Below are 54,054 nucleotides of genomic sequence, written 5' to 3'. Positions count from 1 at the left end.
ATAAAAATACTGTATTTATAAATTTACTTTTAGTTATTTAATTACGTAAATAATTACGTTGCGTATTGGTTGGTAAAGTTGTCTGACAAATTACATTCAACTTGGATTGCTAAATGTGATCCAAATGTTTAATCCTTTTTTAATTAAGTGTTTAGATTTGATTCTCGTGCTTGGTCAGACCAATTTTAGTATGGATTTTACTAAGGCTAATGCTCGTTTTTGTCAATCTTGGACTGTTGCAAATACAAACGTTTGTCGGTAAGTTTTAGTTCGAAACAAACATTTGATGGTTTTTTGGTGAGTTTATAAGCCGTAGTGATTGGGGATGCTACTGCTTTATATGTCAGCGTTAAGCCTGTGATAGTGGAGCCTCTTGGGAGGGCATCAAGATGACGGAACACACTTTAAGTGAACAGCAATTGAATTCGACACTGGGTAAAGCTACAGCAAATGCCACCCTTAATATTGTGGGTCGTGACATTCCAGGCCAAGAAGTCATCTTTACCGAAGGGGCTGTCGCCTTACTCGAATCCCTTTGTCGTGAGTTTGCCGACGAAGTACCTGCCTTACTCGCTAAACGTAAAGATAAACAAGCACGTATCGATAAAGGAACATTACCTGACTTTCTGCCTGAAACCCGCGCTATCCGTGATGGTGCATGGCAAATTCGCGGTATTCCCGATGACTTGCTTGACCGCCGCGTAGAAATCACTGGTCCCGTTGAACGTAAGATGGTGATTAACGCGCTCAACGCCAATGCCAAAGTGTTTATGGCCGACTTTGAAGATTCCTTAGCACCGAGCTGGGAAAAAGTTGTCGAAGGTCAAATCAACCTACGCGATGCCGTGCGTGGTGATATTGAGTACACAGCGCCGGACACGGGTAAGCACTACAAATTAGGGCCAAATCCTGCAGTGCTTATTTGCCGCGTTCGTGGTCTGCACCTTAAAGAAAAGCACGTGCAGTTTAATGGCAAAGCGATTCCTGGCTCACTGTTTGATTTTGCACTGTATTTCTACCACAACTATCGCCAACTTTTGGCCAAGGGCAGCGGTCCATACTTTTATATCCCTAAGTTAGAAAGTCATATTGAAGCGCGCTGGTGGGCAAAAGTGTTTGCTTTTGTTGAGGAAAGGTTTTGTCTGCAAGCGGGCACGATTAAATGTACTTGCTTGATTGAGACTTTGCCTGCCGTGTTCGAAATGGACGAAATTCTCTATGAACTACGTTCCAATATCGTCGCACTGAACTGTGGTCGTTGGGATTACATCTTCAGCTACATCAAAACATTAAAGCGTCATAGCGACCGAGTCTTACCGGATCGCCAAGCCGTCACTATGGATACGCCTTTCTTAAGTGCTTATTCAAGGCTCTTGATTAAGACCTGCCACAAACGCGGTGCATTAGCGATGGGCGGCATGGCAGCCTTTATTCCAGCTAAAGATCCGGTTCAGAACGAAGCGGTATTGCAGCGGGTTCGTCGAGATAAAGAACTAGAGGCGCGTAACGGCCACGATGGTACTTGGGTGGCGCACCCAGGTCTTGCCGATACCGCTATGGGAATTTTCAACGAATACATAGGCCAAGATCACTGTAATCAATTACATATTACCCGTGATGTAGACGCGCCAATTCTGGCTAGCGAACTGCTTAAAACCTGCGACGGTGAGCGCACTGAACAGGGGATGCGCCTGAACATTCGTATCGCACTGCAGTATTTAGAGGCGTGGATCAGCGGTAACGGTTGCGTACCTATTTACGGCTTAATGGAAGATGCGGCGACGGCTGAGATTTCTAGAGCCTCAATTTGGCAATGGATCCAACACGGTAAGTCGCTATCAAACGGCAAACTCGTGACCAAGCAACTCTTTAAAGACATGTTGGTTGAAGAGCTGTCGAACGTGAAAAAAGAAGTGGGTAGCGACAGATTCACCCATGGCAAATTCACCCAAGCGGCGGTGTTGCTCGAAGACATTACCACCTCCGACGAGCTGGTCGATTTCTTAACCTTACCCGGTTACGAAATGCTGACGGCCTAGGATGAACCCATTTGCTTGACCCGTTTTAGGTAAAACAGATTTAGCCGTGGCGGGGCTACCGCCAACCAAACCATTTAGCAGAGTGAAACTGGGGGGCAGTTTCACGATAGCTACAACATCAAAGAGAAAGGAGCGACACTATGACTAAGGCAACGACTCAGACTTCACGTCAAGAACAGATTGATGCAATCAAGCGAGATTGGGCAGAAAACCCACGTTGGAAAAACGTGCGTCGTCCTTACACCGCAGAAGAAGTGGTAGCACTTCGCGGTTCAATCGTGCCTGAGAATACTATCGCTAAGCGTGGTGCGGCTAAGTTATGGGAACTGGTTAACGGCGGCGCTAAAAAAGGCTACGTGAATTCGCTCGGCGCGTTAACGGGCGGTCAAGCGGTACAACAGGCGAAAGCGGGTATCGAAGCGATTTACCTTTCAGGTTGGCAAGTGGCTGCCGATGCTAACTTAGCCGGCACTATGTACCCAGATCAATCTTTATACCCAGCCAACTCTGTGCCGGCTGTGGTATCACGTATCAATAACTCTTTCCGTCGTGCTGACCAAATCCAGTGGGGCAATGGCGTTAATCCAGAAGATGAAAAATTTGTTGATTACTTCCTGCCAATCATTGCTGACGCAGAAGCGGGTTTTGGCGGCGTATTAAATGCCTTCGAACTGATGAAGTCGATGATCGACGCGGGCGCTGCCGGTGTTCACTTTGAAGATCAGTTAGCTTCAGTGAAAAAATGTGGTCACATGGGCGGCAAAGTATTAGTGCCAACCCAAGAAGCGGTTCAAAAGTTGGTTGCTGCACGTTTAGCGGCGGACGTGAGCGGTGTCGATACACTGGTTATCGCCCGTACCGATGCTAACGCGGCCGATTTGTTAACTTCAGATTGCGACCCATACGATCGTGATTTTGTGACTGGCGAGCGTACCAATGAGGGTTTCTACCGTGTGAAAGCCGGTCTTGACCAAGCGATTTCTCGTGGTCTGGCCTATGCCCCGTATGCGGATTTGATTTGGTGTGAAACCGCCAAACCAGATTTGGAAGAAGCGCGTATTTTTGCTGAAGCGATTCATGCCCAATACCCAGATCAACTGCTTGCTTATAACTGCTCGCCTTCATTCAACTGGAAGAAAAATCTGGACGACGCCACTATCGCGCGCTTCCAACAAGCCTTGTCAGACATGGGCTACAAGTACCAGTTCATCACGTTAGCCGGCATTCATAACATGTGGTACAACATGTTCGACCTCGCTTACGACTATGCGCGTGGCGAAGGCATGAAGCATTATGTTGAAAAAGTTCAAGAAGTTGAGTTTGCAGCAGCGAAGAAAGGTTACACCTTCGTCGCGCATCAACAGGAAGTGGGCACAGGTTATTTCGACCAAGTGACTACGGTTATTCAAGGTGGCCATTCATCAGTGACCGCACTGACTGGGTCTACCGAAGAAGAACAGTTTTAAGCAGTAGAAGCGCTTAGGATGATCCATTGTGATTGTGGATCACTCCTTAGCACGCCTTATGCTGATGTATGTGGTAAGGCGTGGTTAAAAACTCGAAATAGAGGGCAAGGGCGGACTGTGATGAGTTACCGAGCTTGCAGCCTAAATCTCGAGTCGAGTATGAAAGAGTGTTACCCGTAAGCCTGTGTTTAGCTGCGTTGCAGCTGTTGTTCCCCGTGCAGTTCGCCTACATGTGCTGTGCGGGTTTTTAAGTCAAATTTTGTGACTTAACTTCCTACCCAGTAAGTTTTTGCTTGCCTTAGCTTGGCGACTCTATGAGTCGCTATTTTTTTGCTTATTGGTTCACGATTGCGCTGATTAATATGGTGCAAGTCTGATCCAACTCTGATGCGACTTGGTGCAATAATCGGATTATTTTACAGCAGCCTATTGCTATATTATTGTTATTTAATGGCTATTAATTGTGGCCTGAAAAATGCTCTGGACACAGTGGGAAGTTATAGCGCATTAAAGCTGATTGCTGGCATTCACATTGAGGTCACCGCCATGAAATATTACAGTCGCCGTTTAGTTAAACCTGAACATTTAAATCCAGCAAATACCCTGTTTGGCGGTCAGTTGCTCAGTTGGATAGATGAGGAGGCCGCCATTTTTGCAGCTTGCCAGATGAAGAGCACTAGCCATGTGACTAAGCTGATTTCTGAAATCAACTTTATGACGCCAGCGCATCAAGGGGATGTGATTGAGTTTGGTCTGGAGCTGGTGAGTCTCGGCCACAGCTCGATTACTGTCAGCTGCCAAGTACGCAATAAGATGACGCAGGCGCCAGTGGTGAGTATAGATAAGATGGTGTTTGTGCATGTGAATGCCCAAGGATTGCCTGTGCCCCATGGTATTCGGGCGAATGCGGCTTAGCGGGCGCGGAGCTAAAAATACATTATGTTTGAATAGGTCAGACGCTTAAAACAGACAGTGACGCCTAGGCGTCACTGTGATTAATCTTTGGTTAAATCTTCTTTGACCGATTTAACCGCATCCCGCGAGGCATGACCTATGGCTTTGGTGGTGTCTCGAGTCGCGTGGCCTATCTCTTTGGTGACATCTTTAGTGGTTGTGCCTATGGCACGGCCTGCGTCCTTTAAATCCGCACAGGCGGATGTCGCGAGTAATAAAGGAATAATAATGAGCGTCGCTTTATTCATTGTGATGCTAATCCTCAATTTAAGTTCGTAACTCAATTTACTGGGCCTGCCAATTTTACAGTGCCAAATAACATTCGGGACAATATAACAGATCTTGAGCTGAATAACGCTATGGCGACATTATCTGCCGAGTCGCCGTTGCAATGCTTCAGGGTGAGTGTCAACCGAGTGAGCGAAACAAAGAGTATTAAATGACGTAGTGGATTGAGTTATCAAATTCGACAAATAAAAACGCCAGTGGCGTTTTGCGCACTGGCGTCTAAGGTCGCTAAATAATACTGCAAAGATTATTCGAGTTTGGCTAAGCGTTGTTGATAGTCTTCAATCAGGTGCTGCATGATTTCTTCTGGCGCCGCATCGTCACAGCAATCGTCTAAAAAGATTTTAAAGGTGACTAGGGCATGGCCGTCATTTTTGAGTCTGTCACTCTGCATCGAGAAGTAGGCATCTTCATTTTCGGCTTTACGAACCACAAACTTATTTGTTTCGAAGGTTTTTTCCCCAGAAAGCTCGTGCCATTTAGTGATGCGATTTAACGCGATCTCACAGGACTGGTTCATTTCAATATGATTTAACCAAGTAACGGGATGTTCAGGATCTTTGTAATGTGGACATCTAACTGTGTAGTTATATACATGGGTGATTGCAGTCATAGCGTACCTACCTGTTCGAGGATATTGTTGCCATCATAGGCATCGTTTTTGAATTCGGTCAATCATTAATTAAGTCTATTTAGCCTTGATGTTTTTTGACGGAGAAGGATAGTTACTGCATGAAAATTAACCATTTACTTAATCTGTCATGTCTCTATTTAGCATGAGTTTTACGCCAATAACTTTGTGCTAGATCTCAGTTTTGGGTGAAGTTTCGCTTTTGCTGAATTACTGATTAATAAAGCAACAACTTGGTCGTCAGTAAGTCTTATTGAGTGTAAGTGATAAAAAGAGCAAACAGCGGAGTAAATAGGTTAATTAAGCTTTGGTGGGCGTAATACGATTAAGTGGCAGTAAAAGTGGTTGCAGTGGTCGCAGCGAAAACGCAGAAGGCAGAATGGACAGAGGCCCATTCGTTAGAACGGGCCTCTCAGCTGGCTTCATCTTTTGCAGGGAAAAAGCGAACTGGGGCAATCTTATCGGATCTGTAACAGTCTGTAACCCACAGAGATCACGTTTTTTATATCATTTTGCTATGAATATTTGAGGTTCAGATCTTTTCTTCTTGAATATGCTGATTTGTGAGTGTTTTGTCAGTGCAAAGGTGCATAGACACTGAGTTTTATGTTGGTTTTTGTTACTTAATTTTTAAGATAGCAACTTACCTTACCATCTTGTTGATACAGTTATAAAAAAGGCCCCAATAGTGCAGCAATAATCTGTGCACTATTGGAGCCTAAAACGAATTCATTGGAGGATGAAGTCGTGTTTACGCACTAGCAGGACAATCAGTCGTTATCCAGCAAGTTAGCGCACGATTGCAGTGCGATAACTTGCGATTGGTAAGGTATGGCGATTACTGCGCACAATTACAGCGCATTAGTGAAGATCTGACAGATTTCCGCATGGGTCGCTTGTTTTGGATTGGTGAATCCACAGGCATCTTTTAACGCGTTATCCGCAAGTGTTGGAATATCTTCCGCTTTCACGCCTAACAAGGTCAGGTTTTCTGGGATCTTAACCGCAACAGACAGTTTTTTGATTGCCGCTATCGCCGCACTAGCACCTTGCTCATCTGTCATCGCAGACACATCCACACCCATAGCCTTAGCAATGTCTTTTAAGCGAGCAGGGACGACCTGAGCATTGTATTCCTGCACATGGGGCAGCAGCAGGGCGTTACACACACCGTGGGGCAGATCGTAGAAACCGCCTAACTGGTGCGCCATCGCATGCACATAACCTAAGCTGGCATTGTTAAACGCCATACCCGCTAAGAACTGAGCGTAGGCCATTTGTTCACGGGCGTTGATGTCTTGACCGTTTTCAACCGCGTTGACTAAGTTAGCCTGAATCAATTCTATGGCCTTGATCGCACAGGCGTCGGTGATCGGATTGGCTGCAATAGACACATAGGCTTCAACCGCGTGAGTGAGTGCATCCATACCGGTTGCGGCCGTGAGGCTCGCGGGTTTTTTCAGCATGAGCTCAGGGTCATTGACCGACAGCAAAGGCGTAGTGTGTTTATCGACAATCGCCATTTTAATGTGGCGGGCTTCATCGGTAATGATACAGAAGCGCGTCATTTCACTGGCAGTACCTGCCGTCGTATTAATGGCCACTAATGGCAACTGTGGTTTTGCAGATTGATCTAACCCTTCGTAATCCTTAATGCTGCCGCCATTGGTGGCAACAAGGGCGATACCTTTGGCGCAATCATGGGGGGAGCCGCCGCCGAGGGAAATCACAAAGTCACACTGGTTGGCTTTTAACAGGGCTAAACCGGCTTCGACGTTCGTCACGGTTGGGTTAGGTTGTACGCCATCATAAATGGTGGAGGTAATGCCATTTTGACCGAGTTTTTCGGCCACTTCACCGACTAAGCCAATGTTGACTAAGGGTTTGTCTGTCACTATGAGTGCGTGCTTAAAGCCTAAGGTTTTGATGTCACCGATAGCGTCATCCACTGCGCCTTGGCCTAATACGTTGACAGAAGGAATAAAAAATTTAGCAGCCATAAAATCCACCTATTAATTTGCAAAGATAAATTTGTTTTCGTTTCTGATGTTCAAGCTACCAATTTGGAGGTAGTGAAAGTGTGAGCTTGATCGAGTTCAGCGCTTATCTGGGGCCAATTTCCCACTAAAGTTGGAACCCGGTAACTAAACTTCGGACTTTTATGACGGGTATCAGTGTCGGCGTACGGTATGGTTTTTCTGGATTGTTTACGCCCGTGGTGATACATCATTTTTGAATATCTTTTACTGGTCTTTTTATTGCATTTTTGCCCCGTCATTTAATCCAACATTTCACGGCTCAATTGTTAAATCTAACAGAGGTCAAACCTCACTAATACTCTCATTCGTAGCACTATCTTCAGTTAATTAGTTTGATATCTAATATTAATTTATGCGTGCTGCTGTGGTTGTGGTAGGGCCGCAAGTCAAAGAAATCTATACGTTTATCTTGTTTTTACAAACTAATTCTTTTTTGCATAACTAAATCGTGATCTTGGTCACTGTGATATTTAAGGTTGATAGTTACATCACTAATCATTATTATGATTGTTAATTGAACGTTCAATTAACGTCATTTAGAGTTTTGAGTGAGTGGTCATTCTTTGAGTATTTATGCCTAAAGCCGCAATGAAATTAATACGCAGACAGCAGCTTATCGATGCGACATTAGCATCGGTTGCCTTGCATGGATTGCAGCACACGACCATCAACAGCATCAGTCAGTTGGCGGGAATGTCGTCGGGGATCATCAGTCATTATTTCAGTGGTAAGCAGGGCTTGATACAAGCGACGCTACGCCACTTGCTCGAACAGTTAAAGCAGGCGTTGCTCAATCGCATCCAAGGACAAGTGTTGGCGCCAACAGAGCGCTTAATGATGATTGTTGAAGCGAATTTTACCGAGTTACAGCGCTCAAGAAATGTCACTCACACTTGGCTGAGTTTTTGGGCACAGGCCGTCCACGATCCCCAGTTAGCCCGTTTGCAGAATATCAATAGTCGCCGTCTATACAGCAACTTACATTTTTCCTTTCGGCAAGTGTTGCCCAAAGAGTTTGCCCTGATGGCTGCTGAGCAAACGGCGGCGATGATCGATGGATTTTGGTTACGTAGCGCCTTAAGTGAAACCCCTGAGCAGGATTTTGCTCAGGCCGAAAAATTATGCAAAACCTTTATCCACAATGTGATAAAGCAGCATGGAGTCAATACATGTCAGTAGAAGTACAGTACAACTTTATTGCGGGTCAGCTGCTCGCTAACGACAGCGGCGAAACCTTCGACGTCGTCAATCCTGCCACTGGGCAATTGGCGTATCGAGTGCAAGTGGCCGATGAAAAAATTCAGCAAGCAGCCATCGAGAGCGCCAAAAAAGGCTTTGCGATTTGGTCTGCCATGGGTGCCACTGAGCGCAGCCGTATTCTGTTAAACGCGGTTGCGTTATTGCGTGCTCGTAATGATGAACTTGCGGCAATCGAAGTGCGCGACACAGGTAAACCTTGGCAAGAAGCCTCAGTAGTTGATGTGGTCACAGGCGCAGATGCTATCGAATTTTTCGCCCATATCGCCCCTGGGCTTGAGGGCGCGCAGCAGCAAGTCGGTGGGGATTTTTATTACACCCGCCGCGAGCCCTTAGGCATTTGCGCTGGCATTGGCGCGTGGAATTATCCATTGCAAATCGCCTGTTGGAAGGCGGCGCCTGCCTTAGCCAGCGGCAATGTGATGATTTTTAAACCTTCGGAAGAAACGCCGCTTGGCGCACTGAAATTAGCGCAACTCTTAAGTGAGGCGGGTTTGCCCGATGGCGTATTTAACGTCGTGATGGGCGATGGCAAGGTTGGCGCTTGGTTAACGGGACATGCGGATATTGCCAAAGTGTCTTTCACTGGTGAAGTCGGTACTGGTAAGAAAGTCATGGCCGCGGCGGCAAGTTCATTAAAAGACGTCACTATGGAACTCGGCGGTAAATCACCGCTTATCGTGTTTGACGATGCCGATATCGACAATGCCGTTTCAGGTGCCATGCTCGGTAACTTCTACACCCAAGGTGAAATCTGCACCAATGGGACGCGAGTGTTTGTCCATGAGTCGGTTTATCAAGACTTTATCGAAAAACTGCTCGCCCGTACTCAAACCAATATCGTGGTGGGCGATCCTATGGCGCCAGAGACTAATTTTGGCGCCTTGATCTCCAAAGATCACCAGCAAAAAGTTCTCAATTATATCCAGCAAGGTATCGATGACGGCGCAACGCTGCTCACAGGTGGTACAGCATTAACGCCTGATAATGCTCCCAATGGTTACTTTGTCGCCCCAACTATTTTCACCGATTGCACCGACGATATGCGTATCTGCCAAGAAGAAATCTTTGGCCCTGTGATGTCGGTACTCACCTTTAAAGATGAAGCCGAAGTGATTGCTCGGGCAAACAATACCGCTATGGGCTTGGCCGCTGGGGTGTTCACCCAAGATATCAGCCGTGCCCATCGGGTTATTCATCAGTTACAGGCGGGGATTTGCTGGATTAATGCCTATGGCGCATCGCCAGCTGAAATGCCCGTGGGTGGGTATAAGTTGTCGGGTATTGGCCGTGAAAACGGCAGCGAGACACTCAAGCATTACACCCAAGTTAAAGCCGTTTACGTGGGTCTGCAGCCCTTAGAAAGCCCATTTTAAGGAGGCATTTTGACTCAGTCATTAGAGCAAAAATATTATAACTACATCATAGTTGGCGCAGGCTCAGCGGGTTGTGTGCTCGCTAATCGTCTGTCAAAGGATCCTAAAAACGAAGTGCTGTTAATCGAGACTGGTGGCAGCGATAAGAGCATCTTTATTCAAATGCCGACGGCGTTATCCATTCCGATGAACAGCCCTAAATTTGCTTGGCAGTTTGAAACTGAGCCTGAGCCATATTTAGATAATCGCAAGATGCATTGTCCTCGGGGCAAAGTGCTTGGCGGTTCATCGTCGATCAACGGCATGGTGTATGTCCGAGGTCATGCCAGGGACTTTGATGAGTGGCAGGCGCAAGGGGCGACCAACTGGGATTACAGCCATTGCTTACCCTACTTTAAAAAGGCAGAAACCTGGGCCTTTGGTGGGGATGAGTATCGTGGCGAGTCTGGACCGTTAGGCGTGAATAACGGTAATCAGATGCAAAATCCCTTATACCAAGCCTTTGTGGATGCGGGCATTGCGGCGGGGTATTTATCGACCGCCGATTATAATGCGGCGCAGCAAGAAGGTTTTGGTCCTATGCATATGACGGTCAAAAAAGGCGTGCGTTGGTCTACCGCTAATGCCTATTTACGCCCAGCGATGGCTAGACGTAACCTTACTGTGTTGACCCACACCTTAGTGCATAAAGTGTTATTGGAAGGGCAAGCTGCGGTTGGCGTGCGCATTGAGCACAAAGGTAAAGTTGAAGATATTCGTTGTAATAAAGAAGTGATTTTAGCTGCTGGTTCAATAGGTTCGCCGCATTTACTGCAATTATCAGGTATTGGCGATCCCCAAATATTGGCCGATGCTGGGGTCGAGTTACAACATGAGTTACCCGGTGTTGGTCAGAATTTACAGGATCATTTAGAGTTTTATTTCCAATTCAAATGCCTTAAACCGATTTCACTCAATGGCAAGTTAGATCCTTTCAGCAAGTTCTTAATCGGTGCCCGTTGGATTTTAGATAAGTCCGGCCTAGGGGCCACGAATCACTTTGAATCCTGTGGTTTTATTCGCTCAAAAGCGGGCCTCGAGTGGCCAGATTTGCAGTACCACTTTTTACCTGCGGCTATGCGCTACGATGGTAAAGAAGCCTTTGCGGGACATGGTTTTCAGGTGCATGTCGGCCATAACAAGCCTAAAAGCCGTGGTGCCGTGACCTTAGTGTCGGCAGATCCTAAAGCGCCGCCTAAGATCCAGTTCAATTATTTACAGCATCCCGATGATATTGAAGGCTTTAGAGCCTGTGTGCGTTTGACCCGTGAGATCATCAATCAAGCGCCATTCGATGAGTATCGCGGTGAAGAAATTCAACCCGGCACACAAGTGCAAACCGATGCGCAAATCGATGCCTTTGTGCGTCAATCGGTTGAGAGTGCTTATCATCCTTCATGCTCGTGCAAGATGGGCACAGATGCGATGGCCGTAGTGGATCCCGAAACCCGCGTGCATGGATTGCAGAATTTACGGGTGGTGGATTCTTCTATTTTCCCGACTATCCCGAACGGCAATTTGAACGCGCCGACCATAATGTTGGCTGAGCGCGCTGCGGATATGATTTTAGAGGCTGAGATGTTAGCGCCAGCGGACAGTGCCGTTGTGGTTGCCGACGCTTGGCAAACCACACAAAGAAGCACAGCTACAAGTTAACGGCACAAGTTAACGCCATAAGTGCACAACATGCCTGCTCGGTCCGTCTTATCGATGGACTGGCGGCTTCAATGTTAAGTGACGCATTAATTGATGACTCAAAACTCATTAATTGATTACTGAAATTAAGGCTCATGATTCATTTTATCTAAAGGGTCGGTCAGCCCGCAGTGAGTGTGCAAATGACCGCTTTCACGACTGAACATCTATCAGGGTTTAACTATCGCAGAGCGCTTTTTAAGTAGCGATATTTAAGGCTTGAGGGCAGAGTGCTGCCTTTAAAAATGATTCAGTTTTTTATTGTTAAATAAAAACATGGAGTTACATTTTATGGATTCATATCCTCATGCCTACTTATACCCAGTATCGACTGGGGCGGAGTGCACCCTATGACCTGGTTATTATCCGCAGGAATACTGTTCACTTTTACCGCTATTGCGTTTGTGATTTATCGCTGGGGTAATATTCGCTGTATCGGGGTGACGCCTGTGCGTACGTTTACTTTTATCGCGATTCTGTTCACCTCTGGGCTTGATGTCGGTTTGATCATGTTTCCGCTGACCGAGTTTGCCGGTTATGCCAATGTGGCGGCGAGTCCCGAGTACGGCTTTACCAATCCGCTGGCGATTGAGTTTGGCTTTTGGGCATTTTTGATTTGGGGTTTCTACTTTTTAACCTGTTTCTATTTTTGTGTGATTGAACCTAGGGTGAAGTTTTTCGACATTCCTTGGGTCAAGTTCATCAATAATATTGTGATAATTGGCACCTGTGCTTTTACCGCCTATTTGTTACTCAGCAATTTACCTTGGTATTTACCCGAATTAGGTGATGGTGAAACCATAATCGGTAGCTTTTATTTAATCGTATTTATGGTCATCGCTGCGGCGGTATATTCCAGTACTAGCATACGTTATGTGCGTATTTTGAGTTTATCGAGCACTTGGTTATTTTTGGGTTTAATTGCCATGATGTGGGCCAATGCATTTTTATCGGCTGACTCGAGTGTGGGTGAGTTCTTTACGACCTTTGCCATGTTGGGTGACTACTTCGGCAATATTCAACATTTTGTTTTACCCATCAACGACTACCATGAGTTTTATTTGTTCTGGTGGTTTGCGTGGAGCATTATGATTGGTCAATTTACCTCGCGCTTTGTCGGTGGAATGAAAACCTACCAAGTGCTGCTGGCCATGATGGTGTTTCCGTCTATCCCCATCGCTATCTGGTTCACTGTGCTTTATTACTACAGCGCCAATGGGTTAGATACCTCAGGTTTCTATAATCTGGCGATGGTGATTGTAGGGGTGACCTTTGTGATTAATTCACTCGACTCACTGGTACGCCTGTATACCGACAATCTTAATCTGACGATTGAGCGCTTAGGCAAGCTTAAATATGTCAGTTTTAACTTAGTCTTGCTCTGCAGTCTGACATTACTCTTTCAATTAGACTTTCTTCAAATTCAATGGGTTGGTGCAATCGCACTGGGCCTGATCTTTAGCTGTTTTGGTTACATCATGCTGACGCAATTGCAAACTGTTCGTGCCATTGAGCGCTCGCCAAAAGAGAACAAAATCGACTTTACTAAAATTGAGTTAGCGAACTAATGGAAAAATTAATAATGAAATCAAAATGTTTTTATCTTGTCGCTGGTGGATTGTTATTGATGTCGACTGCGGCGAATGCCGGATTATCGGCTACTGTGACGGCAACGTCGGATTACACTTTTAATGGTGTCAGCCAAACTGACAACGGCCCAGCACTGCAAGGCAGTTTGGATTACGGGTTTGATTCGGGCTGGTACGTGGGCGGCTTTACCTCGAACGTCGACTTTGGTGGCAGCGATGACACTTGGTTAGAGCTCGATGCCTATGCGGGTAAGTATTATCAGCTGAACAAGCAACTGAGTCTCGATGTCGGGCTGGCCTATTACACCTACCACGGCGATTCCTTCTCTGATGAGTACAACTATCCTGAGCTGTATAGCAAGCTAGGTTACGACACTTCCCTTGGCCACTCTGAAGCTAAGTTAACCTACACATGGGACTACTTTGGTTTGGGCGGCGGACATTACACTATGTTGCTCGGCCATACGATTAGCGTTGCCGAGGGCCATGATATTCGCTTCAGTGTTGACCGCTCGACGTCACTCGATAAAGACAAATGGTCATGGGATGGCGGTAAATCCTTTAATCACTATCGCGTTGCCTATATGACCAGTTGGAGCGGCTTTGATTTCAGCCTTGCCGCTGAAGATACCAGTATGAACTTAGATACCAGTGACGAGCGCCTGGTGTTGTCGGTATCACGCCAATTCATGTTGTAATGTAAGGGACTTTTACCATAAAAGTGCCTCCTCTTGGTGAGTTCAGTCGCGCTTTCTGGTAAGGTGCACTGGACAACTGGGACGGGACATTATGGAAAAGTACGAACAACTGCTCATTTCGCTGCGTCGAGTGATACGCGCTATCGACATTCATTCTCGCCAGCTGAACAAACATTCAGGTTTAACTGGGCCGCAATTGATGGTGATGCAAAAAATCGCCCAATTGGATGCGCCGTTGGCGAAAACTGTGGCGAAAGAGATCACGTTGAGCCCTGCGACTGTGACGACCATTATCGATCGTCTCGAGGGCCGTGGTTTAGTGATCCGTTTGCGCAGTGAGACTGACAAACGTAAGGTGCATTTATACCTTAGCGATGCGGGACGAGCGCTGTTACAGGACTCACCTAAACCGTTACAGGATCATTTTATTAAGCGTTATCAGAATCTTGAAGAATGGGAACAGAGTCAATTGCTCTCAGCCGTTGAGCGTATCGCGACTATGATGGACGCCGATAAAATTGATGCGGCGCCTATGCTCTTGGTCGGGAAGATCCAAGGCGACGAGTAATCGTTTAGATCATGTTTTAAATGATTAGACGTTAAAATCGATTCGTTTATAAAATGAAAAAGCACTGAAGATTCAGTGCTTTTTTGCTTTTAACTCGATGTCGTTTAGCTGTGCATCTTTTAGATGCTTAAGCAGCAGGGCAGCTTGTTTTAGCCACGGAGTTAATCAGGATTTCTTGTACTGGCGTGTTGGCAAAACCACCGCTACTTTTTGTTGGAACTATGCTTATCTGATCCGCCACATCCATGCCGTCAACCACTTTGCCAAACACGGCATAACCATAATTGCTCGCAGACGCATCCAAATGTGGATTATCTAACACATTGATAAAGAACTGTGATGTTGCAGAATTAGGGTCATCCGTGCGAGCCATGGAGATAGTGCCACGTTCATTACTAATGCCGACAGCGGCTTCATTCTTTATGGGGGCATCACCAGGCTTGCTTTTGAGTCCTGTGGTAAAACCGCCGCCTTGGATCATAAAATTATTAACGGTTCTATGGAATAAGGTGCCGTTATAGAAAGACTTATCAACATACTGCTTAAAGTTTTTACCTGTGATTGGCATGTTAGTTAAGTCAATGGCAAGTGTGATATCGCCTTTCGTCGTTTTCATTAAATAACACACATCCGCAGCTAAGGCTGGCGGCGTGGGATCGGGCGTCGGTGGCGTCGGCGTTAAATCACCATCTGTACTTCCTTCACAACCCGTCAAGGCAATGCAGCCGACAAACAGTAATCCTGATAACTTCTTCATTTCATATCCTTATTCTCAATCATCATTGGGGAGTTTCTGCTTTAGCGTTCCATCGAGCGAGCCTCTGGCGGATAAGCGAGGGCATATCAGGCTCCATGAATGTAATGTTGTTATTATGTTTCTACGCTGTAGCGAGATGAGATGTTGACAGAGGAGAGATAGGCTGTTCAAGTTATAAAGTGCAATTGATACAAAGTGTTGCACCGAACTCACTAGTCGATATGTTTTGGGTCTTATTCATTGGGTTTTAGTTCGAATGCTATGACATATAAATGTCTTACGCCTGTCATATTATTTTTATGCCTTAGTTCCCTGCTTAGTGCTTGTCTTTTTTAACTGCCTCTCGTGACTGCCTTTCGTCAAAGTCTTGGGAAGCATGCTTGCCCTCTTGCTGAACGCATGCCCCAATTTGGTGCGTTCCATGTTTATTATTTCGATTGTCACTGCGCGCGAACTTAACTGAGTGCTTCTAGTAAGTTACTGATTTTTTGAAAAAGTTTTTTGTTATTTCCCTGAAATATTTATGTCATCTTCTTGTTACTTTTGGTTGGCATGGTTACTGTATATCTAAAGCTATGGATGAGCGGTCGCGGGGGCGACAAAATATGGGGCTGGAAAAGTTGCTGTATTTGCGGGGGGTTGGAGCAGAATTTACTGATTGTTTTGGCCAAGAGATCCATATTTCCGAGGTAGACAGGCAAGGTATCTTGACCTGTATGTTACAGGAAAAAAACACTGTGGCAGGGACTGCCATTGATGCTTCTGCTACAGAGGTGTTATCGAGTGATGCTGGGCTGACTAACGTCGATGCGGTATTGACCGAAGCGCTGATCGCCTCACAAATTGACTTGCTGGATGCCCGTCCTTGGACTCAGGTGTTACCCGAATTCCATTGGTGTTTTGTGGATGAACCTTGGATAAGCCTTTGTTTACCCGAAACCTATACTTCAGATCTGAGTGTGGCAATTGAATGCGAACAGGGTGAGTCTATCGTATTTGATGTGCCGTTCTCGGCGCTTAAGTCGATTGGCGATTACCGTATTGAACAAACGCTTTATCTCCATTATCGCCTTGATCTTACGCAACTGGGATTAGCACGCCTCGATTTAGCTGAGGCTAAGACCCAAGCTTCCCCTGAACATTCAATGCCCGCCGAGACTGAGGCGGTGAATTTAGCGTCTTATTTCCTGAGCAGCCAAGAGTTCACTAACAACCCAGCTTTAATCAAAAACCAAGACTCATTTGCGCATGCAGCCGACAAAAATGCGAGTGATTTCTCTGTGTTAGGTTTGGGCTTTCATCGCATAGCTTTAAGCTTAAAACATGCCCTAGAGACCAGTGCACCAGCGCCAAGCTCAGTGCTAGAGAGCAGTGTGGCGGCTGATGCTGATACCTGCACTTTGTTTTCTGGCACCTTAATGGTGGCACCGCGGGCCGCTTACCAAGGCGTACTCACGGCTGTCGCCCAAGGTAAGCGGCATAAACCTTGGGGGATCAGCGTTCAACTCTACAGTTTACGCAGCGAGAGCCAATGGGGCATTGGCGACTTTGGCGATTTAGAACAACTGATCGCGCTGGTGGCGGCGCAGGGGGCGGATTTTATTCAACTCAACCCCTTGCATGCCCTCGACATTGCGGAGCCAGAGCATCCGAGTCCCTATAGTCCGTGCGATCGCCGCAGACTTAATCCTCTTTATATACAATTACAAAGTGTTCCTGAATACCAAGCACTTACCACTGAATTTTCAAGCGCTTCTTGGGTAGAGGCTATCGCCTTACTGAATCGTGATAACTGGCTCGATTATCCTAAAGTGAGTGAGCTCAAATACCGTGCCTTTGAGCTGTTATATCGCGTCTTTTGTGAAACCCATTTAGCGAATGACACCCCCAGAGCGCAAAGATTCTATGAGTTTGTGCGTGAGCAGGGCACTGCGCTGCAAGAGTTTGCTCAGGCGGAATACTTACGTAGCCCAAAAGCGTTTGTACAAGAAGAAGGTTTCTACCTTTACTTGCAATTTGTGGCCGAAAATCAGTTACACCTCTGCCAGCTCAAAGCGAAAGAAGTGGGCATGGGGCTGGGATTGATCCGTGATTTAGCCGTTGGCGCAGCGCTGCAGGGCAGTGAAGTACAGGCCAATGCCGAGCAGTTTTGTTTGAATGCCAGTATTGGCGCACCGCCCGATCCCTTTGCACCCCAAGGGCAAAATTGGGGCTTAACGCCCCTCGACCCTGTAAAGTTAAAACAACATAATTTCAGTCATTTTATCGCCTTGATCCGCGCCAATATGGAAAGCTGTGGCGCCTTGCGTATCGATCATGTGATGGGCTTACTGCGCCTCTGGTGGTGGCCACTGGATAAACAACTCGGCCAAGGTGCCTATGTGTATTATCCCGTCGAAACCTTGCTCGCCATCGTTTGCCTTGAGAGTCAACGCGCCCGCTGTGTGGTGATTGGTGAAGATTTAGGACTGGTGCCACCTGACATTATTCATCGTCTCTACACTTCCGGCATTTATTCCAATGAATTGTTCTATTTTTGCAAAGATCATCAAGGCTTTAAATCACCGGATCAATACAAGTCCCAGAGCCTGATGATGCTGGCGAACCATGATGTGCCGACTTTAGTGGCTTGGTGGTGCGGCAGCGATTTGCACCTGCGTCGACAGTTATCCCTGTTTGAAACTGACGAACAATTAGGCGAGGCAATGGCTGGGCGGGAGCATGAAAAGCAGCAGCTTATTTCACTGTTAGCCGCTCAAGGTCTGTTAGCCGAGGCGGCGATAGCAGAACTCGATATTCAAACCTTACTCACGGCTTGGATGACCTTAGGGGCTCGCGGAAATAGTGCGCTATACAGTGTGCAACTGTGTGATTTATTAGCCGATCGCCATGCGGTGAATATTCCCGGCACTTGGCTCGAATATCCAAATTGGCAGCGTCGCCTGCCGCTGAATTTAACGCAAGTGTCGACTTTGCCAGAGATACTGCAGCGATTACAAAATATCGCTGCGGCGAGACAGTTACCTAACTAAATCTAGCACTAGCGAAAGGCTGCCTATGTCGCACCACATTATGCCACCCTAAAGGTTCGATATTTAGGGGAGGGGATGCGGATAAAGAGTACCAATTTGCAAGTTTAATTGACTGATAAACGGAAGAAAAATGATGACTCAAGCCAATGCCTATTTTTACGATGGCGCCGACGTCGCCCTACTTAATGGTCAATACACTGATGTTTTTTCGCTCTTGGGTATGCACAGTGCCAACGAGGGTAAGGCATTAATTGTTCGTTGTTTTTTACGTAATGCAATCAGTGTGGATGTGATCAGCATTAAAGATGGCCGCAAAGTAGCGAGTCTGGACAAAGTTAACGAGCAGGGATTGTTCGCCGGTACGCTGGGGCGACGCGTCAAACCGTTTCTCTATTTGCTGCGGGTAGAATACCCCCTGTGTCAGCTAGATATAGTCGACCCTTATCAGTTTGATTCACTGCTCAATAGTGACGATATTTACCTGTTTGGTGAAGGCAGCGCCGAGCGCGCCTATGAGTTTTTAGGCGCCAACTGGCGTCAGACCCAAGGCGTTGAAGGTGTGCATTTTTGTGTGTGGGCACCCAATGCCAAACGGGTTTCTGTGGTGGGGGATTTCAACCATTGGGACGATACTCGCCATGTAATGCGCCAACATCTTGCCAATGGTTTGTGGGAGCTATTTCTGCCCAATGTGGTTGAAGGCGCCCACTATAAGTTTGATTTGGTTTATCAAAATGGTGAGCGTCATACCAAGTCCGACCCCATGGCGACTCAAATGGAATGCGCGCCCCACAATGCTTCTATCGTGCCCCCAAAAGCCCATCACAGTTGGAATGATACCGCTTGGATGAGTAAACGCGCGGCGACTGCTTGGCATAAAGCGCCCATGTCGGCCTACGAAGTGCACTTAGGTTCGTGGCGTCGTAAGGGAGAGCAAGGCGAGCAATATCTTGATTATCAAGACTTGATTGAACAGCTTATTCCCTATGTGAAGGAGCAAGGTTTTACCCACATTGAACTGATGCCGATCAGCGAGTTTCCCTTCGATGGTTCGTGGGGATATCAGCCTGTGGGTCTCTATGCGCCGACCCACAGATTTGGCGATGCCAATGGGTTAAAAGCCTTTGTAGATGCCTGTCATCAGGCGGGAATTGGTATCATCCTCGATTGGGTGTCGGCGCATTTTCCTAAGGATCCCCACGGCTTAGTGCGTTTCGATGGCACTTGTTTGTATGAGCATGAAGATCCTCGCAAGGGCACACATCCCGATTGGGATACCCTGATTTATAACTATGATCGCGGTGAAGTGCGCAGTTTCTTGTTGAGTAATGCCTGTTACTGGCTGCGGGAGTTTCATTTCGATGGCCTGCGTCTCGATGCCGTGTCTTCTATGTTGTACCTCGATTACAGCCGCGAGCCGGGCCAATGGCTGCCCAATGCCTATGGTGGACGGGAGAATCTTGAGGCCATTAGTTTCTTACAAATTTTGAATCAACGCCTGTACCAAGCTTTCCCCGGCATTTGCATGATTGCCGAAGAGTCCACCGCTTTTGCGGGGGTGACTAAGCCGACGGATCAGCAAGGTCTCGGCTTTGGCTTTAAATGGAACATGGGCTGGATGAATGACAGCTTAAGCTACTTAGGCCGAGATCCGCTTTACCGCCAATTCCACCATCATCAATTGACCTTCAGTTTGATGTACGCCTATACCGAGCAATTTATGTTGTCCGTGAGTCACGATGAAGTGGTTCATGGCAAGGGCTCGTTGCTACATAAAATTCCCGGAGATGATTGGCAGAAATTTGCGACCCTGCGTGCCTATTATGGTTTTATGTGGGGGCATCCCGGTAAGAAATTACTCTTTATGGGCTGCGAGTTTGGTCAGCGAAATGAGTGGAACCATAACCAGAGTTTAGATTGGCACTTATTGGCCTATGAACCGCACCAAGGTGTGCAACGTTGGCTTAAAGATCTCAATCACTTGTATCAAGCCATGCCTGCTTTATCGGTTCAAGATTACGAGGGGGCAGGATTCAGTTGGCTAGATTGTGAAAATAGCCGGGATAGCATCTTTACCTTTGTGCGTTACGGGTTAGCGGGTGATGCGCCGTTAGTGTTTGTCATCAATATGACACCCCAATTGCATACTGGATTCCGTATTGGTTTGCCCTTGGCGGGGGATTACCGCGAATACCTGAATAGCGATAGCCAGATTTATGGTGGCAGTAACCAAGGTAATGCGGGCACTGTGGTTGCTGAGTCGCTGCCGTGGCAGGGGATGGCGCAGAGCGCGCTGATCACTGTGCCGCCCTTGGGTTGCCTAGTGATAGGGCCTGCAACTGGATTGGCTGAGGCGAACTAGTATGCAAAAGCCCGTGGCCGATGATATCAAGCTCAACCATGACGCTAAACATAACCCTTCTCAAAGTGAAAAATGGGCCTTGGGCGCCGGTGAGCCTTTTCCGCTCGGTGCGAGTGTCGAGGGCGATGGCGTCAACTTTGCGTTATTTTCAGCTAACGCGACAGCGGTCGAGTTATGCCTATTTGACGACAATGGCGAGCAAGAAATCGCGCGGATTGCGTTAACTGAGCAAACCCAGCAAATCTGGCATGTGTTTGTGCAGGGGCTTAAGGCGGGGCAACTCTACGGCTATCGCGTTTATGGCTCCTATGAGCCTCAGCTTGGCCACAGATTTAACCCCAATAAGCTATTGCTCGACCCCTATGCCCGCCAGCTAGTTGGTGAATATCGCGACCATGAGTCTAACTATGGTTACGAGCTGAATCACAAGGATGAAGACTTATCTTTCAGTAAGTTAGATAACGCTGCCCATGTGCCAAAATGTAAGGTTGTGGACATTCGTCCATTAATCGACATCGCCGCTAAGCAGTCGATTCAGCCTATCGCGACGAGGTTTCTGCCCAACCCCCTAGAGCGCAGCATTATTTATGAAATGCACGTTAAAGGCTTTACGGCGGCGCATCCTGAGATTGAACCGAATAAACGTGCCACCTTTGCGGGCTTAGCGACTCGGCCGGCTATCGATTATTTAGCCAAACTTGGGGTGACGTGCGTCGAGTTACTTCCTGTACAGGCCTTTTTTACTGAACCATTTTTGCTCGAGAAAAAGCTCACTAATTATTGGGGCTACAACAGTATCGGCTTTTTTGCCCCTGAGCCGAGTTATCTGTCGTCCGACGATATTGGTGAGTTTCGGGCCATGGTGGATGCACTGCACGGCGCGGGTATCGAAGTGATCCTCGATGTGGTCTATAACCACAGCGCCGAGGGCAGTCGACTTGGGCCGACCTTTAGTTTTCGTGGCATAGATAATCTCAGTTATTACCGCCTGCATCCGAACGATAAACGTTTTTACATTAATGACACGGGTTGCGGAAACACCTTAAATATCAACCATCCACGCATGTTGCAACTCGTGATGGATTCGCTGCGTTACTGGGTTGAAATCATGGGTGTCGATGGATTTCGCTTCGACTTGGCAGCTTGCTTAGGTCGCGAGGCCTATGGTTTTGATCCCGGCTCAGGTTTCTTCGATGCGCTGTTGCAAGACCCTGTTTTGTGCCGAGTGAAATTGATTGCTGAGCCTTGGGATATTGGCCCCGGTGGTTATCAATTGGGTAATTTCCCCGTGGCTTTTAGCGAATGGAACGACAGATATAGAGACACTATGCGCCGCTTTTGGCGCGGCGATCACAGCATGTTGCCCGAATTTGCTCGGCGTTTTCACGGCTCGGGGGATTTTTTTGAGCACAGTGGCCGTCCGCCTGCGACCAGTCTTAATTTTCTAACCAGCCACGACGGTTTTACCCTCAAAGATTTAGTGAGTTATACCCAGCGCCACAATTTGGCGAATGGGGAAGATAATCGCGACGGTCACCAAGAAAACTTCAGTCATCATTATGGGATTGAAGGGGAAACCGAAGATAGCTCAATTCTGGCACTTCGCAGTCGTCAACAACGTAACTTATTGACTACGCTATTTTTATCTCAAGGTGTGCCTATGTTGTTGAGCGGTGATGAGACAGGCCGCACTCAGCAAGGCAACAATAATGCCTATTGCCAAGACAATGAACTGAACTGGTTTGATTGGTCGGCAAAGGGCATGGACACTGAACTGTTGGCTTTTACTCAGCAGCTTATCGCCCTGCGCAAACGTTTCCCGTTGTTATGCGCTAAACGCTTCATTCACGAACAGTTATTGGCCGAATCCTTAGCCGATACCGGTGCTCGCTTAGATTGGTTTAGTCGTCAAGGTGAGCAAATGACCAAGAGCCTGTGGACTGAGTCTATGTGTCGCAGTTTGTCTGTGGTGCTTTCTGGTGACTTAGAAGGCCGAGGCAAGCAGCAAGCTCTGCTGTTGATGGTCAATGCCGACGATAATCCGTTAGCTTTTACGCCGCCGACCTTTGAGCACTTGAGTCCGTGGCAATGCCTTATTCATACCCAAACTGAGCCGCTGGATGCTCAGATCTCTACGACGCGATACTTGCTGCAAGATCGTAGTCTCATGCTTTTTCATGCTGATTTGATTTTCAAGAAATGAAGGAATTAACTATGAGTGACGAAAGCGAACTGAGCCCAAATACCAGCGAAAAAACCGTACCATCTGCGCCAAAAGCGGCAAGTAAGAAGGCGCCAGCTAAGCGTCAGGCCAAGCCTAAAGCCGCTGAACCCTGTGAGCCCTGCGATTCCTTGCCCGCGTCCTTTGAGCGCCATTTACGTTATGGACTCAGCCGTGGCGAAGGTGTGAGCTGCGAATTATTTCAAGCGCTGGCTTACAGCGTGAAAGAGCAGATGCTAGACAATTGGCGTCAAACCCGCATGGATGACAGCCATTTTAAGCGCAAGCAAGTGGCGTATTTATCCCTTGAGTTCTTGATGGGCAGGGCGCTGGGCAATGCCCTGCTGAGTTTAGATTTGCAACAAGATAGCCGTGATGCCTTGAGCAACTATGCGGTATCGCTAGAAGAGTTAGAAGAAGCCGAACATGATGCAGGTTTAGGTAACGGCGGCTTAGGCCGATTGGCGGCGTGTTTTCTCGATAGCTGCGCCAGCATGGACTTATCAGTGACAGGTTATGGCATACGTTACGAATATGGCATGTTCGCCCAGAAGATAGTCGACGGTTATCAGGTTGAACGCCCTGACCGTTGGCTGCGCGAAGGCAATCCGTGGGAGGTGCGCGTGCCCACCCACAACGTAATAGTGCCATTTTTTGGCCACACTGAATCCTATGTCGATAAACAGGGCCGCAGGCACATTATTTGGGTAGAAACCCAAGATGTGCTCGCCGTCGCCTATGACATGCCAGTTCCCGGATATCGCAATGGGCGAGTCAATACCCTGAGATTGTGGAAGGCTGAAGCGACCGATGATTTTGATTTAGCTGAATTTAATCAAGGCGACTACACAGAAGCCGTGGCCCGTAAAAACTTGGCCGAGCAGATCACTATGGTGCTCTATCCTAATGATGCGAGCGAGAACGGCAAAGAGCTGCGATTACGTCAGCAATACTTTTTATCCTCCGCTAGCTTGCAGGATTTACTCAAACGTTGGGTGAGTCGCCATGGCCATGATTTCACCCAGTTTGCCGCTAAAAATGTGATGCAGCTGAACGACACTCACCCCAGCATTGCCGTACCTGAGTTGATGCGGTTATTGATCGACGAATACAGTTTGGAATGGGACAGTGCATGGGCGATCACCAGCAAAACCATGGCGTACACTAACCATACCCTATTGCCTGAAGCACTAGAGCGTTGGCCCGTGCGTATGATGGCGCAGATGTTGCCACGTATTTTAGAAATCATTTATGAAATCAACGCCCGCTACTTAGATTTAGTCGCCCACCATTGGCCTGGAAATAGTGAAAAACTGGCGAGTATGTCAATTATTCAAGATGGCCCCGATCCCCATGTGCGCATGGCGTATCTGGCGATTGTGGCGAGTTTCTCGGTCAACGGTGTCGCGGGTTTACACACGCAACTACTCAAATCTGGGTTGTTTAAGGATTTCTATGAGTTGTGGCCGCACAAGTTTAATAACCGCACCAATGGCGTGACCCCAAGGCGTTGGCTCGCCCATTGTAACCCTGCTTTAGCTAAGTTGCTGACCGCCCATTTAGGTAAAGAGTGGGTGACAGACTTAAGCCAGTTAACGGCGCTCAATGCCCTTACGCAGGACACAGCGTTTATCCAAAAATGGCGTGATGTGAAGCAAGCCAACAAGGCTTTGCTGGCGAAGATGATTGCTAAGGAATGCGGCGTCGAGTTCGATCCATCTATGTTGTTTGATGTGCAAGTGAAGCGTATTCACGAATATAAACGTCAGTTACTCAATATCTTACATGTAGTCCATCTCTATCATCAGATCCAACAAGGCCACACAGAAAACATGGTGCCACGTTGTGTGTTGATCGGCGGTAAAGCGGCGCCCGGTTACTTTATGGCTAAGTTGATCATCAAGCTCGCCAGCAATGTCGCCCACATGGTCAATTCCGATCCTTTAGTCACGCCTTACCTACGTTTTGCTTTCTTACCCAATTACAACGTCAGCGCCATGGAAAAAATCTGCCCGGGAACGGATTTGTCCGAGCAGATATCGACCGCAGGTAAAGAAGCATCGGGCACGGGCAATATGAAGTTCATGATGAACGGCGCACTGACGATTGGCACTATGGATGGCGCCAATATCGAGATGTTAGAGGAAGTGGGTTCAGAGAACTTCTTCCTGTTTGGGCTCAATGCGGAGCAGGTTGCTGAGGTACGTAACCACTATCATCCGCGCAGCATTATTGACGATTCACCGGCGTTATCTGAGGTGATGAAGTTACTCAAGAGTGGTCATTTCAATCTGCTAGAACCGGGGATTTTCGATCCTATTATTGCCGCCATCGAAAGTAGCGACGATCAATGGATGACGGCCGCCGACTTTGACAGTTACCGAGTTGTGCAAGAAGCCGTAGCGCGGGCCTATAAAGATCCGCAGGTGTGGACGCAAATGAGTATTCGCAATACCGCTGCCAGCGGACGTTTTTCGAGTGATGTGACGATCGCGGGTTATCGCGATGAAATTTGGAAACTGTAAGGGCTGGGCTCTGGGTAATAAGCCTTGTTATAGCGGTTGAGTATAAGCGTTAAGTGTTTGAAAGGAATGCAGCAATCAATGGAAGGAATGGGGAATGCAAGTGAGAAATACTCAGGGGAATACGGCCGTTTCTGCCGTATCGAGAAGCCATTTATGGGCAATCAGTTTGCCGATTTCGGAGTAAGAGCCTATGTCTAATGTTCGTTATATCAGTAATTTAACTCGTGAAACCTATGCGTTGATTTTAGCTGGTGGGCGCGGGTCTCGCTTGCATGAACTCACGGATTGGCGTGCTAAACCGGCGCTGTATTTCGGTGGTAAGTTTCGTATTATCGATTTTCCGCTGTCTAACTGCATTAACTCGGGTATTCGCCGTGTGGGTGTGGTCACTCAGTACAAGTCGCATTCCTTGATCCGCCATGTGATGCGCGGTTGGGGCCATTTTAAAAAGGAGCTCGGCGAGTCGGTGGAGATTTTACCCGCCTCACAACGCTATTCGGAAAACTGGTATCAAGGCACGGCCGATGCGGTATTCCAAAACATCGACATCATTCGCCATGAACTGCCTAAATACGTAATGGTGTTGTCGGGCGATCACGTGTATCGCATGGATTATGCGGGGTTATTAGCCGCCCATGCCGAGTCGGGCGCAGATATGACAGTCTCATGCCTTGAGGTGCCGATTGCCGAAGCGGCGGGTTCGTTTGGAGTGATGGAAGTCGACGACGAGATGCGCATCTTAGGCTTTGAAGAAAAGCCGCTGCAGCCTAAACATTCTCCGGGCAATCCTGAAATGTGTTTAGCATCTATGGGCAACTATGTGTTTAACACTGAGTTTTTGTTTGACCAGCTCAAGAAAGATGCCTTAAACGAAAGCTCAGATCGGGATTTTGGTAAGGATATTATTCCTGCGATCATCGAAAAACATAATGTGTTCGCCTATCCCTTTAAGAGCGCTTTCCCGAACGAGCAAGCCTATTGGCGCGATGTGGGGACGCTAGACTCTTTCTGGCAAGCGAATATGGAACTGTTATCGCCTACGCCAGCACTGAATTTGTACGATGCGAAATGGCCAATTTGGACTTTCCAAGAACAATTACCACCCGCTAAATTTGTGTTTGATGACGATGACAGACGCGGTATGGCGCTGGACTCGATTGTTTCGGGCGGTTGTATTATTTCGGGGGCGACCGTGCGCCGTAGCGTATTGTTTAACGAAGTACGTGTCTGTTCTTATTCGTTGGTTGAAGATTCAGTTGTGCTACCCGATGTGGTCGTGCTGCGTCATTGCAAAATCAAGAATGCGATACTCGACCGTGGCTGCATTATTCCCGAAGGCATGGTGATAGGTTATAACCATGATCACGACCGAGCCAAAGGCTTTAGGGTGTCGGAAAAAGGCGTCACCTTAGTGACCCGTGACATGCTAGGTTTACCTGTGGGTTATGAATAGCAGTTGCAATTCATCCTTTGAGTCGAGAAGCATAACGAGTACAAACGGCTTAGAAACGGGCTTAAGTTCGGGCTTTAAGTACACAGCTAAGTGCTTAGATTAAGTACTTAGATTAAGCGCTTAGGTTTAGGCAGCTCAACAAGTCGCTAAAATGAAGTAGCGGGAGTATCCAATTAATTGAAACAACGCATTTTAATGGTCGCGGCTGAAAACGGTGCCCTTGCGGGCGCCAAGGTTGGCGGTATGGCGGATGTGATCCGTGATTTACCCGACGCTTTGGCGGGGGTGGATTTGTGCGCCGATGTGATTATGCCAAGCTATGGCTTTTTGACAGCGGTCGCAAATCAACCCCAAAATCTGGGAGAGTTAACTGTGGCCTTTGGTGGTCGATTAGAGCGGGTGCACGTGTTTGCCATGCCCCATCCCCATGTGCCAGAGGCGATGATTTATCTGCTCGAACATGCATTATGGCAATCCGTGCCTGGGCAGATTTACAGCCAAGGCAGCGCCGAGCGTCCTTTTGCCGACGATGCGACTAAGTTTGCTTTCCTTTGCGCGAGCGTCGCCACGGCATTAGTTACAGGCCGAGTGCCAATGCCCGCTGTGCTGCATTTACATGACTGGCATGCGGGCTGCTTAGCCATGCTAAGGGCGTTTGTGCCTGAGTTCAGTGTCCTCAAAGAAATTGAGTGTGTGTTCTCCATCCACAATCTTGCGCTGCAGGGGATACGTCCCCTAAGCCAAGACTCGTCATCGTTTGCGGCATGGTTTCCCGAGCTATTTGCCTCTTTAACACTGGGGCAAAAACAGCTGATCACCGATCCCCGTTATCCCCACTGTGTTAACCCAATGCGCATGGGCATAGTGCTGAGCGATAAAGTGCATTTAGTCTCCCCCAGTTACGCTAAAGAAGTGTTGCAGCCCTCCAAACCTGAAGCGGGATTCTTTGGTGGTGAAGGGCTAGAACATGACTTACAGCTCAAGGCTAATGACGGCAAAGTGGTGGGGATTTTAAATGGCTGTGTCTATTCGTCAGTATCGGATTTACCCGCTAAGCCACCTGCGCGTATTCAAGTACCCGAGTTCAAGCAATTGCTCAGTGCGATTGAAACTGCGTTAGTGCAATGGCAGGGGCATCAAACGCAAGTGAGTGGCGTGGACATGATTGCTTTTGCCCGCACCCAAGCCCATTGGCGTCAAGCAATGGCGGAGCAAGTACCGAATCTGTTATTGACTTCGGTGGGCCGTTTGACCGATCAAAAAGTCTTACTGCTGCGCCATCAATTGCCCTCGGGCTTATCTGTGCTTGAGACCTTACTTAACGCGTTGAAGCAGATAAAACCGACGGCGCTACTGATTTTACTCGGCAGTGGCGATGCATCGATTGCTAAGTCTTTCCAAGCGTTAGGGGCTAAATACGATAACCTATTATTTTTGCAAGGATACAACGAGGCGTTATCCGAAGTGCTGTATCAGCATGGCGATCTCTTCTTGATGCCAAGCTCCTTTGAGCCCTGTGGCATTAGTCAAATGCTTGCTATGCGCGCCGGACAGCCATGCTTAGTGCATAGTGTAGGCGGTTTAAAGGATACCGTTGAGGATGGCGTTAATGGTTTTGCTTTTAACGGCAATAGTTTAGACGAGCAAGCCGAAGCGTTTTTGCAAAGGTTGATGCAAGCCATTGCTTGTTTCGAGGGGAAAACATGGTCAAAGGTGCGTGCGGCGGCCATGGCGCAGCGTTTTGACTGGCATTCCATTGCTGAACAATATCGTCAACAACTCTATTGCAAAGTGTGATGCAGCAGATACAAAGTGTGATGTGGTAAAAGGAATTAACGCATGATTTCTAAGTGATTCTGCTACACTAGTGAGGGGAATGTTAAAATTGTATCAAGCCCCCTCATTTTTGGAGTCGCTCTCTGAGTCATGGATAAAGGTATTCTCTTTCCGTTAGTGCAAAATGCGGCTTTATTGCTGGCGTTGGTCTTTTTGTACGACGTGATTCCTAAAAAGCATCAGCGGCAGTATTTTTTACTGTGGCGCATCATTATTGGGATGCTCATCGGTGGTATTGGTATCACTATCATGAGCACGCCTTGGGTATATTTGCCTGGCGTTTTCTTTGATACCCGTTCGGTTATTCTCTGTATTTCTGGTCTATTTTTCGGTGGTTTACCGACCTTAGTTGCTGTCGTGATGACGGCGCTGTATCGCATCAGTATCGGTGGCGCTGGTATATGGATTGGCGTCGGCGTGATAGTGTCATCCGGTTTAATCGGGGTGATCTGGCGTCAATATCGTAAGTCTCTGTTAGCCAATATTTCAGGTAGAGAAATTTTTCTCTTTGCCTATACCGTTCATATCGTGATGTTGTTGTGGTTCTTATTTCTACCCGATGGCATAGCAATGCCATTACTCGCCAAAGTGACCCTCCCAGTATTGACCATTTTCCCGATTGCGACTTGGCTATTGAGCCGCTTGTTATCGCGACGTTTTGAATTAGAGCGTGATGAACAAATTCGTCTACAGGATGATTTTCTTTTTCGGAGCCAATTCAACGCGGGCAATATTGGTATTGCAATAACGGGAATAGATAAAAAGTGGATAAAGGTGAATCCACGGTTATGTCAAATGCTCAAATATTCAGAAGCTGAATTGCTACGAATGACGTGGACACAAATTACCCATCCCGATGATTTAGAAGCGGATGCACTGAAATTTGAGCTTATGCTGCGGGGGGATATCGATAATTACGAGATGGATAAACGCTTTATCGTTAAGGACGGCAGCGTGGTTTACACCCATATGACAGTCGCCTGTAAGCGCGGTGGCAATAATTCCGTGCAGTTGGTGATTGCCGGATTTATTGATATCACCTCACAGGCCATTGCTGACCAAGAGGTGCTCGCTAGCCGTGAACAACTCGAACTGGTGTTGAGTAGTAGCGATCTTGGGGTGTGGGATTGGGATATTCGTAATGATCGTATCGAACGTAACGCCCGCAGCGCCGATATTCTTGGCTGCGATGTTGATATGCTCAACGCTAATAGTCGCCAATGGATGGATGCGATAGTCGCCGAAGACAGGCCTAAAGTGCTGCATTCGATTGAGGCCCATATTCGTGGCGAAACGGCGCAACATAAGATGGAATATCGCCTAAATACACTCAATCGCAAAGTGCGCTGGATTTTAGACACAGGTAAAGTGGTGAGCCGCGACGCCAACGATAATGCCCTAAGGATGTGCGGAACCTATACCGATATTACCGACGCAAAACTTATCGAAGAATCCTTAAAGTTGTCGGCACTGGTTTACGATAACAGCTCTGAAGCCATGAGTGTCCTCGATGAAAAGGGCGTGATTATTACCGTCAATGCCGCCTTTAGTGTGATGACGGGTTATCGCGAATTTGAAGTGCGGGACCAACATATTCGGCTGCTTTATTGTGACCTCAATGGCCGCGATTTTTACACCAAAATGAATAATGATATCCGCGAGAAAGGCCAATGGCAGGGGGAAATGTGGCAGCGGCGCAAAAATGGCGAAGAATATGTCATCTGGTTAACCATCAATACCATTAATGACAAAGAAGGCCATCCCTATCGACGTGTTGCCCTGTTCTCAGACATTACCGATAAGAAGCAAAATGAGCATCTGATTTGGAAACAAGCCAACTACGATACGCTGACGGGGTTGCCCAATCGGCGCATGTTGTTGGAGTATTTAAGCAGCGAAGTGAAAAATGCCGACCGCAATCGCAACCACTTTGCTTTATTGTTCTTAGACTTAGATTTCTTTAAAGAAGTGAATGACACCTTAGGCCATGCCATGGGCGATTTACTGCTGATAGAAACCGCGAGTCGTTTGAAATCCTGTGTGCGTGATGCCGACGTCGTGGCGCGTCTTGGCGGCGATGAATTTACTGTGGTGTTAAGTTCGATGGAAGACCATAAGGGGATTGAGCGCGTCGCCGAGAATATTTTGCGACGAATTGCCGAACCCTATGTGTTAGGGGAAGAAACCGCTTATATCAGCGTCAGTATTGGGATTACTTTATATCCCGATGATTCGACCAGTATTGAAGGGCTTCTCAAGCATGCGGATCAGGCTATGTATGCGGCGAAAGATCAAGGGCGTAATCGCTTCAACTATTTCACTCCATCGATGCAGGAATACGCCAAATACCGCATGCGCTTGATCCAAGACTTACGTCAAGCGGTCGTGAATAAAGAATTTGAACTGCATTATCAGCCGATTGTTGCCTTAGCAACGGGTGAAGTGACCAAGGCTGAAGCCTTGATCCGCTGGCATCATGCAGAGCGTGGTGCTGTGTCGCCTGCTGAGTTTATTCCTGTGGCGGAAGACACTGGCTTGATTGTTGAAATCGGCAATTGGGTGTTCGAGCAAGCCGCTCGCCAGAGTGCGGCGTGGCGTCATGAATTAGGGGTTGAAATCCAAATCAGCGTCAATAAATCCCCAATCCAATTTCGTGATGAAGGCACGCTGCTCAATGATTGGTTGAAGTTATTGCAAGATCTTAATATTACAGGCGCGGGCGTGTGCGTTGAAATTACCGAAGGCCTGTTATTGGATGCCAGTATGGGCGTGACCGAAAAACTACTGGCCTACCGCGATGCGGGTGTGCAAGTGTCGCTGGACGATTTTGGTACTGGCTATTCGTCACTTGCCTATTTGAAAAAGTTTGATATCGATTATCTTAAAATTGATCAATCTTTTACCCGCCATATTGATACCGATTCAAACGATCAAATTCTCTGTGAGGCGATTATCGTGATGGCCCACAAGTTGGGAATGAAGGTGATTGCCGAAGGTGTCGAAACCGATGCGCAGTGCCAAGTGTTGTTGGCTGCTGGTTGTGACTACGGCCAAGGTTACTTGTTCTCAAGACCTGTGCCTGCGGGTGAATTTAGCCGAAAATACTTACAGGATCCGCTTTTAGTTTCCCTTGTCTAAGAGGAAATTGACCGCGGGATGATAATTGCCTATAAAAACGCCGCGGATTTTGCTAGACTCCGCGGCCCCGCGTTGGGGCATTGAGTATCACCTCGCATCAAAGTTTTACTACTTAGCTAAAGAGTCCCTATGAAATTTGAAACACTCGGTTTATCTTCTCCTATTTTGAATGCGATAACTGAGTGTGGCTATCAGCAACTCACTCAAGTGCAAGAGAAAGTGATCCCGCTTGCCTTTGAAGGCAAAGACATTATGGCCTGCGCCCAAACGGGTACAGGTAAGACGGCTTCCTTTGCTCTGCCTGTACTTGAAAAGCTGGCGGCTGAGTCTTTAACAAGCGACAGCAATGATAAACCGATTTTACGCGCGTTGGTTATGACGCCAACCCGCGAACTTGCGATTCAAGTCTGCGAAAATATCCAGAAATACAGCCAGTTTCTACCACTGAAAACCTTAGCGGTTTACGGCGGCGCCAACATGAATCCCCAGCGTAAAGGGGTAGAGCAGGGCGTTGATATTTTGGTGGCAACTCCTGGTCGTTTATTCGACATTATCGGCCAATTCCAGTTAGATTTGTCGAGCGTTACCACGTTAGTGATCGACGAAGCCGACCGTATGTTAGACATGGGTTTTGTGCGCGACATTGAAAAAGTGAAACGCTTAATTGCGCCGCAGCATCAAACCATGTTGTTTTCAGCGACCTATAGCGATGCCGTCAAACAACTCGCTGAGAAAATGCTGAATGAACCTCAGTGGGTGAATGTTGCTGACACGACTACCGCATCCACAGTTGTGCAAGAAGTCTATCGCGTTGATAAACGTCGCAAAGCCGAGCTGTTGTCTGAATTGGTTGGCCGCAACAATTGGCGCCAAGTGCTGGTGTTTGCCAGCACGAAAGAAAGCGCCGAGCATTTATTACAAGAATTAAAGCTGGATGGCATAGCCGCAGGTGTATTCCACGGCGATAAAACACAAGGCGCCCGTAATCGGGTGTTGGAAGAGTTTAAAGCCGGTAAATTGCGGGTGCTGGTGGCGACCGATGTGGCCGCTCGTGGTTTAGACATTCATGCCTTGCCTATGGTGATCAACCTTGAATTACCTTTCCTCGCCGAAGACTATATCCATCGTATTGGTCGTACTGGCCGTGCGGGATTAACGGGTCGCGCGATTTCGTTTGTTTCACCTTCTGACGATGAAATGCTCGCTGAAATTGAAGCCTTGATTGAGCAGAAACTGCCCGTGTCGGTACAACCGGGTTATGAAGAAGGCACGCCTTTGCCTGCCCGTTACCGTGATGCGCCCGCAGCACCGATTAAGCCTATTGGAAAGTGGAGCCATAAGGCGCCGCAGGATCGTACTATTGGTCAGTCTCGTCAGGGTAAGTACGCTAAAGGTAAAGTACAGGACAGCAAAGCAGGTGCAGATAAATCCTCTAGCCGTGCTAAGCCAGCTTCTGGCTCAGGTAAGCCGTTTAATGCGACTAAACCTAAGTCGAATTTGGTGAGCAATAAGTCAGGTTTTGGCTCTCGCACCAATAAGTCAAAATAGGCTAAGTCAAAATAAGTTAAGTCAAAATAAGCTAAGCACAACAATCAAGGCTAATAAGTGCAAAGTGCCTATTAGCTTAGCCGTCTAACGGTTACCTAGTTTGTTGATTTGACTGTTGAATAGTCAGTTGCATATTTTGCTGCATAGCCTGTCGCTATTCTAAAAGCGCATCCTCACCGATGCGCTTTTTGTTGAGCTTCGAAGCCAATACTTCTACACTCGAGCGCCAAGCTTTCTATTCGAGCGAGTTTCCTTATGATTATCAAAGCGATTCCCACCAATATCATTACAGGTTTTTTAGGTGTAGGTAAAACCTCTCTGATTAAGCAATTGCTGGCGACTAAACCCGCGGATGAAATTTGGGCAGTACTGGTCAATGAATTTGGTGAGGTCGGCATTGATGCGGGGTTACTGAACTCCTCCGATAACGGCATACAAATTCGTGAGGTTGCGGGTGGCTGTATGTGCTGCGCCGCGGGCGTACCGACACAAGTGGCCATCAATCAGTTGATTGCGAAAGCGAAACCTGACCGCTTATTGATTGAACCGACTGGGCTTGGGCATCCTAATGAAATCATTAAAGTATTGAGTGCGCCCCATTATCAGAATGTGATTTCACTGCGTAGCACCCTATGTTTGGTGGACGCGCGTAAGATCCACGATCCTCGCTATCGTGAACATGCAAATTTTATTCAACAGTTGCAAGTGGCCGATGTGATCATCGCAACTAAGTCTGACTTGTATGATGCTGAAAATACTAAGTTACTCTATGAATTGCAGACTTATTTAAGCCATATTGAACGTACTGATATTCCTTTAGTGAGTCACTCAAATCAACAGCCTTTACCTAGCGCTTTGCTGGACTATCTTAACCAACCAAGGCGCGTGTCACTCAATATAAATGGGCATGCTAGCGCGGGCCTAAAGCTGGGTAGTCTACCGACGACTGCCCCAAGCTTGTTTCGTGCTGGTGGTTCTCGCTTGAGTGAGTTGAGCCTCTTTGCCGAAGGTGCAATCGAAGCCGCACTTGATTTTGATGATCGCGGTATAGTGCGAAAGCAGAATCAAGGTGAAGGTTGTTTTAGCTGCGGCTGGGTGTTTGAACCGAGCCAAGAATTTGATTTTGATAAATTAATGGATTTTATTCAGCGGCAAGCTCAGTCATCCAACTTTGGGCAAGTGTTGCTTAGATTAAAGGCCGTGATGATCACTACTGATGGAATTGCGGGATTTAACTGGATTGACCATGAATTTACTGTAGTTGAACTCGATGACACCTTAGATTCCAGACTAGAAATGATTACCATGGACGAAGTCAATTGGGATGAGATTGAGCTGCAGTTGATTGCTTGTCTTAGCTAACAGAGTTCCCCATCACTCTTTATTACAGGTGTGAGCAAAGATAAGAGGGGCGGGTTTGGTGGGAACAGTAAGGCCGGATCAGTAAGGCAAGGTTACGCGGTATTTTTGGCCGAGTGTCGTGAGTGTGCCATTTTGGATCATCTCCTCGAAGAAGCTGTCAAAACGAGTTCTTAGCGGATCAAATTTAGCTTGTTTCGGAAAAGCCATAAAGCCGTCTCGCACATCGATTATCGGCATGATTGGCGTAATTGCTTTAGGGATTTTGATTTGGGCGAGCACTGCATTTGTATTGCGACTATTGGTGGCGAGTAGATCTAAATCACCCCGCGAAAGCCGTTCTATTCCGCTTTTAATATCGACAAATTCATTGATATTAAAAGATTTAGTTTGTTCATTAAACGTCGGGCCATAACTCCAGCCCTGCATTTTTCCAATCCGTTGCGTTTTAATACTGGCATAGTCGCCATTCCACACTATTTCATTGTCTGCCCGAGCATAAAACACCATATTATCGCGGTAAAAGGCTTTCGTCGCAAAAGCCAAGTTCGCTTCACGCTCTGGGGTATCGTAGGGACCAATAAGAATATCCGCTTGGCCACGTTCAACCATAGAGATAGCGCGGCGCCAAGGGGTAATTTGATAGTGAATGTTCACACTTTGCTGCTGGGCGAAGCGATTCAAAATATCGACACCTAAGCCGGTATATTCTCCATTGGCTTGTAGTTCAAAAATTTGACTGAAACTCGAACCCACTGCGAGCAGGTCTTTGGCCTGTGCAGTCAAGCAAAGGCTGCTGAGCGCCAAAAGGACGACTTGTGCAAAGCCTTTGCTGAGTATCATGGCATTCCTTGTGTGGTTTGAATGCGGGAGGTTAGAACACTGTCTCTCGTAAAAGCGGCGATATCGTTATGCAATTCACTAGGGTTAAGGTTAGCAAATTTTACTCAGATTTGATTGCACGTTAACATTTTAATGTTTTGAAATAAATGGAAGATTAATCGTAAGGGCATTAAGCCGTTGATCTTCAATCGATACATCATCCTATCCCTCAGCCTGCTTAGGTACGCTTAAAGGTTTCAGTTTGTATCGCTCGCGGATAAGGGGGAGAAATGTATTTTCGTTATGCGTTTAAATCAGTTAAGGCCGAATAAAGGGGATTGGGGTATGCTCTGCCATTCATTGATTTATACGCCAATGCTGGGCGGTTTATTTGAGCGGGATGTTATGAAGCTGCAGGAAATAGATAAAACCTTGTATCGTAAAAACATGAATTTATTCATTGTTATTCTAGTTGTTAGCTTAGTCGTGTTATCACTGATTTTTGGTACTGGACTCATTGCGCTGTTTGGTGCGACGCCTGTGCCGGGTGAGCCTACAGGTAATTTTCACTTGAATCTCTTAGGCGTGATTTTCAGTCTGGGTCTGTGTAGCGCAGTGATTTACAACTTGAAGGATAAATCCTTCTTCAGCGAAATTTATTATGTGTGGCAATTAAAGCAACTCCATAATCGTATCTATCGCAAGTTGATAAAGATTAAAGCCGCTGCGGCGCAAAATGACGTGAATGCTTTGATTATATTGCTGTTTTATTACACCAGTTTAAGGCAAGTGTATGTACTCGATGATAATACCCTGACCTTACCGGCACTGACTCAAGATCTCAATCGTTTGAATGCACAAATCGAAAGCCTAGGCTTATTGCTTTCGCCTGAACAATTTACGCCTGAGCTGCTGACGCGTCCTTTCTGATACTGATGAGGCAAGATGAGGATCGCTCCTCACCTTGCCATATCTAGCCCTTATCTTGTCTTTGTCGTCCTTGCCCAAAATGAGGTCAGCGAGTTTCACTTATGCGGCTTGCTGGGCTCTTTGTAGTGTGAGTAACCACTTACCATAGATAAAAATCCCCACCGCAGAGATAGTCCCTATGGCGGCGATGATGTACCACGCCATGCCAATGTTATGGCTGTGGTACAGCAATTGGGTGAGATCGTGTGCGTTTTCACCTGTGTAACTCACCAAGGTAGTAAAGGCTTCACCTTGGGGAATGGCACTGACCTCAGTGCTGTTCATGCCGCGCTCTAGCAATAAATCCCGCGAAAACAATTCCTTTGATGCATAAATCTCATAGAGTTTAGGGCCAAAATAGCCTTCTAATCCCCAGCCGATCCCTTGGGGCAACATCACAAATCCCAAGTACATGGCTTTTTTACCTTCGGGAGCAATATTACCCATAAACTCGTTTTTCTTCGGGCTAATCATCATTTCGCCAATGGAGAACATGGCAATCGCGAAAACGATAAACCATGCCGCATGGAAAGCACCGATAAACACAAAAGCTAAAATACTCAGCAAACAACCAATAAACATAGCGGTAGTAATACGGTATTTAGCCGTCAGTGCCGCGACGATAAAACAGCAGGTCATGATCAGGCCCGCATTGAGGTTTAACATGCCTTCGGGCATCACCTTAGTGCCTTCGTTATTGAGGCCAAGCCAAAATTGTAGAATACCGTTACTGGTGCCTTCGCTGCCAAAGAGAGAGGTGACGATTACGCTGGTATCGACCCATTCGGAAATATGGATAGGCAGCACATCGAATAGGGCATTGAACAAGAACCAAAATCCTGAAAAAACGAGCATATAGTAGATTACAATCGGCTTTTTCAGCTCGCGCCAAGCATCACGCCACAGGGATTCTTGTTCGACTTCACCCGATTTTATTTGCTTATTGCGTTCCAGTCGCTCGGCTTTACCAGGCTCGGTATAGGTGAGTAAGAATAAGAAGTTGAGTGAGATAATTGCGGCGCAGGCGAAAAATACATTGTCCCACGACAATTGGCGCATATGTACGGCAACTAAGGGTCCGAGGAAACCGCCAATGTTTACAACTTGGTAAAAAATGCCCCAAGCCATTGAAGTGTTATTGCGATTAGTGGACAGCACTAAGGTGCCTTGAATGCCCGGTTTAAATATCCCTGTGCCAATGGCAAGGAGTAATGCACCGACAAGGAAGCCCCAAAAGCTGGGGAAGAATGCCATGACGAGATAGCCAAAGATTTTAATGATGGTGGAGCCGAAGATGGTTTCTTTGTAGCCCACTCGGTCAGACATGCCACCGGTGAACACGGGCACAAAGGTTTGCATGATCGCCCAGAGGGAAATAATAATGCCGTAGTCACTCAGGCTGATACCAAGGCCGCCCGCAGACTCTGGCGCTTTAGCGTACAGCCCTGCACTGGCTTTAACACCGTAGTAGGCGATACGCTCGACTAACTCCATCCCGCCAACTAACCAAAACACATAACCTAAGCTAGTAATGGAGGCCCACATGCCGAGCTGTTTGACTTCTCGCAGATCGTTGCCTGCATTTGGACTATTCTGACTCATGTCCTTCCCTTATTATTGTTATTGAATTTATTTCTGTTTAACCCATTAATTATCAAAAACTTAAATTTATGAAGTTAATGATTTCATCTTGTTTAAATACGATAATGGGCTTGCTTGAACGGATACTTTACCTAATTCGGCCTTAAACACCAAAAAAGTAGCAGAAAATGATGAATTAACCCACATCTGTTATTGAACTGTACTGAGTTTGTCATTTGGCTGAAATTGGACTGTTTCTGCTTAAGTCATTGTGATAATTAATCTTTATTGTTAATTATTCACAATGAACATGCTTTGAGTTCTCGCTATTTTTAGGTACAATCCATTGTCGCATTTTTGTTCACCCGATCATTTTTCTAGATAGATACGACTCTAGCTCCCCTTTTTGTGAGAAACGCTAATGACAGCAACAACATCTAATCATGCTCCTGCGGATATGAGCTTGCTCGAGGAGCCGATTGCGAAGCTTTTTTGGCGCTATACCATACCCACCATAGCTTCTATGTTGGTGACGGGCGTATATGTGACAATTGATGGCATCTTTGTTGGCCACTATTTAGGTGAAACAGGGCTGGCGGGGATGATGTTAGCTTACCCTGTGGGCGCGATTTTATACGCTATTGGCGCCATGATAGGTATGGGTAGCGCGGCATTAGTGTCGATCAATCTTGGTCAAGGTAATGTAGTCAAGGCCCGTAAACTACTGGGTAATGCCTTTACGTTATGTTTATTAACCGGATGCTTTTTTGCCCTTGTTGGCGGGATATTCTCGCGAGATATTTTGGTCGCCCTTGGGGCGCAAGGGGAGATGCTCGAAAATGCTAATGAATACTTATTCTGGTATTTTGCACTGTGTCATTTTCCCATAATTTCAATGACCTTCACCACACTGCTGCGTAATGATGGCAGGCCATCTATGGTGACTTGGGTGTTGATCTTGGGCGGTGTATTAAACACTTTCTTAGATTGGCTATTTATTGTGGTCTTCCCCTTTGGTTTAGCGGGCGCTGCGATTGCGACTATGATGTCGCAGGCGGTTACTGGGCTTTTGTGTTTGCAGCACTTTTTCAGTCCTCGGACTCAGTTGAGGATCGACCTTGAGCAGATGAAGCTTAAGCTCGACAATTGCTTGAACATAGCCCGCGTGGGTTTACCCAGCTTTTTGATGAACCTTTATTTGTCGATAGTGTTAACCCTACACAACACGGCATTTTTGTGGGTGGGCGGTCCCTTACACGTGGCAGCCTATGGCGTAGTCAGTTACACAGAAGCATTCTTCTATCTGATTTTTGAAGGTATTGCCCTCGGCACGCAACCCATTTATAGCTTTAATGCGGGCGCTGGGCGTTTCGATAGGGTTAAGCAAGCACGTAATATTGCCTTTGGCATGACGCTGCTCACCGCTGCCTTGGGCTTAGCGCTGATTTATTCCCGCCCTGAATGGCTAGTGTATTTGTTTGCCGGCGATAATCAGAACCTAACGCCCGTGGCGATTGAAGGGATGCGCTGGTATTTCTGGGGCTTACCAATGGAAGGTTTAATCTTAGTCGGTGCGAGTTTCTTCCAAGCGATTAATTGCTCGAAACAAGCCTCTATGCTGACGGGCGCGAAACTTATCCTGATCGCGGCGATTATCTACTGCTTCGCTTGGATGTTTGGCGTGATTGGTGTGTGGGTATCGCTCGCAACCTGTAGCACTATTCTGACGATATGGATGTTCTACGCCATGAAGCGAGTCGAGGTGCGGCTGCAATAATCCTGTTTTGCTTGGGTCTTGGTTTTGGCTGTTTTTTTGCGTGCGCTGATGATGAGGGAAGAGGGCAAAGGAAGGCAAAATAAGCGGCCAGACAAGCGGTAAGAATAGATATATGAACAGAGGCATAAGTAGTTAGTTTTCCCTGAGTTTCATAATCGATTTTATAATTGATTTCACCATTAAGTTCACGATTGTTTTCAGTATCGGGGCGATTTATGGCCCCGATTGCCATTCAACTACTATCTTTCTGCGCCAAACATGACTTAGGGCTAGCGTGGGATGATGGCCTCTGATACATTTCGCTGGTTTAATCTGCTATCAAAAATGACGCCTTCAAGCGGGCGGTTTTTTCGAGGTCATAATCCTCAGAAAACCAGCTAGATTCGCTTTGAAATTTGGGTCAGTTGATCGTCGATATAACTGGGTATTGAGCCGAATGACTCGCTCGTTGATTTTAGTAATTTATGTTTTATGAGGCCCTTATGCGCACCACTGCAGTCATTTCTATGCTGTTGCTTGGCGTGTTAACCACTGTTAATGCCAGTGCCAAAGAGAATGAGTTAGTGTTTGCCAGCGACTTTGAAGGCAATCGTTTATCTCAACCTTGGTCGTGGATCATGGGTTGTCAATTTGAAGGCGCTGAACCCCACAGTGGTGAAAGTGCGCTGTTATGTGCCGAAGGCAATAGCAGCATAGTCAGCAAGTACCCCATTTCTGAAGCGGGTCTGTTGGAGTTTTGGGTTAAAACTCAAAATACTCAAACCCAGTATCGAATCAATGTATTAACCTCACCAGTATTAAAGCTCGATGCCCAGTGGCAGCATGTTGCCTTAATCGATATCACTCCGGGTGCGAACGAGTATTTGGCGCACAGAGTCTCTATCGACGATCCGAGCCGCCAGTATATTCGCCTCGACATTGAGTCCATTAATGGCCCCATCAGTCTGGATGATTTGAGCTTAGATAAAATTCGCCTCGATATGGCCCTGCAAAAAAATGAGCAGAAAATTATCGGCGGGATTTTAGATAAGCTTAAAGCTGACAAGAATTACGAAGTGCAGTCTGAGTCGTTCCGCACCTTAGGTAAAAACTACGCCGCCCAGCTTGAGAGCCAAAGACAATACCTCGAATACTCGAATGCCATCTATTCCAGTATCACCTTTGTGTTGGCAACCTCTGAGCGCAACAAGATGTCTAACCCTATGGGATATAACACCTTTAGGTCGGTGCTATCCGACACTAAACGTGTGGCATCACCTATCCAGCAGGCACGCTTGGGTTCTATGGTGAAACCCTTTGGCGACTTAGCCACCGCGACCTTAAATGTGGTCAGTGCCGGTGCTTATTCCGCCTTTGCCGAACCTTTTAAATCATTCTTGGCCGCGACCTTCGATCGCTCTAATTATGACAACAGCGACTTGAGTCGTAGCGATAAAAAGTTTGCCGAAGAAAATGGCCTGAAAATTTATCAGCAGGCCGAACGCTTTATGTCTGAAATCGAAAAAGAGCTGCAACAAGTCACGGCACTAGACAATGATTTAGTCAGCATGCAGAAGAACTTAGATACGTTCCGTAAGGATCTCGATAAGCATCTACGCGGCTATTTACAGCATGCCGGCATTGCCCGCACGCCTGAAAACTACAGCCGAGTGATGAGTAAAGACGAGCAGACCCGAGCACTTGTGATTACTGAGGCGAGTGCCAATATCAGCGCTAAAGCAGAAGCCTTACTAGCTTCGAATAGCAATGCTGAACTGGTGCAATACATGATTAAAACCACTGAGAAGATTGATGAATTTCAAGAGTTTAAGGAGCGTTTTAACCAGATCACTTCGGCCATGCTAACCTTCTACGATAAATTTGAACGTTCGATTGCCACTGAACAAAACCCCTTCACCGACCCAAGCGATCGCGCCGTATGGGAGCAACACGCCCAAAGCGCCCGTAACTACATTCGCCAGTCGAAGGAAGCGTTCACTAAAGCCTTTATGTAAAGGATTGTTGTAACAACATCGACTGAGCTTTTTTCACCGAAATGGCAGCGCAAGTCTTTTTCGCTGCCATTTTTTATATCCTCAATTTGTCAAAGCGCTCGTTTAATAAGCCATTTTAATCTGAGCGTGTTGTAGGTAACCCTAAAGTGCATTATGTTGTCGATTTAGAATAGTCAGTTGTTTGGTTTTATCAGTGATGGAGTTGTTGACATGGAGTTTCAGGCTATCCCAATTATGCGGATTTTTGATGAAGATAAAGCCAAAGAGTTTTATCTTGGTTTTCTTGGCATGGAGTTAGATTGGGAACATCGTTTTGAAGAGGGTTACCCTATTTATATGCAAGTGTCGCTTGGCAATTTTGTTTTACACCTAAGTGAACATTCCGGTGACTGCACGCCTGGCAGTAAGGTTTTCGTGAATGTCAGCAACCTAGATAAACTTTTTACACAAATTACTGCAATGCCATACAAATATAATAAGCCAAGCATTGAAGAGGCAACTTGGGGGGCGAGGTGTTTCACTGTGACAGATCCATTTTCAAATAAGTTATTGTTTAATGAATCATCGGATACATAACAAACAAATGTTATCGCCAGCAAAAAGTGCCGGCTGCAACGTCAACCCGCCGCGAAGCTTTTCGTGCTAAATCTGGGCGTTAAATGTATGCATATCGAACGCACATTTTTCTATTACGAAAGAAGCCGAAAACAACAAGCCAAAGTGCTCGTTTTCAATATGCTATTTTTGCCGCTTATCCTTTGGCTTATTTGGATGTTGATTTCAAAAAATGAGCCTTTTTATGACGAATTCTTGTTTTATATAAAATATATTGTTGTGGGCTCAGAGCTTGTACTATTGTTGCTAGCAGCATGGTTACTTACTCATCCGGCAAAATTTTATATCAAGCTTACAAATTCTGAGTTGAGCTCATTTCATCCTACTTTTAAAGAATGGACGTTCAGCGTCAATCCGCAAGACATTATTGAAATTGAACACAGTACAGATATAGGCGCAAACGCTAGCCTTATTTCAGTGAAAATGAATAATGGTTCATCAGTTTTATTGAGTCCCAACTATCCATATAAGCGAAGCGAACTATACGATGCATTGCGATTGGTTAATCCAAATATAAAAACGCCCAAGAACACTTGGTCGTTCCCTTATAAAAAGTAAAAAATCAATTATTGACTGGCCTAGCTTAAAAATGGGATGTCATGTCCTGCAACTCACTGTAACCTTGCTTATCCAAATCAATCACTGCCCATTTGTTTTATTGGGTGGGCATGTCTTAAATACATCAATTTTTTAATGAGTTAGCTCAATTTCATGTCTCAGCTTTAGCCCTTCAACTTTTAATGACTCTAATTTAAGCAATTTTTGCTCGTACAAGTTGTAGACAAACCAAAAGTGCATTATGTTGTTTACCTAAAATGGATGGCCGGATTTTTGCGTTATCCAAGTAGCTCAAATCGCTCACTACGTTTCGCTAATCATTAGAACTTAAGGTCAAATTATGCAAACTGTACGTGGTTTAGAAATAAGCCAAAAAGTATTACTTGGTGAAGAAGCGTTTATCAAATATAAACGTGAAAATAGAAAATGGTACGCAATCTTGTGCATGGCTCTAGTTTCCATTTTTATCATGGTTGCCTTCGCCATTATCAATAAAGAGTTGGAACTTGGGATTTACATAGGAGCCTTACTGTTTGTGTATTGCATTCCTTTAGGTGTATTAGCATCCAAAAATAAAAGTAGCCCTGCCATATGGGTTTTATTTACTTTATTTTTTACACCAGTTTTGGGTTTCGTTTTTTCTCACGCTTTAATGACAAGAAAAGGTTTCAAGCATGAGTGGCTTTAAGCTCTGATGAATACAAAGACACCCAGCGCTTTATAGTGCAGTTGTTAATTTCTGACTATGCTTGGGTTAAGCATTAAACAAGGAGGTTTGTATGCCGCCCCCTCGCAGAACTCAGATAAGTGTTGAAGACACTCCCGTCTATTACAGAGGAAGAGGGTTACACTGGCTTACAACACACTCCATATCTTAAGTTCGCTCTGCGATGGAGTTCATAGACTTCACAACCTAACAATGGCTCAGTTCTATTAAGAACTGCGCCAAAACGCTCAAAGTAGTCTTCATTAACTTGTTTTGCACTAATAAGTGGTACTTCAATACTGACATCTACACGACCTTTACGTATCAACGCTGGGTCAAGATTATCAGGATGATTTGTGGTCATTATTACAAGGCAGTCATCAAGAGGAATGATTCCGTCTAACGCGTTTAGAACGCCACCTAAAGTGAGTGGTGGGTTATCTGCATTGCTTTCAGCAGTTCGTGATACCGTAGCCTTTACACAGTCACAGTCCTCGATTAACAACATAGCTCCGGGCGGTACTTTTCTAATAGCCTTATGAATAGTGGCATCATTTACAGTCGATAGATTCAATATGTATAGATCGCGATGATACTCAACGGCTAAGGCTCTCGCTATACCCGTCTTACCCGTACCCGTTTTTCCATGTAACAGTATGGTTAGCTTACTTACAACCGATTCCCCCCTACTTGCGAAGTTATCAACTTCCCCCATCAACTCCTGCTTAAACCCTTCATCAAGCACTAATTCACTAAAACCCGATGATTTCAATATGCCATAACGACACCATTCGGTTTCTTCGAAAATATTAACTTTCGGCTCAGTAGAGATGTCTCCACGAGTATCTTCTAAAAAACTATGTAGTTTATCTTTTGCCCACCATGGTGCACTTACAGTAATAGTATCGTATGCCATCGTACTATCGACCTTAGTACGGGTCGCCAACATGATACAACCATCGTATTTAAACAGGTGCATACCGTAGCCGATAGACTTAACACTGACACGCCCGTCGTAACTCATACTATAGTCAAAGTACACAGCCTCAGAGATAGAGCGTGAAAAAAACGGAATGGTAGTATTACTGATCAAAAAGGACAGTTTATTGAATACCTCTGTGCGCGCCTGATGGCTATCGTCGATAGTGAGCCGCACAAACAGTAGGCAACTGAGCCAACTTAACAGCTTCGCGGGGACATCTTTTAGCATGTAGCCTACGAGTCCAATTAACGTTAATGTTAATACTCCAACAATGACAGCCGTCAACAAAGGATCACCATTGGTGAGCGCCTTTATTTGTAGTAATACCTCGTTCATTTACTCACCTTTACTATAAATGCCTAATAGACATAGTCGAGAATACAGCCAACCGAGTCGAGGATACTACTAAGGTATCCTCAGTATGTGCGCTATCGCACGTGGTTAAAGCGACTTGATAAAGATCCCCTACTTATCACTAACGATTGCCTTAGGTCGCAGCAATATCACACTTTAAATCAACATCTTAATATTAGATTGATATTTAAGTGCTCACTAAAGTAAACGGATGAATATCAGGGATGGCGCCGTTCATCAAAGAGTTGGATGGAGCGGCTCTGCATCCACGGACTGACTTGAACAACATCCGTGTTTAACTGCCAGTTCGCTATCTGATAGGCAGGACGCCTGAATGTCGTGCAATGCAGGGATGCATGAGAACGACCATGGCTCTCGTTCATAAACTTAGAGGCCCTAGGTTTCTATTCACCGAGTCGGTGAGTGAATGCCATGGCAAGCCTGTAAACTGCTTGTCAATAAACGTTAATTGGTAAGCTGTGTTAGTGGTTTATCAGCCTACAACTCAAATATCATTCAGCGAAGTCTCAATAAGAAAGCCGCTAATGAAGGCGGCTTTCGTGTTCGATTGTCCTGTAACCCTTGAATTTTCTTGGTTACATTAAATCTATAGGCATCAGAGCAAATACACGTTCAAGCTGCAGGCGCCGTGGGCACCGACGACTAGAGCTTGTTCGATATCGGCGGTTTTTGATGGACCCGCGATAAACACCCCGAACTCACCTGAGGCTAGCGTGATTTCTTTAGCTGCCTGATGTAGGGTCGGCACAATCTTATTCGCTGGCAGGGCTAAGATCAGGTTTTCACAGATAAAAGGCGTGACTCTGTGGCCTAAATTCTTATTGTTCACCCAAATGGCACCGTTTTCGGCAACGCCAATGTCACCTGGGATCACAGCATAATCTATGTTTTTGAGCTCGTGGGCAGTGGGTGGCATTTCACGGTTTGCCGTGACACCCTCTACAAGGGAGATGACCTGTAACCCTTGGGCGATATGTTCATCGACTTTGGCTTGCAGGGCGACTAAGCCACCTTCTTTATGCAGCGTACCCGCGACAGTATTGAGGTTGGTCTCGAACTGGCCGACGAGATTTTCGACCCTTGGCGTCACATCTATGCTTGGCATAGGATGATTTGTTAAGGCCGACAGTTTGAGCGCATTGAGAATTTCAAGTTTACTAGACATCTTATAGGCTCCTGTGTTTCTTAAACCAAGCTTCGAAGCTGGAGTTCGGGGCGACGGGCAGTTCACGGTATTTACCCCATGCACCGCTAAAGGGTTTTAACAGACTACCCGGTAGAATGCGCAGCGCGGTTCTCGCCACACTCAAAGAGCAGTTCAGCATGGTTTCGCTTGCCATAAATTTACCCACTAATGGCATGTAACTGTTTTTGCCATAGGGGAGTTTTCCAGCTTCAGCCTTAAGGCGTCTGTGGTGGAAAATAATCTTATCGAGCGGCACCTTAGTCGGGCAGATATAGGTACAGCTGCCGCACAAGGTACAGGCCCAAGCAATCGAGTTAGTGTCATCAATCTTAGCGCCCACTGCGATGCCAATTGGGCCCGGAATGGTGTAGTTGTAGCTGTAACCGCCAGAGCGACGATACACAGGACAGGTATTGAGGCAACCACCACAACGGATACACTTCAATGATTCTGCAAGGATTTTATCCTTGAGCATCTCAGTGCGGCCGTTGTCGACGATAATAATATGCATCTCACCTTCGGGCTGTGGGCCACGGTAAAAGGCGCTGTAAGTCGTAACCGGTTGGCCCGTGGCGTTGCGCGCCAGAGTGCGTAGCAAGACGGCCGCGCTATCGATATCGGGCACCACTTTGTCGATACCCATTGAATGCAACTGCAACTTAGGCAGGTTAGCGCCCATGTCGGCGTTGCCTTCGTTGGTGCAAACCACCACGGCGCCTTTATCGGCAATCGCCATGTTCACGCCTGTCATCGCGGCATCGGCACTAAGAAACTGTTCACGCAGGTGGGCACGGGCGGCGCGGGTTAAATACAAGGGATCGGATCCCCCCGCTTTAGTGCCGATTTTCTCATGGAAGAGGTCGCCGACTTCTTCTTTCTTCATATGGATCGCGGGCACAACTATGTGTGATGGCGGCATTTTGGCGAGCTGAATAATCCGCTCACCTAAGTCGGTATCGATGACTTCAATGCCGCGCTGTTCTAAGTACGGATTGAGGTGACATTCCTCGGTCAGCATAGACTTAGACTTCACCAATTTTTTGACTTTATGGCGGGATAAAATGTCATGGACGATGCTATTGTGCTCGGCGCCATCTTTGGCCCAATGGACTTGTATGCCGTTGGCAATACAGTTTTGTTCAAAGGTTTCAAGATATTGAGCAAGATGGGTTAGGGTATGCAGCTTTATTTCTGAGCCTAACTGACGCAGTTGTTCCCACTCTGGGATGCTACCCGCGGCGCGGTCGCGTTTTTCTCTGAGCATCCACAGGGCTTTTGAATGCCAGTCGACACGGGTTTCGTCGCGGCAAAAAATATCGGCTTTATGGGCATGGACCTGTGAGCCTTGAGCCCCGTGATTATGATTGTAAGCCATGGTGAGTCTCCTAGAGCGCGGCGTTCAGCACTTGCGCTATGTGGCGAATTTCAATCGGCAATTGCTGTCTGCGGATCATGCCATCGAGGTGCAATAGGCATGAGGGATCAAAACCCACCACATATTCAGCACCGGTTGCAGCATGGGCTTGGGCCTTGTCTTTGCCCATTTTGGCCGACACTGCGCCTTCATCGACGGCGAAGGTGCCACCAAAGCCGCAGCATTCGTCACGGCGGTCTGGATACACTATGTCTATGCCTGCAATATTGGCCAATACAGCTTCGACTTTGTTAAATCTTGGCCCCATTTGCTCACTTGGGGTGGCAAGGCTTAACATGCGAATGCCATGGCAACTCAGTTGCAGGCTTACCTTGTGCGCGAAGGGCTTGGTAAAGGCTGGGATCGGCGCGATATCGTGCAAAAATTCTGTCAGTTCATAGAGCTTGTTGATCACAGCTTGCGCTTCAGGGCTGCTATCAAACTCGTGGAAGTTTTCTTTGGCGGCCACTAAGCAAGAGGCGGCTGGGCAAACAATAGCGTCGCATTCCACTCCCTTAAAGGCGTTGAGCAATTTAAGGGTGGTACTGCGCGCTGCATCGAAGCAACCTGAGTTTGTCATCGGCTGGCCACAGCATGTTTGACCCGCAGGTAGAATCACTTGGTGCCCAAGTTTCTCTAATAATTCTAAGGTGGCAATAGCAACCTCTGGCATCATTTGATTGACTAGACACGGGATGAAAAGGGCGATTTTCATTGTGTTTTCTCTTTCTTGTTAGTGAACGACATTGCCTTGCATTGTGCCCCCAAAGTCCACACAAATGCTAAGGTAGTTGATCAAATATAGGCCTATCTAAAGTAAATAAGTAGCCCTAATTTAGTAAATGAGCTTGTAGATTTTTGCAAAAATGAGAATATTTTAAGTTTATGATTTTAATTGTTTTATTATGGTTTTATTTTGTAATTTAACTACAAGTTGAAGCGTGTCGGCCGATAAATGAGAATAGTTGTCTTATAAAGAAAAACGGGGCTACTTTGAGCCCCGTTTAGTCAGTGTTTTAGCGGCTGCACTCTTCGAGTAGATAAGCCAAATGGCGATAGGAAATGCCACTGTGTTGAGTCAAACCGACCTCACACATACGGTTGGCGTAATAGCCTTCCTTAATCTCGACAGGAATGAGCTTTTTGATATTACGCAGTGCACTGGCGTTGATTTCTGGTTTATACAAGCCTTTTTCACCCGCGTAACCACAGCAGTCAATTCCCGCAGGTTTAAGCACTTGGGCTGAGCACGCATCGGCAATAGCCTGCATCTTAGGTTCAAGTTTCATCTTGCGGGCGCTACAACCTAAGTGCAGTGCTACATTGACTTTTTTGCTGATGTTGAGCTTAGTTAGCAAGTTGTCGTGCATAAACTCAACTAAGTCGATAATTTGTACTTTGGGGTTACCCGTGAGGGTGCGATAGGTACAAGACAGTGCATCGACGACCACAGGCAACTTGCCGCCGTTGGTCATTTTGCTCACCGCATCGATAAGCTCTTGGCGTTTGGCATCGGCATTTTTAAAGTCGCCCTTAGACTCCCACATTTGACCACAGCACAAATCGCGGGTCTTTTCAGGGGTAATCACGTTATAACCCGCGCGTTCCAGTAGCGTGACGACGACTTCTGGCAGAGTGCGATTATCGGGATCTTTTGGTGTTGGACCAAAGGTTCTGCCGCCACAAGCAGGGAAGTAGACCACAGTTTCTTGGCCCACTTTTGCAGGGGAGGGTTTTGGCAGTTTGCCGCCTTTGGGGAAATCCGGATTCCAATACGGCACTTCTTTTGAAATCAAACGGCCGGTTTTCATTAGCGCATTGGTGATGCCATCGCCGGTGATTTTATGGATAACCCCGAGCATGTCAAAACCTGAGCTGATCACTTGGTTGACCGCGCCAAAATGTTTGGCTTGGAAATCTAAGACTTTTTGCTCAGTGGTCGTGATGTATGGCGTGCGCAACTTACGCACCAATTGGCCCATGCTGTTGTCAACCGGGCAGGCAATAGTACAAAGCTGACAGGCGGCGCAGGTATCAACCACATCGTACTTCGCGGCGGCGCGCATTTCGGCTGCGGCGGCTTTATCACCGGATTGCTCTAAGCGCTCGATTTCACGCAAAGTGGCGATACGCTGGCGCGGCGAGAAGTTCAGTGCCGATGTTGGACAGGTTTTTTCGCAGAAACCACATTCGATGCACTTATCGACAAAATCATCGACCACAGGGCAGGGCTTGATGTTTTTAACGTGGACATTGCTATCGTCGTTGAGGATAACACCTGGGTTTAAGATACCATTAGGATCAAACACTTGCTTGATACTTTTCATCAGGGTGTAGGCATCTTGCCCCCATTCTTTTTCGACAAACGGCGCCACAGCACGGCCAGTGCCATGCTCGGCTTTCATTGAACCGTCGTACTTATTAATCACCATATCGGCAATATCGTCCATAAAGGCATGGAAGCGGTCGATATCGGCTTGGGTAGAGAAAGTCGGCGTAATAATAAAATGGAAGTTACCCGCTAGGGCATGGCCATAGATACAGCCTTCAGGGTAACCATGTTTATGGAAAAGCTCAGTAATATCATGTGCTGCTGCCGCTAGATGCTCGAGTTCAAAGGCTACGTCTTCGATAATGACCGAGGTGCCCTTTGGCCGCTCGCCACCCACAATGGGGAATAAGCCTTTACGCATTGCCCAATACTTGTCACAAACTGCTGGGTTAGTACTAAATTCCATTGGGCGAATAAAGTCAAAGCCGGCGAGTTTCGCGGTGACATCTTGGGTATAAGCCTCGAGGGTTTGCGCGTCATCGGCACGGGATTCGATAAGCAAAATAGCGGATAATGCGGGCAATTCCGATAACCAGTCCGGCATACCAGGCTTACCCGTTACCGCTTTGATGGATGGCCAGTCGAGGAGCTCAGCCGCAGCAACGCTCTCACCGTTGATCAATGGAATCGCGCGGGCGGCATCTTCCATATTGTGGAATACGGCCATGGCCGAGGCTTTAAATTTAGCCTCATTGACTGTGTTGTAGGTGACTTCGTTAATGAAGGCGAGGGTGCCTTCCATACCCACCATTAAATGATTAATGATGTCGAAGGGATCGGTAAAATCGAGTAACGAGTTGATACCATAGCCAGTGGTATTCTTGATCGAATATTTTTTACGAATACGGTCCGCCAATAGCGCATTATGGCGAGTCATGTGTGACAGCTCTTTGATCGCATCGAGTAGTTTGCCGTGGGTTTTAGCAAATTCAGCCTTTGATTTCTCACAGCCAGTATCTAGCTCTGTACCATCGACAAAAAGCAGCTTTGCAGAGGCGATCGTTTGGTAACTGTTTTGGGCAGTGCCGCAGCACATACCTGAAGCATTATTGGCAACAATACCGCCAATCTTAGCCGAGGCAATGGTCGCAGGATCGGGGCCAATTTTGCGGTTAAGTGGCGCCAATACGGCATTGGCATCGGAACCAATGACAGCGGCACCTAAGGTAATTTGTTTGGCATCGCTACTGACTTCTATTTTTCTAAAACCATCATGACCAAGAATGAGCAGTATGCCCTCACCGATAGCTTGGCCCGATAAACTGGTGCCCGCTGCTCTAAAAGTCACGGGCGCATTATGCTTCCTGGCTACCGCTAAGGTCTGTTTAACTTGCTCTAGGGTCTCGGCATGGACTACGACTTCTGGGACGATTCTGAAGTAACTCGCATCGGTGGACCAAGCAAAACGACGGACGGGATCATCCGTGACAGGGTGGTCGCCTAATTGCACTCTTAGATCATCGATGACCAATTTGTAGTTAATCGACATTGCATTGCTCTCTTTGTAAACTGACAGAAGTCGAAGTCATAGGTGGTGACTTCGAATTCTCAATTAAATCAATGAATTAGAAGCCACCCCATAGGGTTGCAATGGTTCCTGCTAATAGGGCATAACCGATGGCAACTGGCATAGTCTTACGGATAATTTCTGATTCTCTACCCGCCATACCCACCACAGTGGCAGCGGCTACCACGTTCATTACGCACATCATGTTACCGGCGTTCGCACCTATACCTTGTAGTGCCAAAACCAATGTGTGGTTCATGCCAACATTGTCAGCCACACTGTATTGCAGACTGGAGAACATCATGTTCGAGAAAGTGGCTGAACCCGATAAGAAGGCACCAAAAATTCCTACTATAGGCGCCACCCATGCCCATACCGCCCCCATTGACTGGCCAAGCATATCGGCTAGGGCAACTGGCATAGAGGCAAGACCTGCACCATTAGCACCTGAGTTTAAGAAGATTTTCACCATAGGCACCGAAGCACCTAATGAAATAATGGTGGGTAACATGGACTTACATGACACACCGACCGTTTGCTTAATCGCAGGGCTTTTCATTTTGAACAGGAAGAAACCGAGAATACACACGGCGACGAAGAAGGCGCCTGGGGCGTATAGCGTCGCGAAGCTGGCCTTAAGTTCGGTGCCCATTAAACCTGTCCAGCTGATATTGAAGCTTGATAACCAGGCTTTAAGCGGCATAACTGTACGAGATAACACCAACAGCGCAGCCATGATGATATAGGGCGTCCAAGCGGCTATTTGTGAGAATTTGGCTGTGGCTTCAACCTTGACTCCCTCTTGACTGTCATTTTCGGCAAAATCATTCCAAGGAGTTTTAGGAAGCAAATAACCTTTGCGCGCAACAGGGATCACCAGTGCCATACCGATTAATGCACCGATAACTGCTGGGAATTCAGGGCCTGCGAGGTAGTTGATGATCCATGCGGGGACAGTAAACGCAAGGCCTGCAAAAATCGCAAATTTCCAAATCGCTAAGCCTTCCTTAAAGGATTTATTACGACCAAAAAATCCGGTCAACATAGTCACCATGACCAGCGGGATTAATGAACCTGTGATTAAGTCGATAGTGATCATATGCATGACGATATATTGCGCGTAACCAGCATAGTTACCGCCATGTGCTGCAAATTGCTCCGCAGCCATGCTTACGCCACCTTGGATCAGACCCTGTTCCATCCCAAAGAGCACAGGTAAGCCAATCGCTCCAAATGATACGCAGGCTGAGTCGGCAATCAAAGCAACAACCGCAGCGGCAACCGGTGGTACGCCTAGCAGTACAAGCAGTGGTGCACCAATCGCGGCGGGTGTACCAAAGCCTGCGCTGCCTTCGATAAAGGCGCCAAATAACCAACAAATGATGATCACTTGCACACGGGCATCGGCACTGATGTTAGTAAAGCCAGCGCGGATAGTGTCCATTGCACCTGAGTATTTCAGGGTATTGAGCAGGAATACCGCGCCGAAGATGATGGTTAATGGAGTGATGGCTGATAGCAGTCCCTCGAGGACCGATGCCGCCAGTAATGTGGTATCCATTTGCCAAATAAACACAGCGGCGAGCGCAGTGACTACCATGGATATGGGCATAGCCTTTGATGCAGGCATTCTGAGTAACACTAAAAATAGCATTACGCTGAGCACTGGCGTCAAGCTGGCGAGGAGTTGAAGTATTGTCATGCTTGCCTCTTCATAAAGTGGTCTGTCTTATTATTGATATTAGGATTTATCATCTGCCTTCATGTCGACTTCCCTGACCAATAAATCAGCAGTTAATACTGCAAGTACTTACGGTCTCGACATTCTGTGTTGTGTACTAGACGCTATTGTGAGCTTGACTAATATGATCTAGATCATCTTGGCTGTTATATGAAATGCTAATTTACAGTGCTGCGGGGTGCTTCTCTCAGGGGATTTTCTTATATGTGACAATGATCACTTAGACTCTTGGATGTATATCTACTTTGGTTATATAAAATTGTGTTTGTTGTTTTTATGGTTGTTAAAAATAGAGCTATCACTCATATTTATCGTCATTATTGCAATTAACTGATCCATTTATTTCATTAATAGACTCTTAATGATTTTTTAAGACATTTTTAAGGTGTGATTAAGATCACGCAAGGCGACGCCGTTGAATTAGGGAAATTGCACTGAAGTTTATCAAGTGATTATTTTTATTGGTTAATTTTATGGTTCGCTGATGTTTTTTTATAGTGATGCAGATCACGCTTTTTAAAGTCGAAATTTTATTGTGATGTAAGTCACTTAATTAAATTTACTTTAATTTGAAATTAAATAACCGTTATTTAAGTCACTTTCAGTTTTTTGAACAGCGGTATAC

At 46.7% G+C, this 54,054-nt stretch carries 36 protein-coding genes; 24 read left to right on the top strand and 12 right to left on the bottom strand.

The features are described from left to right. The first annotated feature begins 389 nt into the window (after window positions 1-389). From aceB to K5Q99_RS09955, 3 genes are all read left to right on the top strand, one after another. Window positions 390-2,039, top strand: coding sequence for a malate synthase A (aceB, locus tag K5Q99_RS09965; protein WP_107948555.1), 1,650 nt, complete (start codon window positions 390-392; stop codon window positions 2,037-2,039). A 140-nt stretch (window positions 2,040-2,179) separates the two neighbouring features. Next, window positions 2,180-3,505: an isocitrate lyase gene (gene aceA, locus K5Q99_RS09960; protein WP_012588215.1), complete on the top strand. Its 1,326-nt coding sequence runs from the start codon at window positions 2,180-2,182 to the stop codon at window positions 3,503-3,505. Between the two features lie 546 nt (window positions 3,506-4,051). Continuing rightward, the gene (locus K5Q99_RS09955; RefSeq protein ID WP_006080843.1) at window positions 4,052-4,420 is read left to right on the top strand and encodes an acyl-CoA thioesterase; all 369 of its coding nucleotides are present in this window, start codon (window positions 4,052-4,054) and stop codon (window positions 4,418-4,420) included. Between the two features lie 80 nt (window positions 4,421-4,500). Here K5Q99_RS09955 and K5Q99_RS09950 read toward each other — a convergent pair whose 3' ends face one another. From K5Q99_RS09950 to yiaY, 3 genes are all read right to left on the bottom strand, one after another. Continuing rightward, window positions 4,501-4,707: a hypothetical protein gene (locus tag K5Q99_RS09950; protein WP_106651161.1), complete on the bottom strand. Its 207-nt coding sequence runs from the start codon at window positions 4,705-4,707 to the stop codon at window positions 4,501-4,503. Window positions 4,708-4,994: 287 nt separating this feature from the next. Beyond that, window positions 4,995-5,360 carry a hypothetical protein gene (locus tag K5Q99_RS09945; RefSeq protein ID WP_028760718.1) on the bottom strand — a complete coding sequence of 122 codons (366 nt, stop codon included), beginning with the start codon at window positions 5,358-5,360 and terminating at the stop codon, window positions 4,995-4,997. Window positions 5,361-6,229: 869 nt separating this feature from the next. Next, complete coding sequence (gene yiaY, locus K5Q99_RS09940; protein ID WP_220776764.1) at window positions 6,230-7,378, bottom strand: L-threonine dehydrogenase; 1,149 nt, start codon at window positions 7,376-7,378, stop codon at window positions 6,230-6,232. A 612-nt stretch (window positions 7,379-7,990) separates the two neighbouring features. Between yiaY and betI the strand changes: the two genes are divergently transcribed. The 6 genes from betI to K5Q99_RS09910 all read left to right on the top strand — a co-directional run bounded on the left by betI (window position 7,991) and on the right by K5Q99_RS09910 (window position 14,639). Further along, window positions 7,991-8,596 (top strand): transcriptional regulator BetI, encoded by a 606-nt coding sequence (gene betI / locus K5Q99_RS09935; protein ID WP_220776763.1) that lies wholly within the window; start codon window positions 7,991-7,993, stop codon window positions 8,594-8,596. Continuing rightward, on the top strand, window positions 8,587-10,050 hold the full coding sequence (gene betB / locus K5Q99_RS09930; protein ID WP_220776762.1) for a betaine-aldehyde dehydrogenase: 1,464 nt from the start codon (window positions 8,587-8,589) through the stop codon (window positions 10,048-10,050). Before betI ends, betB begins: the two co-directional genes overlap by 10 nt. Before the next feature lie 9 nt (window positions 10,051-10,059). Beyond that, window positions 10,060-11,745 (top strand): choline dehydrogenase, encoded by a 1,686-nt coding sequence (gene betA / locus K5Q99_RS09925; RefSeq protein WP_220776761.1) that lies wholly within the window; start codon window positions 10,060-10,062, stop codon window positions 11,743-11,745. A 389-nt stretch (window positions 11,746-12,134) separates the two neighbouring features. Continuing rightward, window positions 12,135-13,352 (top strand): BCCT family transporter, encoded by a 1,218-nt coding sequence (locus K5Q99_RS09920; RefSeq protein ID WP_220776760.1) that lies wholly within the window; start codon window positions 12,135-12,137, stop codon window positions 13,350-13,352. Window positions 13,353-13,366: 14 nt separating this feature from the next. Next, window positions 13,367-14,071 (top strand): TorF family putative porin, encoded by a 705-nt coding sequence (locus K5Q99_RS09915; protein WP_220776759.1) that lies wholly within the window; start codon window positions 13,367-13,369, stop codon window positions 14,069-14,071. Between the two features lie 91 nt (window positions 14,072-14,162). After that, window positions 14,163-14,639 carry a MarR family winged helix-turn-helix transcriptional regulator gene (locus tag K5Q99_RS09910; protein WP_011846259.1) on the top strand — a complete coding sequence of 159 codons (477 nt, stop codon included), beginning with the start codon at window positions 14,163-14,165 and terminating at the stop codon, window positions 14,637-14,639. Window positions 14,640-14,766: 127 nt separating this feature from the next. Here K5Q99_RS09910 and K5Q99_RS09905 read toward each other — a convergent pair whose 3' ends face one another. Continuing rightward, window positions 14,767-15,396 (bottom strand): peptidylprolyl isomerase, encoded by a 630-nt coding sequence (locus K5Q99_RS09905; protein WP_220776758.1) that lies wholly within the window; start codon window positions 15,394-15,396, stop codon window positions 14,767-14,769. Between the two features lie 605 nt (window positions 15,397-16,001). On the opposite strand from K5Q99_RS09905, the gene malQ reads away from it, so the two are divergent. From malQ to K5Q99_RS09860, 9 genes are all read left to right on the top strand, one after another. After that, entirely contained in the window at window positions 16,002-18,428 is a 2,427-nt protein-coding gene (gene malQ / locus K5Q99_RS09900; RefSeq protein WP_220776757.1) for a 4-alpha-glucanotransferase, read from the top strand. A gap of 130 nt (window positions 18,429-18,558) precedes the next feature. Beyond that, window positions 18,559-20,790, top strand: a complete 2,232-nt coding sequence (glgB, locus tag K5Q99_RS09895; protein ID WP_011846262.1) for a 1,4-alpha-glucan branching protein GlgB — start codon at window positions 18,559-18,561, stop codon at window positions 20,788-20,790. Between the two features lies 1 nt (window position 20,791). Continuing rightward, window positions 20,792-22,993, top strand: coding sequence for a glycogen debranching protein GlgX (gene glgX, locus K5Q99_RS09890; RefSeq protein ID WP_220776756.1), 2,202 nt, complete (start codon window positions 20,792-20,794; stop codon window positions 22,991-22,993). Between the two features lie 11 nt (window positions 22,994-23,004). After that, window positions 23,005-25,536, top strand: a complete 2,532-nt coding sequence (locus tag K5Q99_RS09885; protein WP_220776755.1) for a glycogen/starch/alpha-glucan phosphorylase — start codon at window positions 23,005-23,007, stop codon at window positions 25,534-25,536. Window positions 25,537-25,726: 190 nt separating this feature from the next. Beyond that, the gene (glgC, locus tag K5Q99_RS09880; RefSeq protein WP_006080859.1) at window positions 25,727-26,989 is read left to right on the top strand and encodes a glucose-1-phosphate adenylyltransferase; all 1,263 of its coding nucleotides are present in this window, start codon (window positions 25,727-25,729) and stop codon (window positions 26,987-26,989) included. A gap of 177 nt (window positions 26,990-27,166) precedes the next feature. Then, window positions 27,167-28,786 (top strand): glycogen synthase, encoded by a 1,620-nt coding sequence (locus K5Q99_RS09875; protein ID WP_220776754.1) that lies wholly within the window; start codon window positions 27,167-27,169, stop codon window positions 28,784-28,786. A gap of 129 nt (window positions 28,787-28,915) precedes the next feature. Beyond that, window positions 28,916-31,963 (top strand): EAL domain-containing protein, encoded by a 3,048-nt coding sequence (locus K5Q99_RS09870; protein ID WP_220776753.1) that lies wholly within the window; start codon window positions 28,916-28,918, stop codon window positions 31,961-31,963. A gap of 129 nt (window positions 31,964-32,092) precedes the next feature. Continuing rightward, window positions 32,093-33,511: a DEAD/DEAH box helicase gene (locus K5Q99_RS09865; protein WP_219234089.1), complete on the top strand. Its 1,419-nt coding sequence runs from the start codon at window positions 32,093-32,095 to the stop codon at window positions 33,509-33,511. Window positions 33,512-33,766: 255 nt separating this feature from the next. Further along, window positions 33,767-34,873 (top strand): CobW family GTP-binding protein, encoded by a 1,107-nt coding sequence (locus K5Q99_RS09860; protein WP_220776752.1) that lies wholly within the window; start codon window positions 33,767-33,769, stop codon window positions 34,871-34,873. Window positions 34,874-34,951: 78 nt separating this feature from the next. Here K5Q99_RS09860 and K5Q99_RS09855 read toward each other — a convergent pair whose 3' ends face one another. Continuing rightward, complete coding sequence (locus tag K5Q99_RS09855; protein WP_220776751.1) at window positions 34,952-35,713, bottom strand: substrate-binding periplasmic protein; 762 nt, start codon at window positions 35,711-35,713, stop codon at window positions 34,952-34,954. Window positions 35,714-36,097: 384 nt separating this feature from the next. On the opposite strand from K5Q99_RS09855, the gene K5Q99_RS09850 reads away from it, so the two are divergent. Beyond that, window positions 36,098-36,622 (top strand): DUF3087 domain-containing protein, encoded by a 525-nt coding sequence (locus K5Q99_RS09850; RefSeq protein ID WP_219253093.1) that lies wholly within the window; start codon window positions 36,098-36,100, stop codon window positions 36,620-36,622. Window positions 36,623-36,721: 99 nt separating this feature from the next. On the opposite strand, the gene K5Q99_RS09845 is transcribed toward K5Q99_RS09850, so the two are convergent. Beyond that, window positions 36,722-38,263 carry an MFS transporter gene (locus K5Q99_RS09845; protein ID WP_220776750.1) on the bottom strand — a complete coding sequence of 514 codons (1,542 nt, stop codon included), beginning with the start codon at window positions 38,261-38,263 and terminating at the stop codon, window positions 36,722-36,724. A 400-nt stretch (window positions 38,264-38,663) separates the two neighbouring features. On the opposite strand from K5Q99_RS09845, the gene K5Q99_RS09840 reads away from it, so the two are divergent. From K5Q99_RS09840 to K5Q99_RS09820, 5 genes are all read left to right on the top strand, one after another. After that, window positions 38,664-40,019 (top strand): MATE family efflux transporter, encoded by a 1,356-nt coding sequence (locus tag K5Q99_RS09840; RefSeq protein ID WP_220776749.1) that lies wholly within the window; start codon window positions 38,664-38,666, stop codon window positions 40,017-40,019. Between the two features lie 482 nt (window positions 40,020-40,501). Then, window positions 40,502-42,013, top strand: coding sequence for a BAR domain-like protein A BdpA (gene bdpA / locus K5Q99_RS09835; RefSeq protein ID WP_006085141.1), 1,512 nt, complete (start codon window positions 40,502-40,504; stop codon window positions 42,011-42,013). Window positions 42,014-42,223: 210 nt separating this feature from the next. Further along, the gene (locus tag K5Q99_RS09830; RefSeq protein ID WP_011846274.1) at window positions 42,224-42,589 is read left to right on the top strand and encodes a glyoxalase superfamily protein; all 366 of its coding nucleotides are present in this window, start codon (window positions 42,224-42,226) and stop codon (window positions 42,587-42,589) included. 87 nt (window positions 42,590-42,676) lie between these two features. Beyond that, complete coding sequence (locus K5Q99_RS09825; protein ID WP_071939135.1) at window positions 42,677-43,186, top strand: hypothetical protein; 510 nt, start codon at window positions 42,677-42,679, stop codon at window positions 43,184-43,186. A gap of 340 nt (window positions 43,187-43,526) precedes the next feature. Continuing rightward, entirely contained in the window at window positions 43,527-43,874 is a 348-nt protein-coding gene (locus K5Q99_RS09820) for a hypothetical protein (RefSeq protein WP_063882654.1), read from the top strand. A gap of 157 nt (window positions 43,875-44,031) precedes the next feature. Here the strand turns inward: K5Q99_RS09820 and K5Q99_RS09815 are convergent, their stop codons facing one another. From K5Q99_RS09815 to K5Q99_RS09790, 6 genes are all read right to left on the bottom strand, one after another. Beyond that, complete coding sequence (locus K5Q99_RS09815; protein ID WP_220776748.1) at window positions 44,032-45,210, bottom strand: AAA family ATPase; 1,179 nt, start codon at window positions 45,208-45,210, stop codon at window positions 44,032-44,034. A gap of 634 nt (window positions 45,211-45,844) precedes the next feature. Then, window positions 45,845-46,414: a LutC/YkgG family protein gene (locus tag K5Q99_RS09810; protein ID WP_006080875.1), complete on the bottom strand. Its 570-nt coding sequence runs from the start codon at window positions 46,412-46,414 to the stop codon at window positions 45,845-45,847. Window position 46,415: 1 nt separating this feature from the next. Then, window positions 46,416-47,810 carry a lactate utilization protein B gene (locus K5Q99_RS09805; RefSeq protein ID WP_220776747.1) on the bottom strand — a complete coding sequence of 465 codons (1,395 nt, stop codon included), beginning with the start codon at window positions 47,808-47,810 and terminating at the stop codon, window positions 46,416-46,418. Window positions 47,811-47,820: 10 nt separating this feature from the next. Continuing rightward, window positions 47,821-48,564 (bottom strand): (Fe-S)-binding protein, encoded by a 744-nt coding sequence (locus tag K5Q99_RS09800; RefSeq protein WP_006085148.1) that lies wholly within the window; start codon window positions 48,562-48,564, stop codon window positions 47,821-47,823. A gap of 301 nt (window positions 48,565-48,865) precedes the next feature. After that, window positions 48,866-51,670: an FAD-binding and (Fe-S)-binding domain-containing protein gene (locus K5Q99_RS09795; protein WP_220776746.1), complete on the bottom strand. Its 2,805-nt coding sequence runs from the start codon at window positions 51,668-51,670 to the stop codon at window positions 48,866-48,868. 76 nt (window positions 51,671-51,746) lie between these two features. Then, a complete protein-coding gene (locus K5Q99_RS09790; RefSeq protein ID WP_106651139.1) occupies window positions 51,747-53,390 on the bottom strand; it encodes an L-lactate permease in 1,644 nt (547 codons plus the stop codon). Window positions 53,391-54,054: the final 664 nt, after the last annotated feature.

It is taken from the genome of Shewanella hafniensis, assembly GCF_019655335.1.
GTDB lineage: Bacteria > Pseudomonadota > Gammaproteobacteria > Enterobacterales > Shewanellaceae > Shewanella > Shewanella hafniensis.
The sequence above is the reverse complement of the archived record's forward strand: the minus strand, read 5'-3'. Positions and strand labels throughout refer to the sequence as shown.

Excerpts from the sequence above, each read along its gene's own strand:
- aceB (WP_107948555.1), top strand. The coding sequence starts at position 390 with ATGACGGAACACACTTTAAGTGAACAGCAATTGAATTCGACACTGGGT.
- aceA (WP_012588215.1), top strand. The coding sequence starts at position 2,180 with ATGACTAAGGCAACGACTCAGACTTCACGTCAAGAACAGATTGATGCA.
- K5Q99_RS09955 (WP_006080843.1), top strand. The coding sequence starts at position 4,052 with ATGAAATATTACAGTCGCCGTTTAGTTAAACCTGAACATTTAAATCCA.
- K5Q99_RS09950 (WP_106651161.1), bottom strand. The coding sequence starts at position 4,707 with ATGAATAAAGCGACGCTCATTATTATTCCTTTATTACTCGCGACATCC.
- K5Q99_RS09945 (WP_028760718.1), bottom strand. The coding sequence starts at position 5,360 with ATGACTGCAATCACCCATGTATATAACTACACAGTTAGATGTCCACAT.
- yiaY (WP_220776764.1), bottom strand. The coding sequence starts at position 7,378 with ATGGCTGCTAAATTTTTTATTCCTTCTGTCAACGTATTAGGCCAAGGC.
- betI (WP_220776763.1), top strand. The coding sequence starts at position 7,991 with ATGCCTAAAGCCGCAATGAAATTAATACGCAGACAGCAGCTTATCGAT.
- betB (WP_220776762.1), top strand. The coding sequence starts at position 8,587 with ATGTCAGTAGAAGTACAGTACAACTTTATTGCGGGTCAGCTGCTCGCT.
- K5Q99_RS09920 (WP_220776760.1), top strand. The coding sequence starts at position 12,135 with ATGACCTGGTTATTATCCGCAGGAATACTGTTCACTTTTACCGCTATT.
- K5Q99_RS09915 (WP_220776759.1), top strand. The coding sequence starts at position 13,367 with ATGAAATCAAAATGTTTTTATCTTGTCGCTGGTGGATTGTTATTGATG.
- K5Q99_RS09910 (WP_011846259.1), top strand. The coding sequence starts at position 14,163 with ATGGAAAAGTACGAACAACTGCTCATTTCGCTGCGTCGAGTGATACGC.
- K5Q99_RS09905 (WP_220776758.1), bottom strand. The coding sequence starts at position 15,396 with ATGAAGAAGTTATCAGGATTACTGTTTGTCGGCTGCATTGCCTTGACG.
- malQ (WP_220776757.1), top strand. The coding sequence starts at position 16,002 with ATGGGGCTGGAAAAGTTGCTGTATTTGCGGGGGGTTGGAGCAGAATTT.
- glgB (WP_011846262.1), top strand. The coding sequence starts at position 18,559 with ATGATGACTCAAGCCAATGCCTATTTTTACGATGGCGCCGACGTCGCC.
- glgX (WP_220776756.1), top strand. The coding sequence starts at position 20,792 with ATGCAAAAGCCCGTGGCCGATGATATCAAGCTCAACCATGACGCTAAA.
- K5Q99_RS09885 (WP_220776755.1), top strand. The coding sequence starts at position 23,005 with ATGAGTGACGAAAGCGAACTGAGCCCAAATACCAGCGAAAAAACCGTA.
- glgC (WP_006080859.1), top strand. The coding sequence starts at position 25,727 with ATGTCTAATGTTCGTTATATCAGTAATTTAACTCGTGAAACCTATGCG.
- K5Q99_RS09870 (WP_220776753.1), top strand. The coding sequence starts at position 28,916 with ATGGATAAAGGTATTCTCTTTCCGTTAGTGCAAAATGCGGCTTTATTG.
- K5Q99_RS09865 (WP_219234089.1), top strand. The coding sequence starts at position 32,093 with ATGAAATTTGAAACACTCGGTTTATCTTCTCCTATTTTGAATGCGATA.
- K5Q99_RS09860 (WP_220776752.1), top strand. The coding sequence starts at position 33,767 with ATGATTATCAAAGCGATTCCCACCAATATCATTACAGGTTTTTTAGGT.
- K5Q99_RS09855 (WP_220776751.1), bottom strand. The coding sequence starts at position 35,713 with ATGATACTCAGCAAAGGCTTTGCACAAGTCGTCCTTTTGGCGCTCAGC.
- K5Q99_RS09850 (WP_219253093.1), top strand. The coding sequence starts at position 36,098 with ATGAAGCTGCAGGAAATAGATAAAACCTTGTATCGTAAAAACATGAAT.
- K5Q99_RS09845 (WP_220776750.1), bottom strand. The coding sequence starts at position 38,263 with ATGAGTCAGAATAGTCCAAATGCAGGCAACGATCTGCGAGAAGTCAAA.
- K5Q99_RS09840 (WP_220776749.1), top strand. The coding sequence starts at position 38,664 with ATGACAGCAACAACATCTAATCATGCTCCTGCGGATATGAGCTTGCTC.
- bdpA (WP_006085141.1), top strand. The coding sequence starts at position 40,502 with ATGCGCACCACTGCAGTCATTTCTATGCTGTTGCTTGGCGTGTTAACC.
- K5Q99_RS09830 (WP_011846274.1), top strand. The coding sequence starts at position 42,224 with ATGGAGTTTCAGGCTATCCCAATTATGCGGATTTTTGATGAAGATAAA.
- K5Q99_RS09825 (WP_071939135.1), top strand. The coding sequence starts at position 42,677 with ATGCATATCGAACGCACATTTTTCTATTACGAAAGAAGCCGAAAACAA.
- K5Q99_RS09820 (WP_063882654.1), top strand. The coding sequence starts at position 43,527 with ATGCAAACTGTACGTGGTTTAGAAATAAGCCAAAAAGTATTACTTGGT.
- K5Q99_RS09815 (WP_220776748.1), bottom strand. The coding sequence starts at position 45,210 with ATGAACGAGGTATTACTACAAATAAAGGCGCTCACCAATGGTGATCCT.
- K5Q99_RS09810 (WP_006080875.1), bottom strand. The coding sequence starts at position 46,414 with ATGTCTAGTAAACTTGAAATTCTCAATGCGCTCAAACTGTCGGCCTTA.
- K5Q99_RS09805 (WP_220776747.1), bottom strand. The coding sequence starts at position 47,810 with ATGGCTTACAATCATAATCACGGGGCTCAAGGCTCACAGGTCCATGCC.
- K5Q99_RS09800 (WP_006085148.1), bottom strand. The coding sequence starts at position 48,564 with ATGAAAATCGCCCTTTTCATCCCGTGTCTAGTCAATCAAATGATGCCA.
- K5Q99_RS09795 (WP_220776746.1), bottom strand. The coding sequence starts at position 51,670 with ATGTCGATTAACTACAAATTGGTCATCGATGATCTAAGAGTGCAATTA.
- K5Q99_RS09790 (WP_106651139.1), bottom strand. The coding sequence starts at position 53,390 with ATGACAATACTTCAACTCCTCGCCAGCTTGACGCCAGTGCTCAGCGTA.